Raw genomic sequence first — 40,754 nt, 5'->3', positions numbered from 1 at the left:
CATTCACACCGCCTTCGAACTCTGGACTTTCTGCCTTAGCTCCTTCCTCACCATTGACACCGCCTTCGAAGTCTGAAGTGTCTGACTTAGCTGCTTCTACTGTATTCACACCGCCTTCGAAGTCTGAAATTTCATGAACCGCAGCTTCCCCTTTTGAAGTTTCCACTGGAATATATTCTGGAACTTCATGGACCGCGGCTTCTTCGCCGTTCACACCACCTTCAAAAGCTGGCACATCATGAACGGCTGCTTCGGCACCATTGACTCCACCTGCAAATTCCGGAACTTCGTTAATAGTTCCTGGTGGATTTTCTTCAACCTCTATTTCTGGAATTTCATGAACGGCTGCTTCCTCGCTGTTCACACCACCCTCGAAGTCTGAGACTTCATTGACTGCTGCTTCAGCACCATTCACACCGCCTTCAAATTCTGGGACTTCGTGAATAGTTCCTGGTGGATTTTCTTCAACCTCTATTTCTGGAACTTCATGAACAGCTGCTTCTTCGCCGTTCACACCACCTTCAAAGGCTGGCACGTCATGAACGGCTGCTTCCTCACCGTTGACGCCACCATCAAAGGCTGGATCCTCATGAACTGTACCTTCACCATTGACTGCACCTGTAAATTCTGGGACTTCATGAATTTCTGCTTTTGCTCCATTTTTACCACCAGGGACTCCTGCACCTTCAAGACTTACAGGCAAATTATGCATGCTCTCAATTGCACCATCAATGATTTCTGTAATTTCTTGACCAATATCTTCCTTGTTAACTGCGAAAAGCAATGTTTTTGTATCGTATTGCGTCAAGAATGTTGCAAAATTACCATTTTCCAGTTTAAGAACTGGTGGCCGATTCACCAATACTTCAGAATCAAATTCTAAAGCAATGACATTTTTGCTCATCTCCACAGCATTTTTCACAGTTGCTTTTGTTGGAGCAATTCTATCCTTACTTAAGAAATCCCAATTGAATTTCTTATAAGACAGGGTATATTCGTTTTGGTTGTTATCTGCATGCTCATAAAGCAAACCAAATTCACCATTTCCAAGATCTTGCAAGGAGTTATAAGCAAATTTACCACTTTGAATTGGATTGTGCTTGAGCCAAGTCAAATCACCGTTAGCTTCTACTTGTGCCAAATGTACCAAACCATTGTAACGTCCTGGTCCACCTGCGTTACTGAGGATGATATATTCCTTACCATTTTGCACAGTGTGAATAGCAGACATTTGAACGTAGACATCTTTGACATCTGCATAGCGCTTCACATCTTTTTCCCAAGTTGCTCCACCATCTTTACTTGTAGCAACTTGAAGATCACCTGTCAATCCACGCATGAAGAGTTTGAGATCTCCATTATTTAACTGAACTACGGTTGACTCCGTATTTTGAGCACCTGGATTATTCATGGTTGAAGAGTGAATTGTTTGGTTACCTACTGGACGGTTGTCATTAACAGCTTCTCCTGCATTCCAAGTTTCACCATGGTCATCTGAGTAAATGACACGTGAAGACTGAGAACCACTTAGATAGGATACGTTATTTGTCGTGTAGGCAGGGATAACAAGACGCCCTTTGTGAGGCCCTGAATGCAAGGCAATACCTGTACCAGGGCCAGTACCTAAGAAGTGCATCCAATCCTTACGAATGCCGTATGTTATATCTTTTGGTGCAGACCAAGTTTTACCATCGTCATCACTATAAGACATCCAGAGATAGTTGGTATTTGAAACCCTAAAGATATTCTTGTCACTATACTCAAAGTAGATATTACCGATAAGTTCTTCACCTTTGTAAAGGTCACCCTTATCACTGTATGCTGGCTTCTTAGGATCCACTACAACACGGTATTCTGTCTTTCTATTTTCAGGGTCGAAAACTTCACCATTTTCACGAATTGTATAGCGTCCTGCATCACCTTGTTTGTACAAGATTTGGTAAACCTTGTCACCAATTTGCTCATAGGCTTGTGGTGCTTTTCCTGGTAAATCTCTGACAGCTTCACCTTCTACGAACATATCAAAAATAGAGAAGATTCGCTTAGTTTTCGGATCTTGGACTAGGGCCATGTCAATATTGACTGGTGATCCCGCATGAGCTCTTCTGGCATTCTCATTATCACGAGGATTTGAGATGACAATTCTATCTCCCCATGTTTTACCCTTATCATCACTACGACGAACAACCATACCGATATCGCCCCAGTCAGAGTGATGCAAGCGTCTCTCATCTGCACCAGCAATCAAGGTTCCTTTATCCGTTTTCAGCAAGGCTGGAATACGGTAGCTTGCGATACCATCTTTATTTGGCTTGCGGTTCTCACCACCTTCAAAAACATCCAGTTTATCAGTAACTTCTGCTCCTTCAGGAAGTTTCTTCTCCAACTCTCCTCTTTCAAAAAGTTGGCTACGTTTTTTAACTTCTTCTGGAGTAAGAGTACGATCATAAACCGTTAGATTACGGACTTTAAGATTAGCACCCCAGAAGTTTTTGCCTGTACGTTTTGTTGTACCGATTTGTACATGATTAACATCTGGCATGTCTTGGATGAAACGACCAGACTGAGGACTTGTTCGCGACAAGACACCATTTACATAGACGCGAACTTGACCTTTTGGTTGGTCTGCATTTGGTCTTTCAACTGTAAAGGTTACTGAGTTCCACTCACCTGGCTTAATCTTCAAAGGAGCAGTTTTATAATCACCATAGAATTGGTTTCCATTTGCATCACGACCTTCAACGATAGCTGTGTTATCAAGGATGGCCATAGTGAAATACTCATTTACTTTAGTATCACTGGAAACTGAGAAGAGGTTATAAAAACGTGGAGCAGATGCATCTGGCTTAAACTCCATATGAATGGTCGCATTTTGAAGTTTTTTAAGCTTGTCGAGCTCCTCTTTCATGTCAACTCTTTGACCGTTTGAAGGATTGGTTTCAACATCTTCCTTCTCTATAACAGTATTGGCATTTTCCAACTCTCTGGCATAAAAGTCACGCGGAATGTTTCCAACTTCTTCTTCGTCTTCACTCTCTGTAGCTGGAGTTTCGTTTGATGCTTCTGTTTCTGTTGGTTTTTCAGACCCTGGGTTTGCTTGCAACTCTTCACGGCTCACTTCTGTTCCACTATTATTTACTGTGGTTACTTGGTCTGCAAGCTCCTTATCGAGATTCGTCAGACTTCCTGTCTCTACTTCCTTAGACAATTCTGGCAAAGATTGCCCCGCTGTTTCACCATTCGTTGATGGCGCCTCTTGAGCAAAAGCCGGTGAAGCACCAAAAACAACTGCTCCAATGACTACTGATGCCGCTCCAACTGCAAATTTTCGAATTCCGTACCTCTGTTTTCTATCAAAATCTCTCTGATTCATGTTTTCCCTTCCGTTATTTTAAAAAATAAAGCGCTTTCTTTTTTGCTTAAAATTTTTAGCCTTTCAGACTAGCTGCAAATAAGAAACTGTATTATTGAATGGAATTGCCATTCTTTGTAAATGAAATGCTGTTGCACTTTTATAAACTCTATGTTAAAAGATTCGCAACTAGCTATACTCCTTTCACTTTTTATTTTAACCATATTATATAATAAATATTCTAAATTTTAGACTTTATAATCTATAATAGATTCTACTTTCAAAGATATTTAGAAGTTTCAAACTACCTGAAACTACTTTCTCATTATCTGGGTCACATAAAGAAAAGCCTGTAGTTCATTCGAAACTACAGAGCTTTTTTTCAATTTTTAGTGACCAAGATAGGTAAAGGGAATCTTACTGCCACACAACCAATTGTATACTTGATCATTGACATGGACGTTCATAGCTTCGTGTGCATATTCAGGCATCAGGCGATAACTCTTCTCACAAGTCAAACGATTGTAGATAGCAAACTGGGTGATTGGATAGCAGACATCGTCATCTAATCCTGTTATCATTCTCACCTCACCTTTTATTCGATGTGCAAGATTTTTTACATCGATATAAGCTAAGGTTTCCATAATTTGCTCCTCAGTTTCGTGGAAAGGATCATGGAACTTAAAGTAACGGAAAAGCTCATCATAGGCTTCACTGGTATTTCCAATCTCCAATACGCGTCTAAAGTCTGACAAGAATGGATAGATAGCAACTGTACGCTTGATACGTGGATTTAGCCCCGCAGCCACTAGAGCTAGTGCCCCTCCTTGAGAAGCTCCATAGCTTGCTAATTGCCCCTCATCCACTTGTGGGAAGCTAGCGACAATTTCAATCAATTGATAAATATCTAGATAGACATCCTTATAGAAGAGTTGCTCTTTTCCTTCTACTGCACCACGAATGATTTGGCCCTTAACCGTATTTCCGAGTGGTGAGCGCAAGCCATCTTGTGAGTATCCAGATTGTCCACGAACATCCATCGATACGACACCATAACCAGCTACTGTAAAGGCTAGCATATCTGTCCAATCCCAGCAACGCCCCATATAGCCATGGAAGTGGAAAATGACAGGTACTTTCTTTTCTGATTTTGGTAAGACTATACGCGCATAAACAAGGCCATCACGGGTACCTTTAAAGCTTAACTCATAACACTTCACATTGGGAATATGAAAGTTTCGTTCTTCTAATTGATAGTCCGATAAAGCCGAAACCTTATCAATCTCCCCATCCCAAAAAGCATCAAAATCATGAGGAACTTCATCCCTTCCTTGGTATGTTTTCATTTCTTCTACTAATGCTGGATTTCTCATAAAACCCTCCTTAATTTTGTAACCGCTACCATAACTCTAGCACATAAAGGAAGGCAATGCAAGACTGATATTTTAAATAGAAAGTGATTTTAATTTTGAAGATTCATAAAAGCTTATCTGAAAGTAGTTTTATCCATTCCATTCTGTATAAATTCAATACACTTTCAAAGAATAACAGCTTCTTTGGTCTCTCCTCCAAGAGTCATTGAAGACTTGTCTTATACTCAAATCCAAACTACATCAGCTTTATCTACAACCTCAAAGCCGTGCTTTGAGCAACCTGCGGCTAGCTTCCTAGTTTGCTCTTTGATTTTCATTGAGTATTAGCATGTTTTCGGGTATATCGTTGTCTATCTTTAAACTAATGTTCTTTTACAAAAATAAAAAAGTTTCATAATCTTAATAGAATTATTCTACCAAGATTACAAAACTCTTTCTTATTTCAAATCTTTTTTATAGCGTTCCAACTCTGCTTGGTTTGCCCAAACATAGTGACCTGGACGAATTTCTACCATAGAAGGCTTATCAGTTTCATAGTCATGTTGATCTGGATCATAGACTTTCAAAACTTTTTTACGTTCCAAGATTGGGTCTGGAATAGGAACAGCTGATAGAAGTGCTTGCGTATATGGATGAACTGGATTATTAAACAATTCTTCAGTTTCAGCCACTTCAACAATAACACCCTTATAAATTACCGCGATACGATCAGAGATGAAACGAACTACTGACAAATCGTGGGCGATAAAGAGATAAGTCAATCCTAATTCCTTTTGGAATTTCTTGAGCAAGTTCAAAACTTGGGCACGTACTGAAACGTCCAAGGCTGAAATCGGCTCATCCGCAATAACGAAGTCAGGTTGCATAACCAAGGCACGAGCAATCCCGATACGTTGACGTTGTCCACCTGAAAACTCATGTGGGTAACGTGTCAAGTGTTCAGCCAAAAGTCCCACTTCACGAATGATATTTTGAACTTTTTCTTTTCTTTCTTCTTCATCTTTAAATAAATGGTGGTTATAAAGACCTTCAGAAATGATATAGTCAACCGTTGCACGTTCATTCAAACTTGCAGCAGGGTCCTGGAAAATCATTTGGATACGACGAATTAATTCCGAAGCTTGTTCACGTGATTTTTTACCATTAATTTTTTGACCTTCAAAGATGATATCACCTTTGCTGGTATCATTAAGACCGATGATAGCACGACCAATTGTTGTCTTACCACTACCAGACTCTCCAACAAGTGAGAAAGTTTCTCCTTTGTTGATAAAGAAGTTCGCATTTTTAACAGCGACAAACTTTTTGCTTCCTTCACCGAAGGAAATTTCTAAGTCTTTAATTTCTACTAATTTTTCAGACATTTCCTTCCTCCTAGTCCTCAAGATGTGTAAAGCCCATCTTTTCACGAATCTTGTCGTGTAAATCTGCAATCACCGCTGGTTTTTCAACTTTTGGAGCTTGTTCATGAAGCAACCATGTCTTAGCCCAATGAGTATCAGATACTGCAAACTGAGGTGCTTTTTCCTCGAAGTCAATCTTCATAGCATAATCTGAACGAAGAGCAAAAGCATCTCCCTTCAATTCAGTATAAAGCGATGGAGGTGTTCCAGGGATTGAGTACAATTCACCTTTGTCATCCGCAAGTTGAGGCAAGCTTGACAAGAGGCTCCATGTATATGGATGACGTGGGTCGTAGAAGATTTCTTCAACAGTACCATACTCAACGATTTCACCAGCATACATAACCGCTACTTTATCAGCAATACTTGCTACGACACCTAGGTCGTGGGTGATAAAGATTGTTGTAAAGTGGTATTCGTGTTGAAGTGACTTCAACAAATCAATAATCTGTGCCTGAATGGTCACGTCAAGAGCTGTTGTCGGCTCATCACAGATAAGAATGTCTGGACGACAAGCAAGAGCAATCGCGATAACGATACGTTGACGCATTCCCCCAGAATATTGGAAAGGATACTCGTCAAAACGTTTCTCAGAATCTGGAATACCAACTTTATTCATATAGTCGATAGCCAATTCTTTAGCTTCTTGCGCAGTCTTGCCTTGGTGTTTAACAATAACTTCTGTGATTTGACTTCCGATTGTCTTGATGGGGTCTAGACTGGTCATCGGATCTTGGAAGATAGTTGCAATCTTCGCACCACGAATACTTTCCCATTCTTTATTAGATGTAAGGCTGGTCAATTCTTGGCCACGGTAATTAATACTACCTCGTGCAATACGACCATTTCCTTCCAACATTCCTGTGAATGTTTTTGTCAAAACTGATTTACCTGAACCTGACTCTCCAACTAAAGCGAGAACCTCTCCCTCGATCAGATCGATGGAGACACCTCGAATAGCTGTCAAAATCTTGTCACGAACATCAAATTCCACGACAATATCTTGAGCAGTCAAAATTACATTTTTTCCTTTTATCATGTCTACTCCTATCTATGTGTACGTGGATCACTAGCATCCGCTAGGTTCTGACCAACTACGAACAGTGACAAGGATACCAAGACCAAAGTTGTCAATGGAATCCAGAAGAGGTAAGCATTGGTTGTTACGTTCTGAGAATAATCCGAAATCAAACGTCCCAAACTTGGTACTGTGATTGGCAAGCCGAGTCCAAAGAATGACAGGAAGGCTTCATATGAGATAAATGCAGGAAGCATTTGTGATGTAGTTGTAACAATAACAGAAACCAATTGAGGCATGATATTTTTAATAACAATCTTATGGGTTGGTGTTCCCAGTGTACGTGAAGCAAGGTTGTACTCCAAATCACGGTAACGCATGATTTGGATACGAATCATATAAGCAATACCAATCCAAGTAGTTACACTCATGGCAAAAATCAAGTTCCAGAAACCTGCACCGATAGAGTAAGTCAAAACAATAACGATCAAAAGTGAAGGGATGTTATTGATAACGTTATAAACTTCCATCATGATACGGTCAACTGATTTTGAAATACCCCAGATTCCGCCGACAATAACACCGATAACAACGTTTATAAAGGTCGCAATTACGGAAATCAAGATAGAGTTACGTGCTCCAAACCAGACACCGTCAAAGAGAGATTTACCATTACTATCTGTACCAAACCAATGTTCAGCATTTGGCTTAATGTAACGAGCGCTAAAATCATTTACCTTACTTACATCATTGAAGTCAAAATCAGAAAACATTGGATAGATGAAACTCATCAATACGATGGAAATCAAAATACCAAGCATGATGATTGTTGATTTTTTCTTCAAAAACTGTCTAAAGACAGAACCCCAATATGAGTAGGCAGGAGCATCAATTGCTTCAGAGGCAAAATCATCTCGTTTTACAAATTGAAATTTATCATTACTAATCGTAGACATTATTTGCCTCCTTTCTCTGTCAATTTAATACGTGGGTCAATAATAGTCATCCAAATATCTCCAATCAAGTAAGAGAAAATTGAAACACATGTAAAGATGAAGACCAGACCAACTACCATATTGTTGTTTGATGCTTTTACAGAGTCAATCAACATTTTACCCATACCTGGGAAGGCAAAGACTGTTTCAGTAAGAGTTGCTCCACCAATAACACCAATAATTGAGCCTGGGATACCAGAAACGAGTGGTACCATAGCGTTTTTAAAGATGTGTTTGTTAGAAATTTCTTTTTCAGAAAGACCTTTAGCTCGAGCAAAACGGACAAAGTCTTGAGATTGTAAGTCAATCATGTAACGACGAATCCAGATAGCTAGACCAGGTGCTCCAAGTAAACCAAGAATGACTGATGGAAGGACATAAGATCGCCAATCGCCAGCACCCAAGATTGGGAATGAGTCTGGGAATCCGATAGAAGAACCAATCAAACGAATGATATAAACTAGAGCAATCGTTGGGAGGGCCATCAAGAAGGTCAAAGTACCTGTAGATAGGCTGTCAATCCAAGTATTCTTGAAACGAGCCATTGCTGAACCAAGAGGAACTGCAATCGCATATGAAATCGCAAGACCAATCAAACCAGTGATAGCAGAACTTGCAATCATTGATGGGTATTGATAGTTGCTCTCAGTAGCTGTATATGGATCATCTTTACCGTAGTTGGCTACTTCACGAGCATCAGCTTGACTCGGAGATTTATAAGTTCTTGAGTAAATATTAACTGATGATGTTTTCTTACCAGTTGGGAATTGAACTTCAGAAGTCTTCGTTTGTCCTTGTCCTTGTGTAATAACTTGAAGAACAGGAGTATTGGCATAAGTTGGATAAGAATCTCCTAGGTTCAAGTTGACAAAGTTTTGGTGGACAAATGGGAACTGACTATTGAAGTACAAGAGGTATTTATGTTTAGTACCTGAACCCACAAGAGACCAACCGATAGCAGGGTCATTCTCAAAGCGCAAATAACGCTCTAAGTTAGGATTCTCAGGGTCTTGGATCTTGTTTGTATGGTCAATATCAAGCAAGTTTGCATAGAATTTGAACACACGCTCAAAAATAGGAATTTCACGTGTAGCGTAGAATTGTCCACTCTCTGTAAACTCACCTAGAGTCCAACCATTTCCAAGTTGTTGGATATATTTTTCATAGATTGCTTTATTTGTATCATTTGCATCTACTGTAACAGAAGAGTCAATGCTACTAGCTTTTTCCTGCAACTCTTTCGTATCGTAATATTCGATATAACCCATACGCTCAAAGACAGTATTTTCATAGTTATCTCGTTTATCAGCCGTTGTCGCAATTTTATTGTAGTTAGTATCTTGTTTGAAGATCAACTTCCGTGGAACCATCGTATAGATGATTGTGTAAATCAAGGTCGTTACTAAGAAAATAGAAACCAACGACCGCAAGATACGCATAAAAACATATTTTTTCATATTATTTCCTTTAAAATCCCAAAAGAACCTTCTCCTTTAGGAGAGAAAGTTCTGATGAGCATTATTTATTTCACATGACTCGCTAACTCTTTTTGAGCTTTTTCATTTGATTCAGCTTTTTCTTTGAGCCATTTTTCACGAGCTTCTTTGTACTCTTTGGTTGTTACAGTGTTTGCTTGCAATTGAAGATATTTGAAGTAAACATCTGAACCTTTATCACCTGATTGAGTATATGATGCTGAGAATGGAACAACACGAGAGATAACAGGAGCTGCTCCTGAAGATGACATAGCTGGAAGGAATAGTGAGCTATCTGTCAACCAAGCTTGAGCTGCTGCATATTTCTCATAACGTTTATTAAGATCGGTTGTTTCACTAGCTGCATCATCAACTAATTTATCATAATCTTTCAAACCAACTTGAGCAACCGCTGGGTTTGATGGATTATCATAGCCCATGTAGGACTTAGTTGTTTCACTGTTATCTGTTTTTAGAATATCAAGGTAAGTTGATGGATCAACATAGTCTGGGTTCCATCCAACGGCACCTGAAAGATCCCAGTCTTCAGCCGAAGCGTTTGCAGCATAATACGTAATATTATTCAACTCATCTTTTGTTACTTGTTGAATGTCAATGACTACATTTTCTTCACCAAGAACTTTTTCAACAGATTGTTTAAAGGACTGAATACGAGCAATGTAGCTCTTAGCAGTTTGGTCAACAGGAATATCCAAGTGGATTGGGAATTTCACGCCATCTGCTTCCAAAGTTTTCTTAGCTTTAGCAAATTCTGCTTTCGCTTTATCAGCATTGTAAAGACCATCTTGGCCATCTGCAAAGTTTACATCTTTCCATTCATCACCATAAGAAACAACTTTCTCAGTAACCAAGTCACCAAAGGTTTTCTCACCTGCAGAAACAAAGTCTGGTTTTACAAAGAGGTTACGAACAGCAAGCTTCGCCCCATCTTCACCATTAAGTTGAGCAGAGTATGATGTCCGATCAAACGCAAAGTTCAAAGCTTGACGGAAGTCTTTGTTAAGAAGTGCTTTCTTAGTAGAAGTCTTTTCTTCGTCAGTTGTTTTTGATGTATATTTATAGCTTTGACGGTCAATATTAACTCCCAAACCAGCAATACCAGATCCTTGTGGAGTATAGTAAATATTGTCTTTATATGTTTCTGCTATTTTAGAATAATTTGAACTTGTTGGGAAGAGACGGGCGTAGCTGTATGCACCACTTGTAAAGTTACGCTCAAGTGACTCTTGGTCTGAACCATCATAGAATGCAAGTGTCACAGTGTCTAAGTGAACATTATCTTTATCCCAATATTGCTCATTCTTCACAAAATCAACAGAAGACTTAGCAGTCAACCCTTTAAGTAAGAAAGGACCATTGTAAAGCAATGATGTTGGATCTGTTGACTTACCAAAGTCTGAGCCTTTTGATTTTTCAAACTCTGCATTCAAAGGCCAAAAGATTGCGTAAGACATTTTAGAGTTCCAGTATGGCTCTGGTTTGTTCAATGTGTACTGAAGAGTGTAATCATCAACAGCTTTTACACCAACAGTTGAAAAGTCAGTTGACTTTCCAGCCACATAATCTGCCAAACCTTTTACAGAATCTTGAGCAAGATACAATGCTTCTGATTTCTTATCAGCTGCGTGTTTCAAACCTGTAACAAAGTCATTTGCAGTTACTTCTGCGTATTCTTCACCATCAGATGTGAGCCATTTTACACCTTTACGAATCTTATAAGTGTATGTCAATCCATCTTGAGACACTGACCAGTCTTCAGCGACTGCAGGAGTAAGGTTACCATACTTATCATTTGTAAAGAGTCCATCAATACCATTTGAAGTGACAACTTTTGTACTTTGTTTACCAGAGATAAGATAGTCCAATGTTTCTGGATCAGCAGTGTATACATAACCATATGCCTTTGGTGCTTCAGCATTTGATGTTTTTGAAGAACCGCAAGCCGCGAGAACACCTGTTGCAAGTAGCGCAACGCCTGCTACTGCAAAAATACGACTTTTTTTCATATTTATAAACTCCTCGTTTTAAATTGTGGATATTGAAAATTATACCACAGTTTTTTTAAAAAGTAAACGAATTTTCAGAATATTTTGTCGCATACCTTTTGCAAGCAGGAAAACTTACATTTTCAGAAAAGAAACTATTGACGAGATTTAATTTAAAAGGTATAATAATAAAAGTTAAGGCGGTATAGCCAAGTGGTAAGGCACGGCTCTGCAAAAGCTTGATCGTCGGTTCAAATCCGTCTACCGCCTCTATATTATCCAAGGCTCCTACAGGAGTCTTTTCTTTTTTACTACTAAAAAAGCTTTATCAGTTCTACTCTGATAAAGCTTTTGTTTTATTCTGTTTCTTCTTCTGATTCGAGTGCTTGGATTTGAACCTTAAGCTTGGTTACACGTCCATTTTTGACTTTGTCATTAGTCAATGTAATATGTTTGTTGGTACTTTCCAATTCATAGCTAAGTTTTTCAGTTGTTGGAATAGTCCCGACACCCGTCAAATAATAACCAGCGATTGTATCTACATCATCACTTTCAAGTTCAACATCGAAATAACTATTGAAGTCGTTCAAGTTCATCGTACCTTGAACAATGTAGGTATTCTCACCAATAGTGTGAACATAAACCTCAGCACGGTCAGTTTCGTCGTCAATCTCTCCGACAATCTCCTCAAGGAGATCTTCTAGTGTAACTAGACCAGCCATACCACCATACTCATCCAAAAGGATTGCCATCTGTCTTTGAGTGTTTCTGAACTCTTTTAATAAATCATCCACAAAAATCGTTTCAGGTACAAAGAGTGGATCTTGCAAAATTCGCTTCCAGACGATATTGTCAAACCCACTGACAAAGGCTTCTTTAAGGAGGCTCTTGGTGTGAACCAAACCAATGACATTATCCTTGTCTCCATCATAAACAGGAATACGAGAAAAGTTCTGTTTCAAGATACTTTGGATAATGGTTTGAGTATCATCCTGAATATCTACCATAAAGGCATCTGTTCGGGGAACCATGACTTCACGTGCCATGAGCTCGTCTAGCGAGAAAATCCCTTGTAACATTTCAATTTCATCAGCATCCAAGGTTTCTTCACTCTTAGACAACATGTACTCAATCTCATCACGAGTCATTTTTTCATCTGCATCGTCAAATGTCATCGGTGTCAATTGACTCAAGAGATTAGTTGATGCTGAGAGCATCCAAACGAAGGGACTCACAATCTTACCAAGTCCAATAATAAACGGTACTGTTCGGATAGCCAAGGCATCCTTAAGATTTAGAGCAATTCGCTTAGGATAAAGCTCACCAAAAACAATAGAAATATAGGTCAAGAAAGCTAATGATAAGAAGCTAGCTACCGCATAGGCAGTTTCGCTATTTCCCATCCAAGAGGCGATCAACTCTCCAAGTGAATCTGCTAGTTTAGCCCCTGACAAGATCGTAATTAAGGTGATACCAACTTGAATGGTTGATAAAAAGTGATTAGGGTTTTCAAGCACCTTTAGCAAACGGATATAGCGTTTATCTCCCTCTTCAGCTTTTTGCTCAACACGTGAACGACTAAGTGAAACCATGGCCATTTCTGTTGCAGAGAAAAAGGCATTTAAAAAGGTCAAAACAACTAATAAAACAAATTGCAGTAACAAATCCTGACTGCTCGGGTCTTCCATTTTCCTTCTCCTAAAAAGTATAATTGAAACCATTATACCATATTTTCCAATTTTTACACATTAATTTTCAATTTCTATGATAAAGGGGCGCTGAATAGAGAGCTGCAATCCAAGTCCTGACACCCTAGCTCAAGCCTTGTGAATCTTCAAAAAGGCTCTTTAAAATCAGAAGAGCAAAAAACAAGCAATCGTTTCTACAGTTCATGACTAATAAAAAACGAGGTTGGGATTTTTCCTCAACCTCTTGATCAATTAGCTATTTTTTGTGACTGTGACCTCACCTGTTCGGTAATCTAACTGAATTCCCTTTTGGACATTTGGAATAACGACATTAAACTCCAACTCCCCATCAGAGGACTTGGCTTCAATATGAGAAGCTGACGGCACCAAATCTTGCTCAGTAGCATAGAGTAATGTTACGCGGTAACGCACTCGTTTGTTTTGATCTAGAGCTTTTCGAACCAGACTTTCATAATAGTTTTGGCCTGTAGAATCTTCTGCACGCGCTTGGTTGGCCCAAGCTGTCTGTACGGCAATGTTTTTAGGATTGCTAGTAGAAGCATCAAAGCCATCTAACCCACCGATTAAGGCATAGCCCAACAAATGCCCTCTATCGACCGCATGGTTGTAACTTCCCTTTAGATTCTTAACCTGATGCCAACCCGCAGGCGTCCAAGATGTTGAACCATTCCCAGTCTCTTCACGATCTTTGTACTGTCTTGTCGCTTTTGACATGAGGGCGTTAGCGACAGTTGGAACCGTCTCCCCACCTACAGTTTTTGTCTTGTTATCGGCATAGGGTTTACCTGAAACCTTTGCGTCTAGATTAGTCTTATTCCCATTGACGATAAAGGCTCCCGCTCCATTCCATTCAAGAGAACCCTTAATTTGTTTTTTGATAGAATCTGTCAGGACACTTTCAGCTAATTCTTGACTTGGAGCATCCGATGCTTGCGACTTCTGCTTTACTTGCGTCTGAGGGGCAGAGTTGGAAGCTTGCATCTCCTTGATATAATAACTTCCTGCTGACAAGAGCAGAAAAAGCAAGAGACCTACTAGAGTCTGTCTAGTTTTTTTATTCATATTTTCTCCTTATACTCTTCAAAAATCTCTTCAAACCACGTCAGCTTCACCTTGCCGTATATGTGTTACTGACTTCGTCAGTTCTATCCACAACCTCAAAACGGTGTTTTGAGCAACCTGCGGCTAGCTTCCTAGTTTGCTCTTTTATTTTCATTGAGTATTACATTCACTTCCTAGAAAAAGACTGGTCTCCCAGCCTATTTTCCTGTAAATTTTGTGATGAGTTCTTGCCATTTTGCTGGCGCCAAAATAGCCCAAGGGTCTTCCCCTTTTCCTAGTATGCCATAGCCAATCATCAAACCAATAGCAAGAGCTAAGACTCCTAGTAGTAATACTACAATTACTAGGATAAAGCGACGTAAGACATATTTGGATTGTTTATTCATCTTCATCAGCTTCCACACTTACCCGTTCAATCTTAGCTCCTAACTGGGCTAATTTTTCATGAAAACGGTAGTAACCTCTATCTAAATGGACAAGCTTTCCTACAACTGTTTCGCCTTCAGCTACCAAGCCTGTCAAAATCAAGGCTGCACTGGCACGTAAGTCTGTCGATAGAACTTCTGCACCTTGGAGTCGCTGTCCGCCGATAATACGGGCTGTATCACGGATGATTTCAGAGTGCAAACCCATACGACGCATTTCCTCTAAATGTTGAAAACGATTCTCAAATACAGTTTCTACCATAGTTGACTCACCTTGAGCAACGGTCATTAGAGCAGTGAACTGCGCTTGCATATCTGTCGGAAATCCTGGATGTGGAAGTGTCTTAACGTGAACAGCCTTTAATTTTCCACGTTGAGAACGAATACGAATTCCTTCGTCCTCATCAATGACTTCAACACCCATTTCCTGTAATTTAGCAATCAAGGGGCGATTGTGTTCCCAGATAGCATCCAGAATCAAGACATCTCCACCTGTAATGGCAGCTGCTACCATGAAGGTCCCTGCTTCAATACGGTCTTGCACAACATTGTGGGTTGCACCGTGTAGTTGCTCAACACCAGTAACGGTAATAGTTTCTGTTCCTGCCCCCTTGACTTTGGCACCCATTTTATTTAGGAGAACAGCCAAGTCGACAATCTCAGGTTCACGCGCAGCATTTTCAATGACAGTTACGCCGTTGGCAAGAGTTGCTGCCATCATCAAGTTTTGAGTAGCACCTACACTTGGAAAGTCCATGTAGATATGTGCACCGTGCAAGCGTTCCGCCTTAGCTTCAATATAACCTGCCGTCTGAGTAATCTCAGCCCCCATTGCTTCGAGTCCTTTTAGGTGAAGGTCTATCGGACGACTACCGATAGTACAGCCACCTGGCATCGAAACTTTAGCATGTCCCACACGAGCCAAGATTGGCCCCAATACTACAATAGAAGCACGCATCTTGCTGACATACTTATAGGGAGCTTCTTCTGTGATATCTCCAGTCGCATCAACTTCGACAATATGGGCATCCTGATCAAAGTCAACTTGAGCATGCAATCCACGAACCACTTGATTCATGGTAAAGACATCTGATAAGATTGGAACATTTTTTAAAACAGTTTTTCCTTCACTTGCTAAAATAGTTGCCGCTAGCAGAGGCAAAACTGCATTTTTTGCGCCCTCGATGGTGACACTTCCAACCAAGCGATTATCGCCACCTCGAACTACAATTTTTTCCATAAAATATTTTCCTTTACTTACAATTTTAGAATAGCGCTCTAATTGCTTCTTGCCAGAGTTGGTAGAGATTTAGGAAAAAGGAACTAATTAGATATCCTAAACCGATACTACACAATACTACCAAGAGTCGAATCTTCCCCGCATTGTCCTTGGTCACCTTCAAAATCCGATCCCATTTAACCAGGTCTTTCAAAAGTTGAAAGACTAGATAGATAAAAAACATATGACTACTAAGGGTAAAAAACAATTGAATCATTTGCCTATTATACCATCTTCTTTTTTTCTACGCTAGTTTAGGGATTTGCCTACTGTTTAGGGATTGTTTTTCAAATAGTCAATCGCATCTTGAAGCGTTTTGACTGGAACGATTTTCATGTCTGTTTTAATCATTTGAGCTGCTTCTAGAGCTGTGTCATAATTACTCTTAGCATTTGGATTTGCTTTTTTAGTTTCTTCAGTTACTGGATTGTTAGGAGCAAAGAATACAGTTGCTCCTTTCTTAGCTGCGGCCACAACCTTTTTATCAATTCCACCAATATCACCAACATTCCCATCTCTGTCGATACTTCCTGTACCAGCAATGATGCGTCCATTTCGAAGAGTGGGATCTGCAATTTGCGTATAGATGGATAGACTAAACATCATCCCAGCACTAGGACCACCAATGCCAGCCGTTGAAAACTTGATTGGAATATCACTAGATACTTCAGTACGGTCAATCAAGCCGATTCCGATACCATTTTTCCCATTTTCCAGAGTAATGATCTTTCCTTCGGCAGTCTTAACTTTCCCATCCTCCTCATAAGTAACCTTAACCTTATCTCCCAGGGTTTGAGAATTGACATACTCAACTAAATCCTTAGAACTCTCAAAAGTCTTGTCATTAACCGCTGTTACGGTGTCAGCAATATTGAGAACTCCCTTGAAAGTCGAGTTATCTGTCACAGTCAACACATAGACACCTAGATATTTGAGCTCGATTTCCTTACCCGCCGTTTTCAGACCTTGATATTTGGCCATATTTTGCGAAGTTTCCATGTAAAACTGGTTGATTCGCATAAACTCTGCATCGGACGAACCACCTGTCATCTCTTTAGCACTATGTATATCCGTGAAAGGGGTTAGCCAAGCATAAAACAAGTCAACCACTCTAGCATGTTTAACTCCAACCGTCACAAATTGATAAGAACCTTCCTCTTGATCAGGCTGATTATTTACCTGCAATACCTTACGAATATCCTCTGAAGTCCCTGGAACCTCAATGTAATAAGGCAGGGGCACTGTAAAAGCTATAAATGTGATAATAAGCCCAATAATAAGATATAAGGGCCATCTAGTCTTTTTCTTCATTTTCTAATTCCTCCAAGACAGTATTTGGCACATATCCACTGATATCTTGACCAAATTTTAATAGTTCTCTGACAGCTGAAGAGCTAATGTGTATATGCTCTAAACGACTATGGAGATAGATCGTCTCTAGTTCACTTGCCAGCTGGTGATTGTAATAGTCAAAACTGGCTTCATACTGGAGGTCTGTAGCATTGCGTAATCCTCGCACCAAGACCTGAACACCAAGTTTTCTAGCAACGTCAACTACCAATTCATCGTGAGAAGCCATCACTTCCACATTTTTGAGATGTCCCACTGCTTTTTCAACAGTCTTCTTTCGACTCTCTATCGGTAAAAATCCCGTTTTGTGTGGATTATAAAAAATCCCGACATACAATTTATCAAAGAGCTTACTTGCACGCTCGATGAGATCCAAATGTCCATTAGTCATCGGATCAAAGGAACCTGTAAATAGCCCAATCTTATCTGACATAAACCGTCACCTTACTAATTCCATATATTTTTTCCTTCCAGATACCCAAACAAGCAATTTCTTCTGGAAGTTCTACTGTTTTATCCGTCTCACAAACCACCATGACATCTTCTGAAAAAAGATTTCTCTCTGCCATTTTTTCAATATCTGACACGATTTGTTCTTTTGCATAGGGAGGGTCCAAGAAAATAAGATCAAAGACTCCATCCACCTGCTCCAAAGCACGACTGGATTCCATTTTCAATAATTGAAATTTAGAGGTTTCCTTAGTCATCCGAATATTTTCTGCGACAATACTCTGGGCCCTGCGATCTTTCTCAACCAGTACTGCACTGGACATTCCCCTTGAGACAGCCTCGATGGATAAACCGCCACTACCAGCATAAAGGTCTAACACACGTCCACCTTCAAAGTAGGGACCAATCATATTAAAAATAGCGCCCCTAACCTTATCTGATGTCGGTCTAGTTGTTTTCCCGTCTAGCGTCTTTAATGGACGCCCTCCGTAGATTCCTGATACGATTTTCATACCGTATATTATACCAAATTCTTATCAAAAAAAGAAAATCGAACCTTACGGCTCGATTGATTAAAGAATATTTTCGTAAGTATCTCTCACTTCTTGAGGCCAAACACTGGTTTGAACTTCTCCGATATGCTTTTTACGAAGCAGGAACATAGCCATACGAGACTGACCGATCCCTCCACCGATTGTAAGAGGAAATAGGCCATTTAGGAGAGCCTTATGCCATTCTAAAGTTAAACGGTCTTCGTCTCCTGTGATAGCTACCTGACGGCGAAGAGTGTCTTCATCGACACGAATTCCCATTGAAGAAAGCTCAAAGGCTGCACCAAGATTCTCATTCCAAACTAGAATATCCCCATTCAGACCCTTATAGCCATTTTCAGATTCTGTTGTCCAGTCATCGTAGTCTGGTGCACGACCGTCATGAGGTTTTCCGTCTGATAGCTCTCCACCGATACCGATCAAGAAGACCGCTCCAAATTCCTTACAAATGGCATTCTCACGTTCTTTTGGTGTCAAGTCTGGGTAGCGTTCTACCAATTCTTCTGTATGGATAAAGGTAATTTGCTTAGGCAAAATTGACTCAATATCGTAGCGTGCTTCCACTGCTAACTCTGTCAAACGAATAGCCTTATAAATCTTTTCTACCGTTTCTTTGAGATAGGCAAGATTGCGCTGTCCGTTTGGAATAACTTTTTCCCAGTCCCACTGGTCCACATAGACTGAGTGAGTTGCATCTAGCGAATCTTCGTCTGGACGAAGGGCCTTCATGTGAACAAAGAGGCCTTCACCCTCGCCAAAACCAAAACGGGCCAAGGTATGGCGTTTCCACTTAGCAAGGGAATGCACCACTTCATAGGTTTCGTCTGGAATTTGCAAAACCTTAACTTCCACGGCATTCTCCACACCTGATAAATTGTCCTGCATCCCATCCCCAACCTTACTCAAGATAGGACCTTGTACCTCAACCACTTCTAACTTATCTTTTAAATACTGGGTAAAGGTGTTTTTTACAAAGGAAATTTCTTCCTGTTGATGGATAAAACTTTTCTTCATACATCTCTCCTTTTGAATAATAAGATGATTATACCCTTTTGCCAGTAAAAATGAAAGTAAAAATTAAAAAAAGAGCTCCACGGAGCTCTAAAAAATCAATCGTCACTACCGAAAATACGGAGCAAGCTAAGGAATACGTTGATAAAATCCAAGTAAAGACTGAGCGCCAAAGAAATTGCCCAACCTGTTGCGACTTGACCATTTGATTCTTCATAAACATAGCGAATCTTTTGGTTATCCCAAGCAATCAAGCCTGCAAAAACGAAAACCATGATAATGCTGATGATATAGTCAAAAAGGCTACTGTTTAAAAAGATATTGACAATCATAGCTAGTATGAGGCCCACTAAAGCTGCCAACAAGGCACGTCCCATTCCGCTCAAATCCTTCTTAATCACAACTCCGATAAGAGCCATCACAAAGAAGAGAGCTGCACTAGATACAAAGGCTGTCAAAACAGTACCTGGGGTATAGAGCGAGACAACGAAACTCAGTGTAAAACCGTTTAAAACGGAATAAAGCAAGAAAATTGGCAAGGCTGCTGGACTGTTTTTTAAAGCCATACTACTCGCTACATAGACCAGAGCAACTTCTACAAAGCCCGCAACTATTAGCCATACACGAGCATTCATCATAATTTGAACGAGCAAATCCTGGAAAGTTGTCAACATGAGTCCTGAGACAAGGGCTGATAAGCCAATTCCCAAACCTACAAAAGCATAGACTTTTGCATAGAATTGATTCAAACCAGAACGTTCTTGAATAATTGTTTGATTCATATCTTTTTTCTCCTTATGAAATCTTTTTACTGATTATAACAAAAATAAAATGATTTAACTCAAATAAAACATGAGTATACCCGCTGCAATGGCAACATTGAGACTTTCCGCCCGGCCCTTCATGCTGATATGAACCAGTTGGTCCGCCTGGTCTGCTATGAATGGACTAATACCTTGACCCTCATTTCCCATGACTAAGGCAAAATCCTCTAGGCAAGCCAGTTCACGATAATCTTTAGAATTTTGAGACAAGGTAGTTGCCAGAATCGGTAAATCGCTCTTTTTAGCTTGTTCCACAAACCCTTCGACAGACATACGATAAATCGGCAAATGGAAATGACTGCCTTGCATGGAGCGAAGCGTTTTGAGGCTATAGATATCTGCTGACTTGCTTGAAACGATGACTCCAGAAAAACCTGCTGCATCTGCCGTTCGGATCATTGTGCCAACATTTCCAGGATCCTGCACGTCTTCCAAGAAAAGATATTTTCCAGAAGTAAAATCCGGCAACTGCTCCTCTTCCTTTTGGACAATGGCAACGATACCCTGAGGAGTTTGCGAATCTGCTAAATCAAGCAAGATTTCTTCAGTAACAAAGACAGTCTGAGGATAGTCACTTAATTTTTCGCCATACTCTGCAAGGGCAAATATTTTCTCAATCTTTGCACCAGCCTGAATAGCTTCTTCAAACAGATGCCAGCCCTCAATCAAGTAAGAGGTTTTCCGATATTTTTTTTGATGTAATTTTTTGGCATTTTTCACCACAGAATTGGCTTTAGAGGTTATAATAGTCATAGAAATATTATAACACAATCAAGGAGGTTTGGTATGCAAAAGGTTAAAATGATCGCTCAAGGTCGCGTCCAGGGAGTGGGCTTCCGCTGGGGTGTCTATAGTCTGGCTCTAGAACTAGGTGGCATTACGGGTCGTGTCTGGAATAACGATGACGGAACCGTTGAGATTCTGGCCCAGGCTGAGTCTTCAGCCATCATGGCCAAGTTTATCCAAGAAATTCGAAAAGGCCCTACACCTTTCTCTAAAGTAACCTACCTAGATGTGCAAATGAGTAACTTCCCATCCTATTCGGATTTCAAAGTCGCAAATTAGGTCCAGAGAACTATTGTATATTTTCCAAAAAAACAGTAGAATAGAAAGGTATAATTTTTAAAGAAGGAATAAAAACAGTGAAATTAATTAAAAGAATCGCCCTCTCTATCATGGGAGTGGCTATGCTATTAGTCTTAACAGGCTGTGTTCAGGTTGATAAAACAACAGGACAACCAACAGGATTTATTTGGAATACCATCGGAGCACCAATGGGGGAAGCCATCAAATACTTCGCCAATGATATGGGACTCGGCTTCGGTGTCGGAATTATCATCGTGACTATCATTGTCCGCTTAATTATTCTCCCACTTGGTATCTACCAATCATGGAAGGCAACACTTCACTCTGAAAAGATGAATGCCCTCAAACATGTCCTTGAACCACACCAAACTCGTCTCAAGGAAGCAGAAACACAAGAAGAAAAACTCGAAGCCCAACAAGCTCTCTTTGCCGCTCAAAAAGAGCACGGCATCAGTATGTTTGGTGGCGTAGGATGTTTCCCTATCCTCCTTCAAATGCCTTTCTTCTCAGCTATCTACTTTGCTGCTCAACATACAGAAGGCGTTTCTGAAGCTAGCTTCTTAGGAATTGCACTTGGTTCTCCAAGTTGGCTTCTCGTAGCCTTCGCAGGTGTGCTCTATTATCTCCAATCACTCCTTTCTCTACATGGAGTTGAAGATGAGACTCAAAGAGAACAAATCAAGAAGATGCTCTATATGAGTCCTCTCATGATTGTCATGTTTTCAATCTTCTCGCCAGCCAGTGTCACACTTTATTGGGTTGTCGGTGGTTTCATGATGATTCTCCAACAATTCATCATCAACTACATGGTTCGTCCAAAACTTCGTAAAAAAGTACGTGAAGAATATGCCAAGAATCCACCAAAAGCAAGTAAAACTGCAGCTACTCGTAAAGATGTAACCCCTGAACCAGCAACAGCTATCACAACTTCTAACAAGAAGAAAAACAAAAAACGCAATGCTGGAAAACAACATTCTAGATAAAAAATAAAAGGCTTAGCTTAAATGCTGAGCCTTTTCTATAGTCAAAAAGAGGCCGAGAAAAAATCTCGACCTCTTCTTTCATTTTATCCATGTACACGTTTCATGTAATCTTGATAGCTTTCTGTATCCATCAATTCCTTAGCATTCTTAACACGATCTGCTGTTGGAGGTTTAACTCCTTCAAGTGAATACGGAATCCCAAGCTCACGCCATTTGAACTCACCCATAGTGTGATAAGGCAAGATTTCAAACTTATCAACATTTTTGAGAGTTTTTACAAACTTACCAAGTTCAATCAAATCTTCATCGCGGTCTGTCAATCCAGGTACAAGAACGTGACGAATCCAAACAGGTTTACCGATTTCTGACAAGTACTGAGCACAAGCCAGAATATTTTTATTGGTTTGACTGGTCACAATCTTGTGTTGTGCTTCGTTAATCTCCTTGATATCAAGGAGTACCAAGTCTGTCACGGCCATTAACTTGTTGAATTTTTCTAGATAGCGTGGTTTGTTACGGAATGGAAGGGCACAAGTATCCAAGGTACAGTGGATACCCTTTTCTTTTGCCTTGGTAAAGAGAGCAATCAAGAAATCAATCTGCAAGAGGGCTTCTCCTCCGCTGACTGTGATACCTCCCTTGTCTCCCCAGAAACCACGATAGCGAAGTGCTTCTTCCAAGACATCATCTACTGTTCGTACACGAGATTTATTAGTTTCCATAGCCCAAGTATCAGGGTTATGGCAGTATTGGCAACGCATCTGACAGCCTTGCAAAAAGACAATAAAACGAATTCCAGGGCCATCTACCGCCCCAAAACTCTCTGTCGAATGCACCATTCCTGTCACTTGTCCATAGTCAATTATTTCCTCAGACATATCGTTACCTTCCTTGAAAACGTTTTATAGTCTTTATTATACCATGACTGAAAAGAAAAACCACAGATTTTGCCTATTTTTTAGAAAACAATCTGTTTTTCACTTTCAACTTTCATGATTTTCAAAATATTTATTAATCCTTGTCAAAATCAAACCCATAGAGAGTCGCAAAATAATCCTCTGGTCGCTCTGCTCGGCGGATCAAGCGTGCTCCACCGTCCTCTGTATAGAGAATTTCTGCCGAACGAAGCTTGGCATTGTACTGGTAGCCCATAGAGAAGCCATGCGCACCTGTATCATGAATGACTAACAAATCACCAATTTCTGTTTGAGGTAGTTCACGATTAACTGCAAACTTATCGTTGTTTTCACAAAGAGAGCCAACAACATCAACTACTTCAGTCTGACCATCAGGATGCATCATATTAGTAATATGATGGTAAGCACCGTACATAGCCGGTCTCATAAGATTGACAGCTGACGCATCTACTCCTAGATAAGTACGGTAGGTTTTCTTTTTATGAGTAACTTTTGTGACGAGAATGCCATGAGGTGCCAACATGAAACGTCCTAGTTCTGTAAAAATCTTAACTTGACCAAGGCCTGCTGGTGTCAAAACCTCTTCATAAACCTGACGAACTCCCTCACCAATCAAAGCGATGTCATTAGGTTCTTGATCTGGGCGATAGTTAACCCCGATACCTCCAGAAAGATTGATAAAGTCCAGTGAAATACCTAACTTTTCCTTGATTTCTACCGCTAACTCAAAAAGCTGACGTGCTAATTCTGGATAGTAGAGATGGGTCACTGTATTTGACGCTAGGAAGGAATGAATCCCAAAGGTTTTAGCTCCCTTTTCTTTCAAGATGGCAAAGGCTTCAAAAAGCTGTTCCTTAGTCATCCCGAACTTAGCTTCACCAGGATTATCCATAATGTCCGTGCCCAGTTCAAATACGCCACCAGGATTGTAACGGCAAGAGATGATTTCTGGGATGCCTGCTGCACGTTCCAAATGCTCGATATCTTCAAAGGCATCTAAATTAATCGTCGCACCTAATTCACGAGCATAAGCATACTCTCTATCTGGGGTGTTATTAGATGAAAACATCATATCCGCCCCTGTAAACCCAAGCTTGTGACTCATTAAGAGTTCTACATAACTAGAACAATCCACTCCACATCCTTCTTCTTGCAAAATCTTCAAGATAGCTGGTGTTGGGGTTGCTTTAACTGCGAAGTATTCTTTAAAGCCCTTATTCCAAGAAAAGGCCTTGTTTACTGCGCGTGCTTTCTCACGAATCCCTTTTTCATCGTAAAGATGGAATGGGGTTGGAAACTCCTCAACAATCTTTTCTAAGGCATCACGTTTAATAAATGGTGTTTTCATAGGACTCCTTCATATTCATTATCAAAGAAAGGCTGGGACGAAAGTTCCAACCTTTGTATTTCAAGTCAATTCTTATTTTTCTGTATCGAAGATATTTCCAACTTCAACAGCAATTTGTTGGTTCTTCACATCAATGTTCGTGACTCTCAAGAGTGACTTGTAGTCGAACTGTTGTTCACGGTCTTCCTGTGCATTATCAGCAAAGACAGCTACACCAGCCAACTCTGAATCAAACTCAGACAAGAGGCTAATCATCCCGTTAATGGTTCCTCCACCCTTCAAGAAGTCATCGACGATCAAGACACGACTTCCTGCTTTGAGGCTACGTTTTGAAAGGAACATCTTTTCGATACGATCACTAGAACCTGAAACATAGTTGACACTAACAGTTGAACCCTCAGTGATTTTCAAGTCGCGACGGACAATGACAAATGGTACGTTGAGGACATTTGCTACTGCATTTGCGAGCGGAACCCCTTTGGTCGCAACAGTCATAACGGCATCAATCTTCTGATCCATAAAGCTCTTAGCAATAATGCGACCGATATTTTTCAAAATAGCTGGAGTGCTCAATAGGTCAGATAAATAAATGTAGCCACCTGGCAGAATGCGGTCACTCTCTGAAAGTTTATCACGAAGCTCTTCGATAATCGTTTTAGACTCAAGAGTAGAGATCGATGGTGTAAAAATAACACCACCACCAGCACCTGTCACCGTTTGAATATGACCGATTTCAATTTCTTCGAAAGCACGTTTAATGATGACGATATCTTCAGAAATAGACGATTTGGCAGATTCATACTTTTCCGCAAAGGTGTTGAGACTGGTTAATTTGTATGGATTGTTAATCAAGTAATTGGAAATGACAACCATCCGATCACTTCTTCTTAATTTCATTATATTTTTACCATTCTTTTTTATTTAGTCTTTTTCTCATTATATCACACTAAAGCAAAAAAACGAACTTTATTGCCTAAATAAAGTTCATTTTTTTAGTTTCTAGTCTAATTTTGGCTTGTAGAAGGAACGATTGTCCATAGCAAATACTTTATTGGTCATTTCTCCCTTATCAACAAGGGCCAGAGCTGTTGTCATCATCATCATGCTGGCATCCAAATTATCAATCATATGAATAATTTCTGCTTCCATCACTCGAGGACGAACTGGACTACCATACTCAAGGAGACCATGATGACTGAGAATGACATGGCGAAGAAGTACAACCTCTTCTCTGGTATCATCAATGCCAAGTTCCATTACCGCTTTGGTAATTTCGCTATCAATCAGAGCGATATGACCGATAAGGTTTCCTCTTACTGTGTACTCTGTCTGGTCAGGACCTGTCAACTCAATAACCTTGGCAAGGTCGTGCAACATAATTCCCGCATAGAGCAAGCTCTTATTGAGCTGAGGATAAATATCTGCAATTGCTTCTGCCAAACGAACCATAGTGGCAGTATGATAAGCAAGACCTGTTTCAAAAGCATGATGGTTGGTCTTAGCAGCTGGATAAGAGTAGAATTCCTTGTCATACTTGGTGTAGAGATTCCGAACAATTCGCTGCCAAATTGGATTTTCAATTTTAAAAATCATCTGCGCCATATACTCACGAATCTCTTTGGCATCTACTGGAGATTTAACCTTGAAGTCAGCTGGGTCATTTGGTTCGCCAGGTTGTGGTAAGCGAAGGGTGATTTGATTAACCTGAGGCGTATTGTTGTACACTTCACGACGACCTTGCATATGGACTACTTTCCCTGCTGTAAAGGTTTCAACATTGTGGGGTTGAGCATCCCAGAGCTTCCCTTCGATTTCTCCACTATCATCTTGGAAGGTGAAGGCTAGGTAGTTTTTCCCAGCACGTGTCTGTCTCAGGTCAGCTGACTTGATCAGGTAAAAGCCTTCAAAAAGCTCATCTTTCTTCATGTGACTAATCTTCATATTCTTCCTCATCTTCTTGGAATTGTAGCAAATCAAGCGCAGGCTCACCTTCTGATAACTCAATGTGACGAAGCGTTCGCTCGATAGCTGTAGTACGACGGTTTAATAAATCATCAATATTGCCAGAGGCATGTTGGAGATGTTTTTGTGCCTTGACCAGAATACCTCCAAACTTGCCAAATTCTGTTTTGACACTAGCTAGGGTTTTACTGATATGGTCAGCACTCTTTTGGATATTGAGAGTCTTGAAGCCAACTGATAAGGAGTTAAGAAGAGCCGACAAGGTACTTGGACCTGCAACAATAATCTGTTCCTCCCGTCTCAAATCATCAAAGAAAATCGGATTGCGAACGATTTCCGAATAGAGACCTTCTGTCGGAACAAATAAGACTCCAAAATTAGTTGTCCGAGGTGGCGCCAGGTACTTACTCTTGATATCCTTGGCAAAACGCTTGACACTTGCTAAGAGAGACTTACGGCAGCGTTCGATTTCATCCTTATCACCTGCTGCATAGGCTTCTTCCAGACGGTAATAATCCGCCAGGGGAAACTTAGAATCAATCGGTAGATAAACATATTCCTGGTCACCTTGCCCAGGTAACTTGATGGCGTATTCCACACGTTCACTAGAGTTTTCAACCGTTGCAAATTCTCGTTCATACTGGGCAGGTGTCATGATGTCTTCAATAATCTGCCCCAGTTGTAATTCACCTAGAATTCCTCGGGTCTTGGTTCCAGAAAGGACTTTATTAAGCGCACCGACATCTCGCGCAACCGTCTGCATTTCACCCAGACCTCGATTGACAGATTCCAGTTGTTTAGAAACCGTCTCGAAGGATGCTTGCAAGCGAGTTTGCAAGGTCTTTTCTAACTTTTCCTCGACTGTTTGGCGCATCTGTTCCAAGCGTTGCTCATTTGATTCCTGCAAGGCTTGGAGACGTTGGTCGGTCTTATCTCTGGTTTGGAGGAGGTTCTCATTCATTTCCTGCCGAACCTGAGTCAGACCCTGATGCAATTCGATACGCACTTCCTGCAAGCGATCACTGACAGCCACTTCAAGATTTTTTTGATCAATCTGACTAGCTTGTCGAGCTTGTTCAAAGCGATAATCCAGCTGGTCTGAGAGATTATCTGCCTGATCTTCTAAACTCTTGGTCAAATATTGCTCCTGCTTGTCCTGCCTTTGCCAAATCAGAAAAAGCCCGGCTAGGTTAGCAATTAATAACAGTAGTAATACAATCTCCATCCTACCTCCTGTCCTTGCTATGCAAGACAACCACATAGCCATCTGGGCAAGTCACTGACACTTCCCTATCTATATATTCGTTAGAAGCGTAAACTTTCTTAAAGAAAAAATTCTCCTCTGTCAGTTCATACTTGGCACCGAGTATTGTCAAACGACTATCCCTCACAGGCATAAAGGCCAAATAATCATAGTCCGAACGTGGTTCTAGCTGACTGGTCCCTTCTGGGCAATAGCTAATCAAATTTTGCCCATCCTCAATCTCTATTTGACGCATATAGGGCGCCAATTTAGGATTGCTAGGCAGAAAGACATTGGCCAGCATATGGTCGATGCGACCACCTAGGGCACCAAAAATGGTCACTCGAGCTTGAGGATCCTTTTCAAAAACCGTTAAAAGTGCTAATTCCAGATCCGTATCATCTTTTTCTGGCTGGGCTTGGACAAAGTGATGAGCACGCTTTTGAATCAACTGACGTTCTTCTACAGTCACAGAATCAAAATCCCCAACGGCTATAGTAAGAGGAAGTTCTTCCTCCAGTACCCAGAGTGAGCCACGGTCCACACCGACAAAGCAATCAAAATCTATCCTATAATGTCCACAGTCTCCACCAGCAAAAACTGCAACTTTAGTCCAGTTGTTTTCGGAGAGCTTGCACTCGTTCATTGACATCTCCCTTAAAGACATAAGATCCTGCTACAAAAACTGTTGCACCAGCTTCCTTGGCTTGAGCAATCGTTTTATCATCAATCCCGCCATCGACTTCAATTTCAAAGTTCAAATCTTTTTCCTCGCGAAGGGTCACCAACTCACGAATCTTATCCATGGTTTCTGGCAAAAAGGCTTGTCCACCAAATCCAGGGTTAACCGTCATGACCAAGACTTGATCAACTAAGTGAAGCACGTGCTTGATAACCTCAACAGGTGTTCCAGGATTGATAACAACCGAAGGTTTAACACCGAGAGAACGAATCTTTTGAAGAGCGCCATGGATATGAGGTGTTGCCTCTACGTGAATGCTGATGATATCCGCCCCTGCACGCACAAAATCTTCTAGATGGTGTTCAGGATTAGAGACCATCAAGTGGCAATCAAAAACCATCTTGCTATGGGGGCGAAGGCTTTCGACCACACCTGCACCAAAGCTGATTTGTGGCACAAAGTGACCATCCATGATATCGATATGGGCATATTCTGCCCCAGTTTCTTCTAGGCGTTTAATTTCACGTTCAAAGTTGGCATAATCTGCTGCCAGAATTGACGGAGCAATCTTGTATTGAGACATAGGTTTCTCCTTATTTTGGTATTTTTTTGCTGACTTTTTTATAGGTTTCTCTACGATTTTCAATCTCACTGAGGAATTGCAAATAGTTGTCAAAACGGAAGGTAGCAATAATCCCCTCTTCTACTGCTGGTTTGACTGCGCAAGATGGCTCATGGGTATGAGTACAAGTACGGAACTTGCAGTCTCGGCTAACAGAAGCAATTTCTGGAAAGGCCTGATTAAGGTCTTCTGCTGTTGTCACTTCATAATCCAGCGATGAAAATCCTGGCGTGTCTGCGATTTTCCCACCATTGAGATTGTAAAAACTAACAGCTCGAGTAGTATGGCGACCACGACCCAGACTGTCTGAGATTTCTCCTGTTTCGAGATTGAGGTCAGGTGCAATTTTATTAAGAAGGGTTGACTTCCCAACACCTGTTTGCCCCATAAAGACTGTAACCTTGCCTGTTAACAAAGGAAGGAGTCCCTCTTTACTGGTCACAAAGTCGTAGCCGATATCACCATAAGTCTGTTCATAAAAATCCAGTTCTCCTCTATCTTCCAACAAATCCATTTTGGAAATATAGACGATGGGATGAATGCCCTTGTGCTCTAAAAGAACCAAGAAGCGATCCAGCAAGTTGCTATTAAAGTCAGGTTCTTTAACGGACATAATGACAACGGCTTGGTCAATATTGACAATGGGTGGACGAACCAGACTATTTTTTCGTTCGTGAATCTTGAGGATATAACCCTCGGAATTTTCCTCCGCAGAAAAATCTACCCAATCTCCAACATAGGGCGTATGGCCTTTTTTTCGAAAATTCCCACGAGCGCGTGTTTGATAAACCTGGTCCTCACTCTCCACATAGTAGAAGCCAGCCAAGGCTTTAATGATTTGTCCCTGCATCTTAGAGTCCTTGTCCTTTAAGCGCATCTGCTAGACTAGCAAATTCTTCTAAGCCAAGAGCTTCACCACGTATACTTGGTGACAAGCCTGCCTGGTCCAAAGCCTTGGTCAGCTTATCCTTGATTTCCTCAGTTTTCCCAAAGTAACCAGTCAAGTTGTTCCACAAGGTCTTGCGACGATGAGTGAAACTAGCCTTGGAAACCTTAAAGAAGAAGTTCTCATCTTCGACCGCAACCGCCGGTTCTGGACGGCGTACCATTTTCAGGATAGCTGAGTCCACATTTGGCGCTGGGACAAAGACTGTACGAGGCACGATAAAGGCAACCTTAGCTGTCATGTAATACTGAACTGCAATCGATAAACTTCCGTATGCCTTGGTATTTGGTTGAGCAGAAATACGATCTGCCACTTCTTTTTGCATCATCACCACAAACTCACTAAAAGGAATGCCACTTTCAATCAAGTGCATGAGAATAGGAGTTGTGATATAGTAAGGCAAGTTAGCTACTACCTTAATTGGTAAGTCAGGATTTTTAAAATTTTGGATATGCTGGACCAAGTCAACCTTTAGAATATCTTCGTTAACTACGGTCACATTGTCAAAATCACGCAGGGTATCTGCTAGGATTGGCACCAAACGGTGGTCAATCTCAAAGGCCATAACTTCTGCAGCACGCTCAGCCAAAAATTCCGTCAAGGCACCAATTCCTGGACCAATTTCAATAACATTGACCTGGTCATCAACTTCAGCCGTATCCACAATTTTTTGGAGGATATTGGTATCGGTCAAGAAATTTTGCCCGAAGGATTTTTTAAAGGTGAAACCGTGACGCTCCAGTACTGCCTTGGTCACGCTATAATCTGCAATTCTCATTTATTCTCTTTTCTAATATTAAAGAACTTTCTAATCTTGAGTTCTTCCTTCTTGTTCTTCACTAAGCTTTTGCATGTCTTTAAAAGCTGTTAGACTAACATAAGCACCTGCTTCATAGTATTCTGTTGGGTTTATGGCATAGTCAAAGCCTTCAATCATGCCTCCAGCTTCTTCAATCATGCCATTCCACTTTTCATCAAAGACCATTCTCAGACGTTTCCAATCGGTAAAGACTGGGACGGAATTTCGTCCATCTTTTCCCTCTCTAACGGGAATATTAAAGTTTGCATCTTTTTCCAAAACAAAGGAATTCCCTTCTGAATTATCCTCTGGGAATCCTGATGCTGCATCTAATGGAAGCAAGAATTTTGCTTTAGGCATAGCCATAGAGAAGAACTTGTAGTAAAGCCCATAAACTAGTTCTTGCTCTTCTGTAGTCGGTTGATCCATCTGTCCCATCAGGAGCATCCACCTTACCAGGTCAGGATTCATGACAGGCACTTGTATTTCTGGCAAATCAGAAAAATCTGGTTTTTGGACCAAGGCTGAGGCACTGATGCTAACTTCCTTGGAATTAAAGATTGCTCCCAAGGCACCATTTAAGTAAAAGGCTGTTCCAAGGAAATTCTCAATCCCTTTTTTATCTTCCGTATTTTCAATCAGTTTTACGACAGAGTTTGGTCGACTATCAATGGTTTCCTTGAATTGGCGATACCAAGATGGCGTCAAAAGCATAATCATGGGATCCGTACAGAGATACCCCTCTTCTCCCCTGTCATAGGTAGTTGAGAAAAGATAGGGTTCACCTGTTTTTTCTGAAAAAACTGCATAAACTGAATCTGCTGCTAACAACTTATCCTTGACAATTTCTGCTAGACGCTCCAACTTGCGGGTGTTAGCTTGATAGCTTTCTTCACTTTCAGTTTCCTGATTTTGACGGCATTTCCATAAAAAGAGGCGTAAAATCTCTACGCTATCATCAAGGCTAGCTGCCAAATAGTCTTCATTAGTCAATTGACCTTCTTGGATGGCTACAAAAGCACGATAAAGAGCATCTGAATAGCTAGATAATTTTTGCTCTTCCTCGACACCCGAACTAAAGAGCACACTTCCTTTTTTCAGTTTATCAAGAGAAGGAACCCTATCAACCACAAGATGCGCGAGAACTTCATCAGTAAGACTATCTGCATCCTTATTTTGACTGCTGAGTTTTTTAACCTCTACAGTACCAAGAACGTCCATTCCTTGGTCAGGATTGCAAAATTGCAACTGATCCCCAACCTTGAGACTTCCTTCTAGACTCCCAACAATCAATAATTGATTCGTTTCCTTCATCGGGAACAAATCCAAAACTCCCACACATGCATCGTTTTTAGAATCATCTCTTTCTTTCTGTGCTTCAGTTATTTCAGTTGCCTCTGCAGTTTCCGTCTTTTTTAAAAAATCAAAGATTCCCATAACTTTTCCTCATTAACTCCACACAAGGCTAATCCCGTGGAGCACTTTTCTAATGCTTGCTATCAAGCCTGATTAAACCGTATATGCTTACTTCTATTGTATCATATTCCCCTACATTTTGGGACGGTTTCTCAATCCTCATACGATTTCATGGCATCTTCAACTTCAGCTAAACTGATGCCAAATAATTCTAAACGCTTGAGAAGTTGTTTCCCATTGGAATAACCGATACGAAGATTCTCCCCTAGATATTCTCTACGTTTTCGACTATCTGATCCAGCCAAAAATCCCAATCGAATCAAGTCACTACGGCTAATGTCAAAATCACTTTCCGCTTCAAATTGCTCTGTGACTTGTTCCAGCGCTGTTTTCAAGTCTTCATAACTGGCATGTTCGATTCCTAGAGAACGTCCCTTGGTCTTGGACTTAGGAACTGCCTCATCACGTTTGAGAAAGGCGTGTTGCACTGTTGGAATGGTCGTCATAATCAAACGACGAATGCGTTCCCCATTAAAGTCAGGATCTGTAAAGACAATCACCCCATGATGTTGGTGTAGACGTTGGATTCGTTCAAGATCTTGCTCATTGATAGCAGAGCCACGAGTCTCATAGGTCTCCACATCAAAATAACGTTTGAGATTGGCCGTATCATCACGCCCTTCGACTACGATGACTTGGGAAATTTTCTTTTTCATAATTTACTTTCCAGTCCAAAAATTCGTTCCGCATTTGCACTTGTCGCAGCAGCTAATTCTTCTGTTGTCATGCCACGCAAATCTGCAATAAAGTCCACTACATAGCGTGTGTAAGCTGTCTTGTTTTCACGACCACGCTTGGGTACTGGGGCTAAATAAGGCGCATCTGTCTCTACTAAAATCTTATCCAAAGGCAATTCTTTGGCTGCTTCCTGAATGTCTGTCGCTTTTTTAAAGGTCACAACTCCGGAAAATGAAATGGTCATACCTAACTCCACAAACTTTTCAGCCCATTCCAGAGAACCTGAGAAGGAGTGCATGATGCCACCACGGGGACCGACTCCCTCACTTTTGATAATTTCATAGGTATCTTCTAGCGCATCACGGGTATGGACCACAAAAGGCAAGTCCAGTTCCTTAGATAGCTGAATCTGACGACGGAAAACTTGCTCCTGCACTTCTTTAGGGGCTGTCATCCAGTGATAGTCCAAACCAATCTCACCCAAGGCAACCACTTTAGGATGTTTGAGCTTGTCCAACAGGTATTTCTCAACGTCTTCTGTATAAGTCCCTGCTTCTGTCGGATGCCAACCAATCGTCGCATAAAGTTGGTCATATTCTTCCACCAATTCCAAGGCAAGCTCAATAGTCGGTTTGTCAAAACCAACAATATTCATCCGAGTCACACCCATTTCAGCTGCTAAGGCTATTTCTTCTGCTTCTCTTCCTGAAAATTCTTCCACATTCAAGTGGGTATGTGTATCAAAAATCATTTATATTCCCTCGTTTTTTCTACCTTCTATTATACCAAAAAACTAGTCTCATTCTTATAGGAAAAAATATTTTGAAATCATTCATTTTTTCTTGACTGCTTATTTTCATAGCAGTATAATAGCTCTTGTTGAAATTTTCGGAAAAGGAAAGAAAATGTTTACAAAATTAAAATATACCTTTATTGGTCGTCCTCTTAAGTCCTTGACTGAAGGCGAGGGAGGACTACTTGGAAAAACACAGGCACTTGCAATGCTTTCAAGTGATGCCCTATCTTCTATTGCTTATGGACCTGAGCAGGTCGTTCTTGTCTTGGCTAGTCTATCTCCGCTTGCTATTTGGTGGAGTCTCCCTATCGGCATTTTTGTCCTCTTGCTACTTGCTAGTCTAACCATTTCTTACCGACAAATCATTCACGCCTACCCTCAAGGTGGGGGTGCCTACATGGTAACACGAGAAAATCTTTCTCCTGAGCTCGGTTTGATTGCCGGTGGAAGCTTGCTTGTTGACTATATGCTAACAGTAGCCGTATCCGTGGCCGCAGGAGCTGATGCGATCACAGCAGCACTTCCTGCACTCCATCCCTACAATCTCCATATCTCCATTTTTCTAGTATGTTTGCTCATGCTTTTGAATCTGCGTGGCTTGAAGGAATCTGCCAGTTCTCTGATGATCCCTGTCTATCTCTTTATCTTTAGCACGGTCTTCCTCTTATTGTTTGGTATCTTCCAACTATTGACAGGTTCTCTCAGCTATCATGCAACTTCTGCAATTGGTCAAACTGTCCCAAGTCTCTCAATCGTCCTGATTTTAAGAGCCTTCACCAGCGGTTCAGCTTCACTAACAGGGGTTGAAGCTATCTCAAATGCCGTTCCATTTTTCAAAACTCCCAAAGAGAAGAATGCAGCTCAAACACTGACCATCATGTCTCTGATTCTTGGTTTTCTCTTTGCAGGAATTACCTTCCTAAACTACTGGATGGGGATTACACCTCAACACGGAGAAACAATCCTCTCACAAATGGCTAAAGGAATTTTAGGGGATTCAGCTCTCGGTCAGATTGTTTATTATCTCTTCCAATTCTCAACTGCCCTAATCCTAGCCGTAGCTGCAAATACTGGTTTTTCTGCCTTCCCGATGTTGGCATACAATATGGCTAAGAACAAATACATGCCCCATCTCTTTATGGAAAAGGGAGACCGCCTGGGTTATTCAAACGGTATTTTGACCTTAGCCTTTGGCGCTATGATCCTTCTGCTCATTTTCAACGGAAATACAGAACGCTTGATTCCTCTTTATACTATTGGAGTTTTCGTACCTTTCGCACTTTCTCAAACAGGGATGATTCGCCACTGGAAAAAAGAAAAAGGCTCTCATTTCTTAAAATCTGCCTTTGCAAATATCCTAGGTGCCATCATTTGTTATGCCATCGTTCTTATCTTACTCTTCTTCAGACTTGGAGATATCTGGCCCTTCTTCCCAATTATCCTAGTCTTAACCTTCCTCTTTTTGTCCATCCACAGTCATTACCAAAAAGTGGCCAAACAACTTCGACTTTATGAAGGAATTCAAAAGAAAGCCTACGATGGCAATGTCGTCCTTGTCTTAGTAGGAAATGTTACTCGAGTCAGCGTTGGAGCGATTAACTATGCTCAAAGTATTGGAGATGAGGTTTTGGCGATGCACATTTCCACCAAGGAAACTGAGGAAAAAGACCAAGAAATTCTCCACGAATTTGCCGACTATTTCCCAAATATTACCTTAAAGAATATTAATACTAGCTATCGCGATATCATCACACCTACAGTTCGCTATGTTCGAAAAATCTCTCAAGAAGCCAAGAAAAAGAACTACACAGTTACAGTTCTAGTACCCCAATTTATCCCTAACAAACCTTGGCAAAATATCCTACACAATCAAATGAGCCTCAAATTAAAATATGCTCTCAGATGGCACGAAGATGTCGTCGTTGCCAGCTACTCTTATCATTTGAAAGAATAAAGAAAAGGCATTACCAGAATAAGCTTCTGGTAATGCCTTTTTTCTGAATCTAGTCCTAAAATTAGACTTATACTCAATGAAAATCAAAGAGCAAACTAGGAAACTAGCCGCAGGCTGCTCAAAGCACTGCTTTGAGGTTGTAGATGAAACTGACGAAGTCAGCTCAAAACACTGTTTTGAGGTTGTGGATAGAACTGACGAAGTCAGTAACCATACTACCTACGGCAAGGCGACGTTGACGCAGTTTGAAGAGATTTTCGAAGAGTATTAAAATTTTATTGATAACCTTCTTCTATCGAACGTGGTTAGCCAAATCTTCTTGGGCTTTTTTATTTGACTCCGCTTTTTCTTTTTGCCATTTTTCATAAAGTTCTTGATACTGTTTAGCAGTCACTGGTTCCTTTTGCAATTCAAGGTATTTGTAATTATCCGCATCTCCTTTGTGCCCAACAAACGAGAAGGCACCTGTAAACGGAACTGTCTTACGGAAGATAGGATTAGCTCCTCCACTTTGAACTGGTAGGAAGAGGGCACTATCTGTCAACCAAGCTTGAACTTCGGCAAATTTTTCATAACGTGTTTGCGTATTTTCATTCTCTTTATCTGCCGCATCCAACAACTCCTTGTAGGTAGCTAGACCGAGTTTTTCCTTGATATCATTGTCTTTTCCTGGAGTCAAGCCAAGATTTTTCAACTGAGAACCAGAGTCTGGATCCAAGAGGTCAAGATAGGTCTTAGGATCAGAGTAATCTCCGCTCCAACCTGAGATGTCGATGTCATAGTCCTTTTGTTCAGCTGTATCAGCAAAGAAGGTTGCATTGTCTTTCTCATCTGGAGACAATTGAATGATATCAATCACAACATTATCTGAACCAAGCGTTGCTTCAACGGTCTGTTTAAAGGAGCTTGCCTGCTGAACGTCCAACTTAGCAGTTTGGTCTACCAACATGTCCAAGTGGATAGGGAAGGTCACGCCTTCTGCTTGCAAACTATCTTTAGCCTTGGCTTTTTCAGCCTTGGCTTTTTCAGGATCCAAGAAAGCAGCTTGAGCATCATTCAGATTGATATTTGACCACTCTGTACCATAGTTGACCATCTTTTCATTGACAGCATCTCCAAAGTTTTTGCCACCGATTTGAACAAAGTTACTTGGTGTGACTGTGTTTCTAAGGATTCTATCAGCCCCATCTTCTCCATTCGTCTGCGCAGCATAGGCATGACGGTCAAAGGCAAAGTTAATAGCTTGACGGAAGTCTTTATTTTGCATAGCCAGACGAGAATCCGTCTTTTCTTTGTCCGTCTGTTTCATGGTTTGCTTGTAGCTTTGACGATTGACATTGAAGAGATAGTAGAAGGTTATAGCGTTTTGAGGAGTATAAGTAATCTTGTCCTCATTCCCTTTTTTCAGCTGGTCAAAGACTGAGCTTGTTGGGAAGATACGCCCGTCTGTATAGTTGCCTTCCAAGAATCCTCTAGCCAAACTGTCTTGATCTGAACCATCATAGAAGGAAAGTTTTACTTTCTCAATCTTCACATTGTCCTTGTCCCAGTAATTAGGATTCTTTTCAAACTCAATTAAAGATTTTGATGTGAATGATTTAAATAAGTAAGGCCCATTTGACAGGATACTAGATGGAGTTACACTTCCAAATTCATCTCCCTTGGATTTCAAAAAGGCTTCATTGACAGGACTCAAAATTCCCCCAGTTGTCTTAGAATTCCAGTAGGACTCAGGCTTGTTCAAGGTTTATTGGAGAGTATAGTCATCGACTGCCTTGATACCAACAATCTCAAAGTCTGATGATTGCCCCTCAACATAGTCCGCCAAACCTTTGATAGAGTCTTACACCAAGTACAAGTTTTCTGCCTTTTTATCCGCCGCATACTTGAGACCTGTCACAAAGTCATGAGCTGTTACTTCAGCATATTCTTCCCCTTCAGAGGTATGCCACTTGACACCTTGACGGATTTTATAGGTATAGGTCAAACCATCTTTTGATACTGTCCATGATTCAGCCATGGAAGGAACCAGATTGCTATACTTATCATTTTCCAACAGTCCATCAATCAAGTTTGTCGTAATGCTAGACGTCGAGCCACGTGTCGAAGTAATGTAGTCTAGTGTATCTGGATTGCTAGCAAATGGTTTTATCAGATGCATTTGACTGTGTCGAGCTACAAGCTACCATCAAGAAGCTAGCACTTAAAATTCCAGCCCCTAGTAAGAGAGCTTTTGATTTTTTCATAAATATTCTATTATAGAAAAAATAGAAAGCTTATACAAACTATTATTTTAGAGCAAAACAAAAGCCAGTAGACTCGAGTTCCTACTGACTTCTTTGTTGAATTCGTTTGGATTATGCAGCCAAAACTTTGCGTCCTTTACGACGACGAGCTGCCAATACGCGACGACCGTTTTTAGTTGACATACGGTTACGGAATCCGTGTTTGCGCGCACGACGTAGTTTACTTGGTTGATAAGTACGTTTCACGATGAATACCTCCTCATAGATTTTGTATTCGTTTAGCCGGCTATAAAGTGATCAGTTACTAAACATACTTTACTATTCTATCTGATTCTTTCGCATTTGTCAATAGCTCTAGCAAATGTTTCCAGCTTTTTTGCTGGGGGGATAATTTGAAAATCCTTCCAATTTACTTTCGAAATCTATAAAATATCTAATGTACTAGTAATTTACCCAATTGGTACACTCAAAGTTCCAAGTTTTTCCTCTTGAACCCTTCCGCCTGCCTATTAAATGTAAAAGGTGCTTTCTATATTTTCCTTCTGTCACTTCTTGCATTTAAAAAGCAACAACACCGTAGGATGACGATTCTACCGTCTTTTAATTGGCAATAAACAAGATATTTAGTAATAATCCTTTCTAGTTATCATCGATTAAATCTCATTTTTAAAAAAACTAATATGTGTAGTTAGCTAAAACCTCTATCTATTTTTCTTAAACAACACAAAAACGCTCTAGACGTAAAAATAGTTGTTATCCTAGTTGATTAAAAAAATCTCTGATTTCCTCATCTTTTATAAAATAATATATAATTTTCCCCTCTCTTCTAGTGTCCAAGATGTTTTGATTGGCTAGTTTACGAAGATGGTGGGAGGCAGATGCCATACTGAGATCTAGTAAACAGGCTATATCACAGACACAGAGTTCTTCAACAGCAAGGAGATAAAAGATGATATTTATCTGTTTATTATCGGTAAACTTTGTTAAAATGCGAAGTGATTTTTGGACTTTTTCCTTTTCAAGGTAGTTCATTGCGGTTGTAACATTTTGTTGATTTATAATATTCACTTGGCAGATACTATCTTTTTTCATAATATTTTCTCCTAGCCTAACATAGTCCATAGCATGTCAAAGCTGTTGTTTTCAATCAGGATATACATCCCCAATCCTAAATAAACAACGGCAATAAACCATCTGCTATATTTTTCCAAAGTTTCTCCAACAGAAGGGACTTGTGCCAATTTTTGGGCAGAAAAAACCAAGAGATAAATCATGACTAGAAAGGTAAGTAAAGCCACTATCAAATTCGCTAAATTTAAGGTAATAAAATATGGGACAAAAACACCAATATTGTCAGCACCACAACTTGCAAAAGTAATCATAGCGACTAGAAAAATCAGGTTTTTATTATCTTTGCGCAAACCATCTTTTGCAATAGCTTCTCCATCAGAATCTCCTAAAAGCAAAACTTTGAGTCCTAGGAAAATTGGAATCAAACCGAGCAAACCTAAAATCTCTTTACTAGGAATATAATTTAAGACAAATGCAAAAAGTAAACTTAGCAATATTAGACTAACAGAGCCTAGAAATTGTCCTAAATAGATGTTAATGATGTCTTTTCTGCTTTTTCTTTTGGCGAAAAATAACATTAGGATAATAAGTAAGTCTACGGCTGTCCCAGAATACAGGATTATTGAAGTAACAACATTTTGAATCATAAAACACCTCATTCAAATATATTTTTGAATGTATTTTAACATTAAACTTTGTAGATGTCAACTTCAGCTCCATCAAAATATAGATAAGAAGGTAGTGTACCAAACATTAAAAAGCTCTGCCATCGAAATGATAGCAGGGCTTAATTTCAATATCTAAATGATATATTTATCTAAAAAAGGTAGTGAAAAAGGTAGAGTTTGAATTGAAATACAGTGCAACATATCGCATTTGGCAAAAAGAAAAAACGCTTTAAATGTACTGATCCCAAAAAGTTAGACAATTAATTTAAGCAAAGGATTTAGTTCTGTATTGTACAGGACTAAGTCCTTTTAGTTTTACCTTAATTCGTTTGTTGTTGTAGTAATCAATATAGTCTACAATAGCTTGTTCCAAGTGCTCAAGTGACTGAAACGTATTCTCATAACCATAAAACATTTCAGTCTTAAGAATGCCAAAGAAAGATTCCATCATACCGTTATCTGGGCTATTCCCCTTACGTGACATAGATGGTTGGATTCCCTTATTCTTTAAAAAATGATGATAAAAATCGTGTTGGTATTGCCATCCTTGGTCACTATGGAGAATCGTATTCTCATAGTACTTCTCTGTGAAGGCCTGGTTTAACATAGCTTCCACTTGTTCTAAGTTTGGTGAAGTTGAAAGATTATAGGCGATAATTTCGCTATTAAAGCCATCTAAAACTGGTGATAAGTAGAGTTTTTGACTGCTTGCTGGAATGGCAAATTCTGTCACATCTGTGTAGCACTTTTCCATTGGTTTGGCGGCTTCAAATTGGCGTTGAATAAGGTTATCTGCTTTCTTACCAACGTCTCCTTTATGAGAAGAATATTTTCGTTTCTGTCGCATTTTAGCTTGTAAATTGAGTACTTTCATCAAGCGTTGAACTCTTTTATGATTTACCAGATAACCACGATTTCTTAGTTCTAAATGAATCCGACGATAACCATAATTTCCCTTATGTTCGATAAAAATGGATTGAATTTCAGCTTTAAG

The 40,754-nt window shown here is 40.3% G+C and carries 38 protein-coding genes, 1 tRNA gene and 1 pseudogene; 5 read left to right on the top strand and 35 right to left on the bottom strand.

What is annotated here, in order from left to right:
- From O3611_RS09125 to O3611_RS09095, 7 genes are all read right to left on the bottom strand, one after another.
- A partial coding sequence (locus O3611_RS09125; protein WP_371608433.1) for an SIALI-17 repeat-containing surface protein occupies positions 1-3,373 on the bottom strand: 3,373 nt, incomplete at its 3' end.
- Between the two features lie 368 nt (positions 3,374-3,741).
- The gene (locus O3611_RS09120) at positions 3,742-4,725 is read right to left on the bottom strand and encodes an acetylxylan esterase (RefSeq protein WP_371608432.1); all 984 of its coding nucleotides are present in this window, start codon (positions 4,723-4,725) and stop codon (positions 3,742-3,744) included.
- 437 nt (positions 4,726-5,162) lie between these two features.
- Positions 5,163-6,089: an ATP-binding cassette domain-containing protein gene (locus tag O3611_RS09115; protein WP_001291283.1), complete on the bottom strand. Its 927-nt coding sequence runs from the start codon at positions 6,087-6,089 to the stop codon at positions 5,163-5,165.
- A 10-nt stretch (positions 6,090-6,099) separates the two neighbouring features.
- A complete protein-coding gene (locus O3611_RS09110) occupies positions 6,100-7,167 on the bottom strand; it encodes an ABC transporter ATP-binding protein (RefSeq protein WP_153225120.1) in 1,068 nt (355 codons plus the stop codon).
- A gap of 8 nt (positions 7,168-7,175) precedes the next feature.
- Complete coding sequence (gene oppC, locus O3611_RS09105; protein WP_000104373.1) at positions 7,176-8,102, bottom strand: oligopeptide ABC transporter permease OppC; 927 nt, start codon at positions 8,100-8,102, stop codon at positions 7,176-7,178.
- Positions 8,102-9,598 carry an ABC transporter permease gene (locus tag O3611_RS09100; protein ID WP_000761009.1) on the bottom strand — a complete coding sequence of 499 codons (1,497 nt, stop codon included), beginning with the start codon at positions 9,596-9,598 and terminating at the stop codon, positions 8,102-8,104. Before O3611_RS09100 ends, oppC begins: the two co-directional genes overlap by 1 nt.
- A 65-nt stretch (positions 9,599-9,663) precedes the next feature.
- Positions 9,664-11,643 (bottom strand): peptide ABC transporter substrate-binding protein, encoded by a 1,980-nt coding sequence (locus O3611_RS09095; RefSeq protein WP_371608431.1) that lies wholly within the window; start codon positions 11,641-11,643, stop codon positions 9,664-9,666.
- A gap of 178 nt (positions 11,644-11,821) precedes the next feature.
- Here O3611_RS09095 and O3611_RS09090 point away from each other — a divergent pair.
- A tRNA-Cys gene (locus O3611_RS09090) sits at positions 11,822-11,892 on the top strand.
- Positions 11,893-11,978: 86 nt separating this feature from the next.
- Here O3611_RS09090 and O3611_RS09085 read toward each other — a convergent pair.
- The 11 genes from O3611_RS09085 to O3611_RS09035 form a co-directional block, all read right to left on the bottom strand.
- On the bottom strand, positions 11,979-13,310 hold the full coding sequence (locus tag O3611_RS09085; protein ID WP_248035156.1) for a hemolysin family protein: 1,332 nt from the start codon (positions 13,308-13,310) through the stop codon (positions 11,979-11,981).
- Positions 13,311-13,562: 252 nt separating this feature from the next.
- Positions 13,563-14,393 (bottom strand): DNA/RNA non-specific endonuclease, encoded by an 831-nt coding sequence (locus tag O3611_RS09080; protein ID WP_248035159.1) that lies wholly within the window; start codon positions 14,391-14,393, stop codon positions 13,563-13,565.
- Between the two features lie 197 nt (positions 14,394-14,590).
- The gene (locus O3611_RS09075) at positions 14,591-14,779 is read right to left on the bottom strand and encodes a DNA-directed RNA polymerase subunit beta (RefSeq protein WP_282434683.1); all 189 of its coding nucleotides are present in this window, start codon (positions 14,777-14,779) and stop codon (positions 14,591-14,593) included.
- The gene (gene murA, locus O3611_RS09070; protein WP_248035163.1) at positions 14,772-16,058 is read right to left on the bottom strand and encodes a UDP-N-acetylglucosamine 1-carboxyvinyltransferase; all 1,287 of its coding nucleotides are present in this window, start codon (positions 16,056-16,058) and stop codon (positions 14,772-14,774) included. The genes O3611_RS09075 and murA overlap by 8 nt, the downstream gene beginning before the upstream one ends.
- Before the next feature lie 25 nt (positions 16,059-16,083).
- Complete coding sequence (locus O3611_RS09065) at positions 16,084-16,314, bottom strand: DUF1146 family protein (protein WP_248035165.1); 231 nt, start codon at positions 16,312-16,314, stop codon at positions 16,084-16,086.
- 56 nt (positions 16,315-16,370) lie between these two features.
- Positions 16,371-17,408: a SepM family pheromone-processing serine protease gene (locus O3611_RS09060; protein WP_371608430.1), complete on the bottom strand. Its 1,038-nt coding sequence runs from the start codon at positions 17,406-17,408 to the stop codon at positions 16,371-16,373.
- Positions 17,392-17,880 carry a pantetheine-phosphate adenylyltransferase gene (coaD, locus tag O3611_RS09055; RefSeq protein WP_371608429.1) on the bottom strand — a complete coding sequence of 163 codons (489 nt, stop codon included), beginning with the start codon at positions 17,878-17,880 and terminating at the stop codon, positions 17,392-17,394. Before coaD ends, O3611_RS09060 begins: the two co-directional genes overlap by 17 nt.
- Complete coding sequence (gene rsmD / locus O3611_RS09050) at positions 17,870-18,409, bottom strand: 16S rRNA (guanine(966)-N(2))-methyltransferase RsmD (protein ID WP_371608428.1); 540 nt, start codon at positions 18,407-18,409, stop codon at positions 17,870-17,872. The genes coaD and rsmD overlap by 11 nt, the downstream gene beginning before the upstream one ends.
- A 60-nt stretch (positions 18,410-18,469) precedes the next feature.
- Positions 18,470-19,462, bottom strand: a complete 993-nt coding sequence (asnA, locus tag O3611_RS09045; RefSeq protein ID WP_371608427.1) for an aspartate--ammonia ligase — start codon at positions 19,460-19,462, stop codon at positions 18,470-18,472.
- 95 nt (positions 19,463-19,557) lie between these two features.
- Complete coding sequence (locus tag O3611_RS09040) at positions 19,558-20,241, bottom strand: Bax inhibitor-1 family protein (protein WP_371608426.1); 684 nt, start codon at positions 20,239-20,241, stop codon at positions 19,558-19,560.
- A 54-nt stretch (positions 20,242-20,295) separates the two neighbouring features.
- A complete protein-coding gene (locus O3611_RS09035; RefSeq protein WP_371608425.1) occupies positions 20,296-21,036 on the bottom strand; it encodes a TrmH family RNA methyltransferase in 741 nt (246 codons plus the stop codon).
- A 33-nt stretch (positions 21,037-21,069) separates the two neighbouring features.
- Between O3611_RS09035 and O3611_RS09030 the strand changes: the two genes are divergently transcribed.
- Both O3611_RS09030 and yidC read left to right on the top strand, forming a co-directional pair.
- Positions 21,070-21,348, top strand: a complete 279-nt coding sequence (locus tag O3611_RS09030) for an acylphosphatase (protein ID WP_001174500.1) — start codon at positions 21,070-21,072, stop codon at positions 21,346-21,348.
- Between the two features lie 77 nt (positions 21,349-21,425).
- Positions 21,426-22,352: a membrane protein insertase YidC gene (yidC, locus tag O3611_RS09025; RefSeq protein WP_371608424.1), complete on the top strand. Its 927-nt coding sequence runs from the start codon at positions 21,426-21,428 to the stop codon at positions 22,350-22,352.
- An 83-nt stretch (positions 22,353-22,435) separates the two neighbouring features.
- On the opposite strand, the gene pflA is transcribed toward yidC, so the two are convergent.
- From pflA to O3611_RS08965, 12 genes are all read right to left on the bottom strand, one after another.
- The gene (pflA, locus tag O3611_RS09020; RefSeq protein ID WP_001287990.1) at positions 22,436-23,230 is read right to left on the bottom strand and encodes a pyruvate formate-lyase-activating protein; all 795 of its coding nucleotides are present in this window, start codon (positions 23,228-23,230) and stop codon (positions 22,436-22,438) included.
- Between the two features lie 133 nt (positions 23,231-23,363).
- Positions 23,364-24,617, bottom strand: coding sequence for a diaminopimelate decarboxylase (locus tag O3611_RS09015; protein ID WP_049528287.1), 1,254 nt, complete (start codon positions 24,615-24,617; stop codon positions 23,364-23,366).
- 72 nt (positions 24,618-24,689) lie between these two features.
- Positions 24,690-25,514 (bottom strand): pur operon repressor, encoded by an 825-nt coding sequence (gene purR, locus O3611_RS09010; protein WP_049528290.1) that lies wholly within the window; start codon positions 25,512-25,514, stop codon positions 24,690-24,692.
- Positions 25,515-25,616: 102 nt separating this feature from the next.
- A complete protein-coding gene (locus tag O3611_RS09005) occupies positions 25,617-26,558 on the bottom strand; it encodes a 3'-5' exoribonuclease YhaM family protein (RefSeq protein WP_075232254.1) in 942 nt (313 codons plus the stop codon).
- Positions 26,548-27,804, bottom strand: coding sequence for a DNA recombination protein RmuC (rmuC, locus tag O3611_RS09000; protein ID WP_075232255.1), 1,257 nt, complete (start codon positions 27,802-27,804; stop codon positions 26,548-26,550). Before rmuC ends, O3611_RS09005 begins: the two co-directional genes overlap by 11 nt.
- Position 27,805: 1 nt before the next feature.
- A complete protein-coding gene (locus O3611_RS08995; RefSeq protein WP_075232256.1) occupies positions 27,806-28,468 on the bottom strand; it encodes a thiamine diphosphokinase in 663 nt (220 codons plus the stop codon).
- A complete protein-coding gene (gene rpe, locus O3611_RS08990) occupies positions 28,431-29,087 on the bottom strand; it encodes a ribulose-phosphate 3-epimerase (protein ID WP_075232257.1) in 657 nt (218 codons plus the stop codon). The genes O3611_RS08995 and rpe overlap by 38 nt, the downstream gene beginning before the upstream one ends.
- A 10-nt stretch (positions 29,088-29,097) precedes the next feature.
- Positions 29,098-29,976, bottom strand: coding sequence for a ribosome small subunit-dependent GTPase A (gene rsgA / locus O3611_RS08985; protein WP_075232271.1), 879 nt, complete (start codon positions 29,974-29,976; stop codon positions 29,098-29,100).
- Position 29,977: 1 nt separating this feature from the next.
- Positions 29,978-30,850, bottom strand: a complete 873-nt coding sequence (gene rsmA / locus O3611_RS08980; protein ID WP_075232258.1) for a 16S rRNA (adenine(1518)-N(6)/adenine(1519)-N(6))-dimethyltransferase RsmA — start codon at positions 30,848-30,850, stop codon at positions 29,978-29,980.
- A gap of 30 nt (positions 30,851-30,880) precedes the next feature.
- Entirely contained in the window at positions 30,881-32,308 is a 1,428-nt protein-coding gene (locus tag O3611_RS08975; RefSeq protein ID WP_371608423.1) for an SseB family protein, read from the bottom strand.
- A 131-nt stretch (positions 32,309-32,439) separates the two neighbouring features.
- Positions 32,440-33,003 (bottom strand): ribonuclease M5, encoded by a 564-nt coding sequence (rnmV, locus tag O3611_RS08970; protein ID WP_371608422.1) that lies wholly within the window; start codon positions 33,001-33,003, stop codon positions 32,440-32,442.
- Entirely contained in the window at positions 33,000-33,776 is a 777-nt protein-coding gene (locus O3611_RS08965; RefSeq protein WP_371608421.1) for a TatD family hydrolase, read from the bottom strand. Before O3611_RS08965 ends, rnmV begins: the two co-directional genes overlap by 4 nt.
- A 154-nt stretch (positions 33,777-33,930) precedes the next feature.
- Between O3611_RS08965 and O3611_RS08960 the strand changes: the two genes are divergently transcribed.
- Complete coding sequence (locus O3611_RS08960; protein WP_075232266.1) at positions 33,931-35,775, top strand: APC family permease; 1,845 nt, start codon at positions 33,931-33,933, stop codon at positions 35,773-35,775.
- A gap of 292 nt (positions 35,776-36,067) precedes the next feature.
- On the opposite strand, the pseudogene O3611_RS08955 reads toward O3611_RS08960, so the two are convergent.
- The 4 genes and pseudogenes from O3611_RS08955 to O3611_RS08940 form a co-directional block, all read right to left on the bottom strand.
- Positions 36,068-38,021 (bottom strand): annotated as a pseudogene (locus O3611_RS08955) (peptide ABC transporter substrate-binding protein).
- A 111-nt stretch (positions 38,022-38,132) separates the two neighbouring features.
- Positions 38,133-38,267: a 50S ribosomal protein L34 gene (gene rpmH, locus O3611_RS08950; RefSeq protein ID WP_000831905.1), complete on the bottom strand. Its 135-nt coding sequence runs from the start codon at positions 38,265-38,267 to the stop codon at positions 38,133-38,135.
- 507 nt (positions 38,268-38,774) lie between these two features.
- Positions 38,775-39,113, bottom strand: coding sequence for a Cd(II)/Zn(II)-sensing metalloregulatory transcriptional regulator CadX (cadX, locus tag O3611_RS08945; RefSeq protein ID WP_049549049.1), 339 nt, complete (start codon positions 39,111-39,113; stop codon positions 38,775-38,777).
- An 11-nt stretch (positions 39,114-39,124) separates the two neighbouring features.
- Positions 39,125-39,739, bottom strand: coding sequence for a CadD family cadmium resistance transporter (locus tag O3611_RS08940; protein ID WP_371608420.1), 615 nt, complete (start codon positions 39,737-39,739; stop codon positions 39,125-39,127).
- A 28-nt stretch (positions 39,740-39,767) separates the two neighbouring features.
- Between O3611_RS08940 and O3611_RS08935 the strand changes: the two genes are divergently transcribed.
- The gene (locus O3611_RS08935) at positions 39,768-39,896 is read left to right on the top strand and encodes a FanG protein (protein ID WP_080979389.1); all 129 of its coding nucleotides are present in this window, start codon (positions 39,768-39,770) and stop codon (positions 39,894-39,896) included.
- Between the two features lie 129 nt (positions 39,897-40,025).
- On the opposite strand, the gene O3611_RS08930 is transcribed toward O3611_RS08935, so the two are convergent.
- On the bottom strand, positions 40,026-40,754 hold a 729-nt coding region (locus O3611_RS08930; protein WP_371608419.1), incomplete at its 5' end, for an IS3 family transposase.

The sequence above is a fragment of the Streptococcus sp. 27098_8_91 genome, from assembly GCF_041432385.1.
Lineage (GTDB): Bacteria > Bacillota > Bacilli > Lactobacillales > Streptococcaceae > Streptococcus.
This window is presented reverse-complemented; position numbering and strand designations above follow the sequence as displayed.

What these genes read in the sequence shown, in the direction of transcription:
- O3611_RS09015 (WP_049528287.1), bottom strand. Translation starts at nt 24,617, where the DNA reads ATGAAAACACCATTTATTAAACGTGATGCCTTAGAAAAGATTGTTGAG.
- rpe (WP_075232257.1), bottom strand. Translation starts at nt 29,087, where the DNA reads ATGTCTCAATACAAGATTGCTCCGTCAATTCTGGCAGCAGATTATGCC.
- rsgA (WP_075232271.1), bottom strand. Translation starts at nt 29,976, where the DNA reads ATGCAGGGACAAATCATTAAAGCCTTGGCTGGCTTCTACTATGTGGAG.
- O3611_RS09100 (WP_000761009.1), bottom strand. Translation starts at nt 9,598, where the DNA reads ATGAAAAAATATGTTTTTATGCGTATCTTGCGGTCGTTGGTTTCTATT.
- O3611_RS08960 (WP_075232266.1), top strand. Translation starts at nt 33,931, where the DNA reads ATGTTTACAAAATTAAAATATACCTTTATTGGTCGTCCTCTTAAGTCC.
- cadX (WP_049549049.1), bottom strand. Translation starts at nt 39,113, where the DNA reads ATGAAAAAAGATAGTATCTGCCAAGTGAATATTATAAATCAACAAAAT.
- rnmV (WP_371608422.1), bottom strand. Translation starts at nt 33,003, where the DNA reads ATGAAAAAGAAAATTTCCCAAGTCATCGTAGTCGAAGGGCGTGATGAT.
- asnA (WP_371608427.1), bottom strand. Translation starts at nt 19,462, where the DNA reads ATGAAGAAAAGTTTTATCCATCAACAGGAAGAAATTTCCTTTGTAAAA.
- O3611_RS09060 (WP_371608430.1), bottom strand. Translation starts at nt 17,408, where the DNA reads ATGAAGAAAAAGACTAGATGGCCCTTATATCTTATTATTGGGCTTATT.
- O3611_RS09115 (WP_001291283.1), bottom strand. Translation starts at nt 6,089, where the DNA reads ATGTCTGAAAAATTAGTAGAAATTAAAGACTTAGAAATTTCCTTCGGT.
- O3611_RS09095 (WP_371608431.1), bottom strand. Translation starts at nt 11,643, where the DNA reads ATGAAAAAAAGTCGTATTTTTGCAGTAGCAGGCGTTGCGCTACTTGCA.
- O3611_RS08975 (WP_371608423.1), bottom strand. Translation starts at nt 32,308, where the DNA reads ATGGGAATCTTTGATTTTTTAAAAAAGACGGAAACTGCAGAGGCAACT.
- rsmD (WP_371608428.1), bottom strand. Translation starts at nt 18,409, where the DNA reads ATGAAAATCGTATCAGGAATCTACGGAGGGCGTCCATTAAAGACGCTA.
- purR (WP_049528290.1), bottom strand. Translation starts at nt 25,514, where the DNA reads ATGAAATTAAGAAGAAGTGATCGGATGGTTGTCATTTCCAATTACTTG.
- O3611_RS09035 (WP_371608425.1), bottom strand. Translation starts at nt 21,036, where the DNA reads ATGACTATTATAACCTCTAAAGCCAATTCTGTGGTGAAAAATGCCAAA.
- O3611_RS08965 (WP_371608421.1), bottom strand. Translation starts at nt 33,776, where the DNA reads ATGATTTTTGATACACATACCCACTTGAATGTGGAAGAATTTTCAGGA.
- oppC (WP_000104373.1), bottom strand. Translation starts at nt 8,102, where the DNA reads ATGTCTACGATTAGTAATGATAAATTTCAATTTGTAAAACGAGATGAT.
- O3611_RS09120 (WP_371608432.1), bottom strand. Translation starts at nt 4,725, where the DNA reads ATGAGAAATCCAGCATTAGTAGAAGAAATGAAAACATACCAAGGAAGG.
- O3611_RS09040 (WP_371608426.1), bottom strand. Translation starts at nt 20,241, where the DNA reads ATGAATCAAACAATTATTCAAGAACGTTCTGGTTTGAATCAATTCTAT.
- O3611_RS09030 (WP_001174500.1), top strand. Translation starts at nt 21,070, where the DNA reads ATGCAAAAGGTTAAAATGATCGCTCAAGGTCGCGTCCAGGGAGTGGGC.
- coaD (WP_371608429.1), bottom strand. Translation starts at nt 17,880, where the DNA reads ATGTCAGATAAGATTGGGCTATTTACAGGTTCCTTTGATCCGATGACT.
- O3611_RS09080 (WP_248035159.1), bottom strand. Translation starts at nt 14,393, where the DNA reads ATGAATAAAAAAACTAGACAGACTCTAGTAGGTCTCTTGCTTTTTCTG.
- O3611_RS08940 (WP_371608420.1), bottom strand. Translation starts at nt 39,739, where the DNA reads ATGATTCAAAATGTTGTTACTTCAATAATCCTGTATTCTGGGACAGCC.
- O3611_RS09065 (WP_248035165.1), bottom strand. Translation starts at nt 16,314, where the DNA reads ATGATTCAATTGTTTTTTACCCTTAGTAGTCATATGTTTTTTATCTAT.
- O3611_RS08995 (WP_075232256.1), bottom strand. Translation starts at nt 28,468, where the DNA reads ATGAACGAGTGCAAGCTCTCCGAAAACAACTGGACTAAAGTTGCAGTT.
- O3611_RS09075 (WP_282434683.1), bottom strand. Translation starts at nt 14,779, where the DNA reads ATGAATAAACAATCCAAATATGTCTTACGTCGCTTTATCCTAGTAATT.
- O3611_RS09085 (WP_248035156.1), bottom strand. Translation starts at nt 13,310, where the DNA reads ATGGAAGACCCGAGCAGTCAGGATTTGTTACTGCAATTTGTTTTATTA.
- murA (WP_248035163.1), bottom strand. Translation starts at nt 16,058, where the DNA reads ATGGAAAAAATTGTAGTTCGAGGTGGCGATAATCGCTTGGTTGGAAGT.
- rmuC (WP_075232255.1), bottom strand. Translation starts at nt 27,804, where the DNA reads ATGGAGATTGTATTACTACTGTTATTAATTGCTAACCTAGCCGGGCTT.
- O3611_RS09110 (WP_153225120.1), bottom strand. Translation starts at nt 7,167, where the DNA reads ATGATAAAAGGAAAAAATGTAATTTTGACTGCTCAAGATATTGTCGTG.
- O3611_RS09005 (WP_075232254.1), bottom strand. Translation starts at nt 26,558, where the DNA reads ATGAAGATTAGTCACATGAAGAAAGATGAGCTTTTTGAAGGCTTTTAC.
- rsmA (WP_075232258.1), bottom strand. Translation starts at nt 30,850, where the DNA reads ATGAGAATTGCAGATTATAGCGTGACCAAGGCAGTACTGGAGCGTCAC.
- pflA (WP_001287990.1), bottom strand. Translation starts at nt 23,230, where the DNA reads ATGTCTGAGGAAATAATTGACTATGGACAAGTGACAGGAATGGTGCAT.
- O3611_RS08935 (WP_080979389.1), top strand. Translation starts at nt 39,768, where the DNA reads ATGTATTTTAACATTAAACTTTGTAGATGTCAACTTCAGCTCCATCAA.